Origin of the sequence: Bradyrhizobium sp. SSBR45G, assembly GCF_030159255.1 — a bacterium.
In the GTDB taxonomy this organism is placed as follows: Bacteria; Pseudomonadota; Alphaproteobacteria; order Rhizobiales; family Xanthobacteraceae; genus Bradyrhizobium.
Genome location: NZ_BSCT01000040.1, coordinates 1 through 56955, shown reverse-complemented (window position 1 = coordinate 56955; position 56955 = coordinate 1). Strand labels below are relative to the sequence as shown.

Sequence of the window (56955 nt, the reverse complement as noted above, 5' to 3'; positions counted from 1 at the left end):
AGCTGCTCACGCATGTCCTTCGACCATCTCACGCCTTCGACCACCGCCGACAGGAATGTGACGAGGCGCCCGATCGAGACCAGGCTTTCGCGGACCTTCGAGGTCAAGTCGCCCTTGCGGCCGATCGCGATCAGGATCTGCGAATACTGCTTCGCATGGCCGTGCCGCTCATTGTTCGGCTCGAAGATCTCGTGGCTGACCTGATCGATATCAGCGCCGACGCGCTCGAGGATGTCGGCGCAGCGATCGATCACGGCATCGAGCAGCTCCATCAGCACCATCTCGCCGGTGATCCCCGGCGCACAGCTGCGGGCGAGCTTGGCCTCGACCACTGCGAACGGCCGCGGCTGGTCGTAGCGCACCGTCACCAGGCGATGACCGGCCAGGATGAAGGTCACGGCGGTCGTCCGCGGCATGTCGGTGTCGGAGTGACACATCAGGGTCGCGGTCATGTAGCGCGCGCCGTTCTCGATATACAGGCGGCTGGAGATCTCGATCTCCTGCATGTCCTCTCGCGTCGGCACCGCGATCCCCGCCAGTTGCTCGACCGCCCGGTCCTCGGCAGCGCTCGGGTTGACCAGGTCGACCCAGACCGCGTTTTCCGGCAACGCCGAGGGATCGGTGACCGCCGCCTTCTTCAGCGAGGACTCGGACGGGACGAACACCGAGAACATGCGGAAAACTCCGAATCGCAGAACGTGGTTGTCGGGGGATTAGCGGCGGGATGCTGCTGCCTTGTGACGCAGCTTGCCGACAGGGTCCATCGGCTTTTCGCGCCAACGCCCCGCGAGCCCTGCTTCAACGCCAAGGGACGCTGAACCGTGCCATTCGGAGCACAGCTGTGGATGACCGGCCCAAACTTTGCGGCAAAAAAGCAACAATCACGGCGTTGCAGCGTGACTTGTGCGTGTATCGGCTGGCATCGAGACCGATTTTGACGATAATGGGACTTGTGGAATCGCGCTGCAGTGGTGCGGCCGTGTCATTGCAACGTCAGCTATCAATTGGAATTGGTGACATGTCGCTGAAGGTAAAACTTGGACTCCTGGCCGTCGGCCTGATGCTGTCGGGCTGCATGCAGGCCACGACCTATGAAGCGACCAACGCCCAAGCGTTCAAGCCGAAGGACAAGGAGCTTCTCGCGAAGATCCGCTACGCCAACACCCCGGTGGCCGAGCCCTATCGGCGCGCGATCGTCGACTATCACCGCAAGGAAGCGCCGGGCTCGATCGTTGTCGATTCCGATAGCCACTATTTGTATTACGTGCTCGATGGCGGCAAGGCGATCCGCTACGGCATCACCGTCGGCGAAGAGGCCATGGCGTGGTCGGGCATCGCCAAGGTCGGTGCCATGACCGAGTGGCCGGCCTGGCATCCGACCAAGGGCGAGATCGAGCGCCTGGGCGTGCCGACCTTCGTGGCTCCGGGTCCGGACAATCCGATGGGCTCGCGCGCGATGTACCTCTATGCCAACGGCAAGGACACGCTGTTCCGCATTCACGGCACCAACCAGCCGGAATATATCGGCGCCTCGATCTCGTCGGGCTGCATCCGCCTGACCAACGAGGACGCGATCGACCTCTACAACCGGGTCAAGGTCGGCACCATCGTCGTGGTGCTTGATCCGAAGAAGGGCGATTCGCCCTACAAGCCGCAGATGGCCCTGCAGGGCGGCGGCACTTACGCGGCGATGCAATAAACGCCGGCGGCGAACGAGATCAAAAAGCCGAGAAACGCGTTTAGCATCCTTTCGAGAGCGTCGGGCAACCGGCGCTCTTTTGTTTGGCCACCCAGATGTTTTGGCCACCCAGAGAAGCCGGCCAATGGCGGCCAGCTCGGAGCGGCAACGTCCCGACCAGGACCGATGCAGCTTGCGCCAGGGTACGCCGAGCGAGTCACGACCTCGTCTTGTGCTTCTTCTTGCCGGCTTTGGCCGGCGCTGGCTGCGGGGCCGCCGGCGGCGCCGGCTCGGTCTCATCGGCCTCGACCGCAGCCGCATTGCCGGGCGCAGTCTCGGGCGGCGATGCGCGCGGCGCCTCGGTGTCCGCCGCACTGCCGGCTCCCGCACGCCCCGCACTGTTGGCGCTTTTTGCTCCCTTGCCCGCTTTGTCCTCGTCGTCGGCCTCGGCCGTCTCGCGCGGCGGTGCCTCGTCCGGACGCATCGCCGGCATCAAGGGCGCGACCTTCGGCAAGGGATCGAGCACGTCCCACTGGCAGATTCGGTAGTTGCTGCGCCGTTCGGCCAGATCGAGATGGATGTGATCCTCGTGATACCAGTCTGAATCGGGCCCGAGCACGGTCGCGAAATGGGTGCAGACCGAATGCAGCACGGCCTCGCGCAGATCGCGCGGCTGGGTGCGGTCGGTCAGCTCGATCATGCGGCCGTCGGCGAGCTTGAAGCCGCGCACGTCGATCGCATTGGCGCGGCCGTGCTCCGACATCTGCGCACCGGCGATGTTGTTGCGGCCGCGGCACTGGTACGAATCGTAATTGTCCAGCGCCGCGATCGGGCTGCCGAGCCGCGCCACGAGCGGCGCGACATCGCCGCGAACCCAGCCCGCGACCGCCGTCGCCATCGTGCAGCGCATGACCGCGGCCGGCGTGACCGCCACCCGCCGCTTGTCCGGCAGCACCACCGCTTCCAGCCGCACCAGATCGTCGCCGCCGCAGGCGCCCGGCCCCTTGATTGGCGGAATCGACGGCGCGACCGCGATCTCCTCGGTAAGCGCCACGCGGCAGGCGGACGGCGGCGGCCCGGGCGGGGCCTTTAGCTCGGTCTTGGTCTCGGTCTTGGTCTCGGTCTTGGCCTGGCGATTGGTCTCGCTTTGCGGTCCGACGGGCCCGGTTTTGTCCTGCTCGCCCTCGGCCGCTGCCGGCTTGCCGGCGCCATCAGCCGAATCAGCGGTCGCGTTGGCCTTGGCCCCGGCCCGCGGCGGCGCCGCGTCGGGCCGCGGCTGCGGCAGCGGCACGACGGCTATCGGATGATCCGGTCGCGCCGCGGACGCGGACCCGGGTTGCGCGTGGGTTCGGCCGCCGTCACTGGAGCGCGCGGCCGCCGGCGCTGCGGCCATGAGCCAGCTCAAGGCGAGCCCCAGCGCAGCAGCGCTAACCATCGGGGCCGCCACGACGTCATTACCCCCACAAGCCCATTTGCGCCGGGTGCCGCGCGCGCTAAAATTCATGGAACGGACCAAAAGACCCTCGCTGCCCTAAAGCGAACACCACCGGAGGAACGACCTGATGCTTGGTTTGATGCAAGACTGGCCCCTGCTTTGTCACCGGATCATCGAGCATGCGGCGACAATCCATGGCTCCCAGGAGGTCGTGACCCGCTCGGTCGAAGGCCCCATCGTTCGCACCACCTACCGGCAAATCCACGACCGCGCTCTCAAGGTTTCACAGAAACTGACGCGCGACGGCATCAAGCTCGGCGACCGCGTCGCCACCATTGCCTGGAATACCGGCCGCCATCTCGAGGTCTGGTACGGCATTATGGGAATCGGCGCGATCTGTCACACGGTCAATCCTCGCCTGTTCCCCGAGCAGATCGGCTGGATCATCAACCATGCCCAGGACCGGATCGTCATCACCGATCTGACCTTCGTGCCGCTGCTCGAGAAGCTCGCTGACAAGCTGCCGAGCGTCGAGCGGTATGTGGTTCTGACCGACGCCGCGCACATGCCGCAGACCACGCTCAAGAACGCCGTCGCGTACGAATCGTGGATCGGCGAAGCCGACGGCGACTTTGCCTGGAGCACCTTCGACGAGAACACCGCGGCGGCGATGTGCTACACGTCCGGCACCACGGGCGATCCGAAGGGTGTGCTGTATTCGCATCGCTCCAACGTGCTGCATGCGTTGATGGCCAATAACCGGGATTCACTCGGGACGTCAGCGGCAGACACAATGCTTCCGGTGGTGCCGCTGTTCCATGCCAACAGCTGGGGCATCGCCTTCTCCGCACCTTCGATGGGCACCAAGCTGGTGATGCCCGGGCCCAAGCTCGACGGCGCCTCGGTCTACGAGCTGCTCGACACCGAGAAGGTGACCTACACCGCCGGCGTGCCGACGGTGTGGCTGATGCTGCTGCAGCACATGCAGGCGCATAAGCTCACGCTGCCGCATCTGAAGATGGTGGTGTGCGGCGGCTCGGCGATGCCGCGCTCGATGATCCAGGCCTTCCTCGACATGGGCATCGGCGTCCGTCACGCCTGGGGCATGACCGAGATGAGCCCGATCGGCACGCTCGCCACCTTGAAGCCGCCGTTCCTCGGCGCCGAAGGTGATGCCAAGCTCGACGTGCTGCAGACCCAGGGGTTCCCGCCGTTCGGCGTCGAGATGAAGATCACCGACGACGCCGGAGCCGAGCTGCCTTGGGACGGCAAGACCTTCGGCCGGCTCAAAGTGTCCGGCCCCGCGGTCTCCAAGGCCTACTACAAGGTCGACAGCAACATCCTCGATGACCACGGCTTCTTCGACACCGGCGACGTCGCCACGGTGGATGAACATGGCTTCATGCGCATCACCGACCGCTCCAAGGACGTCATCAAATCGGGCGGCGAGTGGATCTCCTCGATCGACCTGGAGAACCTCGCGGTCGGCCATCCGGCGGTGGCCGAGGCCGCTGTCATCGGCGTCTACCATCCGAAATGGGACGAGCGTCCGCTCCTGATCGTGCAGCTCAAGCCGGGGCAGACCACGACGCGCGAGGACATCCTGAAATTCATGGAAGGCAAGATCGCGAAATGGTGGATGCCCGATGACGTCGCTTTCGTCGACGGCATTCCACACACCGCGACCGGCAAGATCCTCAAGACCGCGCTGCGCGAGCAGTTCAAGAGCTACCGCTTCCCCAACGCTGCGGCCTGACAAGCCCGTCTCACGGCGCATCACAACGCGCGGCCTCTCCGTCATCGGAGAGGCCGTTCTGCTTTGCCCTGGTCCATGCAGCTGCGCCTCAGGCGTTGACGTGGCGCAAGGCGAGAAGAGATCCGGCCGGTACAAGGCTCCGATGAACACGACACGACCGCAGCCTTCGCGCACGACGTGGCGAGACGTGCCGTCGACGGTGCTGACGCTCGGGCTTGTGTCGCTCCTGATGGACATCTCCTCGGAGCTGATCCACGCATTGCTGCCGATCTTCCTCGCGACCGTGGTCGGCGCGTCCACGGTGACAATCGGCCTGATCGAAGGCGTGGCCGAAGCCACCGCGGCGATCACGAAGGTGTTCTCCGGTGCGCTGTCGGACCGGATCGGCAAGCGCAAGCTTCTGGTCGGGATCGGCTATGGGCTGGCGGCGCTGACCAAGCCGGTGTTTCCGCTTGCCAGCACGTCGTGGGAGATCCTCGCCGCGCGCTTCGTCGACCGCATCGGCAAGGGCATCCGCGAGGCGCCGCGTGACGCGCTGATCGCCGACGTCACTCCGGACAACATCCGCGGCGCAAGCTACGGCCTGCGCCAGTCGCTCGACACGGTCGGCGCCTTTTCCGGCCCCCTCCTCGCGGTGGCCCTGATGGCGCTCTACGCCAACGACTTCCGCGCGGTGTTCTGGTGGTCGGCACTGCCGGCCGGGCTCGCCGTGCTGCTCATCCTGTTCGGCCTGCACGAGCCGCAGGAGAGCGCGCCTGCGCCGCGCCGCGATTGGCCGATCCATGCGCGCGAGCTGCACCGGCTGCCGCGCCCTTATTGGATCGTCGTCGCCATCGGCGCGGTGTTCGCCTTGGCGCGCTTCAGCGAGGCGTTCCTGGTGCTCAAGGCGCAGGCCGATGGCCTTGCCCTGTTCCTGATTCCGCTGGTCTACGTGCTGATGAACCTGATCTATGCCGGCGTCGCCATGCCCGCCGGCATCCTCTCCGACCGGATCGGCCGCAGCAACGTGCTGACCTGCGGCCTCGTCGCGCTCACAGCCGCCGACCTGACATTGGCCTTCGTGCCCGGCCTGGTCGGCACCGCGATCGGTGTCGCGCTCTGGGGGCTGTATCTTGGACTGTCACAGGGGCTGCTCTCGGCGATGGTCGCCGATACCGCCCCGCCGGACTTGCGCGGAACCGCCTTCGGCCTGTTCAACCTGATCAGCGGCGGTGCGCTGCTCGTCGCGAGCCTGCTGGCAGGATGGCTATGGAACGCCCATGGGCCGCGCGCCACGTTCATGACCGGCGCGGCATTCTCCCTCGCAACCATCCTGCTGATGCTGACGGCCTTGCGCACCCGCCCCCGCTGAGCCGCCTCGCATCGTGTCCGGATCACCGCTCCGTCTGGGGCAGAGCCCTCTTGAATTTACCCCATCCGCGTGGTCTCACACAGGTGACCCGGCCGTCCGGCACCACGCTGGCAGCGGCCCAACCCGGCAGCTCCTCACACGATGGCCCGCAGGTTCCACGCCCCCTATCTGTCGGAGCCGACCTCCAGCCTTGCGACATGGACCCGCAATCTGGCGGTATTTTCGGTCGTGGCGGTGCTGGTCTCGGTCCTGATCCTGCGCTTCGATTTCCTGGAGATGAAGCCGGCGCTCGCCACCTTCTTCGGTGCACTCGGCCTTGCCGTGCTGTCGATCCTGCTCGGCCTTGCCGCTTTCGTCGCGATCTGGCGCAACGGCAGCCGCGGCATGAGCCGCGTCCTGCTCGCCTTCATGATCGATGCTGTCGTGCTGGCCTATCCCGCCTATCTGGCGCTGCAGAATCGCAAGCTGCCCAAGATCTATGACATCACGACCGACCCGGTCGATCCGCCGCGCTTCGAGGCGCTGGCGCCGCTGCGCAACGGCGACGGCACCAACACGGCCGCCTATGCCGGGCTCTATTCATGGGAGCAGCAGCGGACATTCTATCCGGACATCGAGCCGGTGCAGGTCGAGCTGCCGCCCGATCGCGCCTACGCCGTCGCGCTGAAGCTGGTCAACCGCCGCAAATGGTTCGTGGTCGACGAGCGCGCGCCGCTGCCGCCGCGCCGCGAGGGCCGCATCGAGGCGGTGGCGCGGACGCCGATCATGGGCTTCCGCGAGGACATCTCGATCCGAGTGAAGCCTGACGGCGAGGATTCCCGCATCGATGTCCGGTCCGCCTCGCGCTATTCCGGTTCGCCCTATTTCGACTCCGATCTCGGCAGCAACGCCGCGCGCGTCAACAAGCTGCTCGAGGATCTGTCGAACGCCGGCGAGGCCGAAGCCCAGAAGCCGGTGAAGAAGATCACGCCGCCGCCGGTGGCGAAGGCAAACGCGAAGACGGTGAAGAAGTAGCCGGCCTGACGTTCGCAAGCCTCGCGTTTGCAAGCCTCGCGGTTGCACGTCCAGATCGCGATTGAAAGCACCATCAACTCATGTTTAGCTTTCCCGACCTTGATGCAATCGAGGCGATTGGGATCGGCCATGATGATTCGGGACGTGGGGGACGTCCTTCTAGACGAATGGGCCGAGGTCCATCGTCGCCGCACGGCCGCATCAGGTGACGCTCCCACCCGTCCCGCACCACCGGCCCCCTCCGATACCGACGACAAGCTGCAGGCCTACTGCAAGGAAGCCGTCAATGTTGAGCCGCCGCTGTCGGCGATCTGCCTGTCGGGCGGCGGCATCCGCAGCGCCGCCTTCGCGATCGGTGTGCTGCAAGCCCTTGCCAAGCGCGGCATCCTCGACAAGTTCGACTATCTGTCGACGGTCTCCGGCGGCGGCTATGCCGGCAGCTTCCTGACGGCCTGGATCCAGCGCGCCGGCTTCGACGACGTGCTCTCGCATCTGAGGGGCGAGCATCCGACCGACGCGGCATCGCCGCTGCGCCATCTGCGCCGCTACAGCAACTATCTCAATCCGCACACCAGCCTGTTCTCCGCGGACCAGCTGACGAATGTCGTGCTGTACATCCGCAACCTGCTGCTCAACTGGCTCGTCATTCTTCCCGTGGTCATGCTGCTGATCGTCCTGACCAAGCTGGCTGCCATGGCCGCCTGGGCGACGCCGGCCGACGCGTGGGGCATGGTGGCGATCGTGGCTGTCTCCTTCATGGGCATCAGCTTCGTGGATTCCGTCGGCCAGCGTCCCGGACCGCATGACGAGACCGCGGACTCGCATCTGGCCAAGTTCTATCTCTATGAGATCCTGCCGATGCTGCTGGGCGCGAGCCTCGCCACCATCGCGGCGATGGGATTGCTGCAGCAGTCCGGGGCGGCGCTGTCGCTGAAGGTCGTCGCGCATCTGGCGCTCACCGGCAGTGCCACGGCTTTGCTCGCTTGTCTGATCGGCCTGTATTTCTCGCAGTTCGCGCCGGCACGGACGGACCCGCCGGTGAAGGCGTGGTCGACGGCGAAAATCGTCCTTGCCATGATCGCGAGCTGGACGATCAGCGCCGCAGTGATCGGGCTTGCCGTTTACGGCGCGGCGCAGCTCCCGGCGGCCGCCCTGCCCGCACCGCTCGAAACCGGGCACCTCTTCGTCGTGCTCGGACCGCCCGTCTTCATCCTGGCTCTGTTCCTGGGCGAGATCATCTACGTCGCGATCACCAACGCCAACGATTGGGGGGACGCGGAGCGGGAGTGGCTCGCGCGTGCGGCTGGCCATCACATGACCGCGGCTGCGGCCTGGATGATCCTGTTCGGGCTCGTGCTGATCGGATCGGCCGTTTTCATCGACTATTTTGGGCATCGCGGAACGGCGACCTCGCTCAATCAGACGGCCGCGACCCTGGCCGGCGCCGGCAGCCTTGCCGGCGCCGTCACGGCGCTGCTGGCGCGAGCGAAGGACACGGCGGCGACCTTGCAGAAGCAGGTCGCGTCGTGGAAGGACCTGCCGCGCAATCTCATCATGGCGGTGGCCACCACGGTATGCGTCGTCTTCATCCTGATCGCGCTCTCGGCGATGATCGACTGGAGTCTGTTGTCGGGTTCGCTGAAGCCCAGCAATGCCGTGTCAGCGCTGAATGCGCGGGTTCATCTGTCTGACATCGTCGACCCGGACGCCGTGCTTCCGGCCTGGCTACAATCATTCTGGCTGGTCGGCGGCCTCCTGGCCGTCGCGCGATGGCTCACGATCACGCTGGTGCTCGTCGGGCTGGCGGCGCTGCTCGTCGGGCTGTTCGCCTCCTATTTCGTCAACATCAACCGCTTCTCGATGCACGGGGTCTATCGCAACCGCCTGATCCGCACCTTTCTCGGGGCCTCGCATCGCGACCGCAGACCCAACGAGCTGACCGACTTCGACACCACCGACAATATCGACCTCGCCAGGATCTGGCCCGGCACGCTCGCGGAGCGGCCGAAAGGCAGCGGGGCGCTGCCGCCGCTCCTGGTGGTGAACATGTCGCTGAACGTCGTCGGGTCGAGCCAGCTCGCATGGCAGGAGCGCAAGGCGGTTTCGTTCACCGCGACGCCGCGCTGGATCGGTGCCGGCGAGCTCGACTGGTCGGAGACGGACAGCCTCGCGGCCGGCAGACCAGCGACACGTCCGGTCACCGGGACTGCGGCGCGGCAGGCGACGAAGTTCAAGGGCTTCTACCGCGCCGCCTCGGACTACGGCGACAAGCTGTCGCTCGGCAGCACCATGACGATTTCGGGCGCGGCTGTCAGCCCGAACATGGGCTACAATTCATCGCCCGCCTACAGCATCCTGATGACACTCTTCAACGTCCGGCTCGGGGCCTGGTACGGCAATCCCGGCCCGAGCGGCGAGAAGGTGTATCAGCACTCCGGGCCGATCATCTCGGCCGTGCCACTGGTCGCGGAGGCACTGGGCATCACGACCTCGGACCGCCGCTACGTCTACCTTTCCGACGGCGGGCATTTCGAGAACCTCGGCATCTACGAGATGATCCGGCGACGGTGCCGCTTGATCGTCGTCAGCGATGGCGGCGAGGACCTCAAGATGACGTTCGAGGATCTCGGCAATGCCGTGCGGCGGGCGGAGCTCGATTTCGGCGCCCAGATCCGGTTTGAAACCTTCCGTATCACCGGCAAGGTCGATGAAGCCGATCCGTGTTTTGCCATCGGCGAGATCACCTATCCGGAAGCTCGCGAGAACAAGGGTATCCTGGTCTATGTGAAGCCTTGCCGCGACGACAAGGCTCCCATCTCGGTGCGCAGCTACGCCGCGCTCAACGAGGCGTTTCCGCACGAGCCGACCACGGACCAGTTTTTCGGCGAGACCCAGTTCGAGGCCTATCGCGCGCTCGGCGAGCACGCGATCGGCACGATCTTGCCGGCAGGCGGGATCGCGGACTTGAAGTCATTGCTGCGCGCCATCGATGCCGCAGCCCGCACAATCCGGCGCCGCGCCACGGCCGCGCCGGCCGCAACACAGCCGATCACTCCCAAGCGCAAGGGAGCCAACTGATTGCAGCTCGTCAATTTGACAGGGACAGGCCCATGATCATTCCTCACCCGGCGCGCGCGACGATTGCCGTGATCTGCGTCGCAGCCTCGCTCAACGGCGCCCGCGCCCAGACGCCGGATTGGAACGATGACCGGCGACTTTGCGGGGAGCTCGCCGACAAGACCTCCGGTCTCGTCGTCGTGTACCCGCCATATTCCGATGTCGACAGCGCGGCCATGCCGCTCAGCGACGGGCGCCGCTATCTCCGCGTCGGCAAGGCGCCCCTGCCCTGGCTCGCGGAGGCGCGCTTCATCTTCATTCCGGGTCCCAACGTCACGATGCGTCCGGGCAACGAGGCGGTCTGGAACGTCCGGACCGAGACGGTCGAGACGCCCGCGGCCGAAGCGCCAGCCTTTCCCCGCTTCCAGGTCCGTTACGTCACGCTCTGGCGCCCCGGCATCAGGACAAACTGCGCCAAGGACGCGCCCTTGGAACAGTTCGGCGACAACAACCGCCACGTCACACTCTACGAGTTCGCCCAGCACCACACGATCGATCCGGCCGACAACCTGTCGCGCAGCCCCAAGATCTACAAATATCTGCACATGCCGCTCGATCCGGATTGCCGGCAATCGACCGACGACGAGAAAGTCTCGGGTCCCGACCGCTGGGACGCCTACGGCTTCGAGAAGATCCCGAACGATTCGCGGCTGGTCCGGACCATCTTCCGCGATCCCAACAGTGCGAGGGCCCGGGACAGCATCGGGGTTGGCGACGAGCTGCGGGCGGCCTATACGATGGAGTTCACCATCGTGACCGGCCAGGACCGTACGGTGCCGGCCTGCTTCGGCTTCACCGTCCCCGTCCCGGTGCAGCGCAATTTCTTCGGCTTCGTCGACACCCACGGCGAGTGGCATCCGTACCGGACCAAGATCAGGCTCCGTCGCATGCCGGGCGGGGGCGTACAGAGTCTCGAGGTTCGCTGGAAGCCGCGCTAGGCGGCTGGGAGAACGCAAGATGACCACGGATGTGGAGCATGAGCGAGCCCCGATTCGGGCATCGGAGGCGCTCGAATGGCTGAGATTTCCGAGCGCGCAGGTCGTCAACAACAGGCAGACCGAGCGCTGGCTGGCCGCGCTGATCTGGCTGTCGATGCCGTTCATGCTGCATCTCCTGCGCACGGCTCCCGGAGGATGGGGAACGCTCCTCAACAGCCCGGAGTATTTCATCTACGCCGTCATCGACGTCATCATCACGCTGCTCCTTCTCTATCTGAGCGTTCTGCTGCTCTCGTCGTTGCTGGTTCATGGCGAGAGCGTGGAGACGCAGGCCGCCAGCCGCCGCACAGCCGTGAGGATCTGGATGGATGCGATCGTGTCCTGCTTCGGGCTGACGGCGATCCTGCTCTCCGTCTCGACCTGGATCGCGAAGCAGTTCTCCAATCACGGCACCACCGATGCGATCGGCCTGCTCCTGAATCGCGAAGTGGGACCGTGGTCCTGGGTGATCCAATACGGCTACGCGCTCGCTGCGGCCCTCGCCCTGAGTGCCGTCATTCGCTGGCGGTCACAGCGGCGCAGCGCGGCGTGGTCGGATGTCGATGCCGCCCTACCCGAGCCGAACCTGCTGCTCGTCGCGTTGTTCGCCTATGGATTGTTGAAGTGGGCGATCTACGTGACGCTCTATCCCTTCGCCTACTTCACGATCGGCAACTGACCAGGCGCGCAGGAATAGAGATCAGGCCAGCCGATAGGTGCCGCCGATGACCGGATCGCCCTCTGTTGCGACCACGCCGCGGGCCACCAGGTCCTCCAGATGCGCCAGCACGGAATAGCCTGCCGCCGTGGTGAGCCGCGGATCGATGCCGATATAGATCGCGCGCACCATTGTCGGAATGTCCGCCTCGCTTTTGCCGAGGCGATGCAGGATGGAGGCTTCGCGCGCCTGACGGTGGCGCAACAGGAAGCGGGTGTAGCGTGGGCCTTCGAGGATTTCCGGGCCATGGCCTGAGAAATAGAGCTCCTCGGGCCGCGCGGCGAGCCGCTCCAGCGAGGCCATGTAGTCGACCATCGAGCCGTCGGGCGGCGCCACGATCGAGGTGGCCCAGCCCATCACGTGATCGCCGACGAAGGTCGTGCTGCGCTCGGCCCAGGCGAAGGCGAGATGGTTGGCGGTATGGCCGGGCGTGGCGACCGCCTCGACCTGCCAGCCCTGCCCCTCGATGACGTCGCCGTCAGCCACCGTGACATCCGGAGCGAAGTCGCGATCGACGCCGGATTCCGGATTGTGCTTCTCGCTTTCGTAGCGCGGCCGCGAAGCCCGGTGCGGGCCTTCGGCGTAGACCGTCGCGCCGGTCGCGGCCTTCAGCCGGCCGGTGTTCGGCGAGTGGTCGCGATGGGTATGCGTGACCAGGATGTGCGTCACGGTCTCGCCCCTGACGGCATCGAGCAGCGCCTGCGCATGATCAGCATTGTCCGGGCCGGGATCGATGATCGCGACCTTGCCCTGGCCCAGGATGTAGCTGACCGTGCCGGTGAAGGTGAACGGACTCGGATTGTTGCAGAGGACGCGCCGGATGCCCGGGCGCACCTCGTCGACGACTCCAGCAGCAAGCGGGAAGTTGCGGTTGAACGGGACGTCGTCATTGTCGGCCATGGCGTGACTTCCTGCGTGTGGGGCAGACTGCCGCCCCACTCTCCGCCGTCATACCCCGCGAAAGCGGGGTATCCAGTAGTTCGAGACGGTCGTGAGTCTAGAGGGGCCGGTGTGTCCTGGATCGTCCGCTTTCGCGGACGATGACAACAGTGGGCACAACAACGACCTCTGACATCGCGAGATGAGGCAAGCGCTCATCTGGCACGGCGACTAGAAGAACGCCTGGATGCCGGTGATGGCACGGCCGAGGATCAGCGCATGGACATCATGCGTGCCCTCGTAGGTGTTCACCGTCTCGAGGTTCGCGGCGTGGCGCATCACGTGATACTCGATCTGGATGCCGTTGCCGCCATGCATGTCACGGGCGACGCGGGCGATGTCGAGCGCCTTGCCGCAATTGTTGCGCTTGACGATCGAGATCATCTCCGGCGCCATCTTGCCTTCATCCATCAGCCGACCGACGCGAAGCGAGGCCTGCAGCCCGAGCGCGATCTCGGTTTCCATGTCGGCGAGCTTCTTCTGCACCAGCTGGGTCGCAGCCAACGGCTTGCCGAACTGCTTGCGGTCGAGCGTGTACTGGCGGGCGCGCTGCATGCAATCCTCGGCGGCACCGAGCACGCCCCAGGAGATGCCGTAGCGCGCGCGGTTGAGACAGCCGAACGGGCCCTTCAGGCCAGACACGTTGGGCAGCAGCGCCTCCTCCGGCACCACCACGCCGTCCATCACGATCTCGCCGGTGATCGAGGCGCGCAGGGACAGCTTGCCGCCGATCTTCGGCGCCGACAGGCCCTTCATGCCCTTCTCGAGGATGAAGCCGCGGATCTGGTTGTCATGCGCGGCGGACTTGGCCCACACCACGAACACGTCGGCGATCGGCGCGTTGGAGATCCACATCTTGCTGCCGGTCAGGCGGTAGCCGTCGGCGACCTTTTCCGCGCGGGTCTTCATGCCGGCGGGATCGGAGCCGGCGTCAGGCTCGGTCAGGCCGAAACAGCCGACCCATTCTCCGCTGGCGAGCTTCGGCAGATATTTCTTGCGCTGGTTCTCGTCGCCGTAGGCATAGATCGGATACATCACCAGCGACGACTGCACCGAGTTCATCGAGCGGTAGCCGGAATCGACGCGCTCGATCTCGCGCGCCACGAGGCCATAGGCGACGTAGCTCGCATTGGCGCAGCCATAGTCCTCCGGCAGCGTGATGCCGATCAGGCCGAGCTCACCCATCTCGTTGAAGATCTCGCGATCGGTCTTCTCTTCGAGATAGGCCTTGGTCACGCGCGGCAGCAGCTTGTCCTGGGCATAGGCGCGCGCGGTGTCGCGCACCATGCGCTCGTCCTCGGTCAGCTGATCGTCCAGCAGGAAGGGATCGTCCCACTGGAAGCTCGACTGGGCCGGCTTGTCCTTTGCCTGAGGGCGCGCGCTCATGAATGGTCCTTTCGCATCTCGCTGCGCGCAGGGCACAGCCGTCTAGAGGTTAAATCCTGGAGGTTCAGCCTTCAAGCCGCTCGTTGGCGACGATCTCGATGCCGAAACCCGACAGGCCCTTATAGTCATGGACCGACGAGGTCAGGTTCCGGATCGACGTCACGCCGAGATCGCGCAGGATCTGCGCACCGACGCCGACCTCGCGCCACTGACGATGGCGGTCTGCCTCCGCGGTATGCGGCTCTTCGACCGGCTCGACCGGCACGCCGGCCGCGCCGTCACGCAGATAGATGAGCACACCCCGGCCTGCTTTCTTGAAGTGCTGCAGCACAGCCTGAATACGCTGCGGACCCGCGATCAGATCCTTCACGATGTTGGGCTTGTGCAGACGCGTCAGCACGTTCTTGCCATCGCCGATGCCGTTATAGACGAAGGCGGCATGGGTGATCGGATCGAATGGCGAGCGGTAGGCAAAGCCCTGCAGCGGTCCGATCGGGCTCTCGGTCGTGAAGGTGGACACCCGCTCGATCAGCTTCTCGCGCGCCTGGCGGTAGGAGATCAGATCGGCGATGGTGACGTGCTTGAGATTGTGGGTCGCGGCGAAGCGGACCACCTGCTCGCCCTTCATCACCGTGCCGTCATCGTTCATCAACTCCGAGATGACGCCGACCGGCGGCAACCCCGAGAGCTTGCACAGATCGACCGCGGCCTCGGTGTGACCCGAGCGCAGCAGCACGCCGCCGTCGCGCGCGATCAGCGGGAAGATGTGGCCGGGGCGCGCGAAGTCGCTGGCGCCGGCATTCGGATTGGCAAGGGCGCGGCAGCAGGACGCGCGTTCCTCGGCAGAGATGCCGGTGCCGCCGTCGGGCTTGTAGTCGATCGAGACGGTGAACGCGGTGGTGTGATTGGAATCGTTGTGGGCGACCATCGGATCGAGCCGCAGCCGCCGCGCATCGTCGGCCGTAATCGGGGCGCAGACGATGCCCGAGGTATGGCGGATGATGAAGGCCATCTTGTCGGGCGTGCAGAGCGAGGCGGCCACGATGAGATCGCCTTCCCCCTCGCGGTCGTCGTCATCGGTCACGACGACCATCTCGCCCTGGGCGAAGGCGTACAGAACTTCCTGGATCGAGTCGGCCATTGCAAGTCTCGCTGCTTTTCCGGGGTGCTTTAGCCGGGATCTCGGGCGCGCGCCAGTGCAGCGGAACCGCCGCTCAAGGGTCGCCTTCCCCGGAAAAAGGACCTGTCCTGTCACGACAAGCGCCCTGGTATCTGTTTAAAGTCGCGCGAAATCGAGAACAAGGGAGGCGTGCCTCATGGCCGCATTCGATTTTGCACCGCTCCTTGCTGCTGGTCTGCCGCCCCCGGCGGGCCGCTGGACGGGACTTGCGAAATACAGCTTCGTCGGCGGTAACAACGATGCCGATGCCGTCCCGCTGGATGACCTGCGGGCGGCCGCCGACGCCGTGCTCGCGCGCGAAGGTCGCGCGCTTGCGACCTACGGGCTCGCCCATGGACCGCAGGGCTATCGGCCGCTGCGGGATTTCCTGGCTGCCAAACTGACCCGTGATGCGGGCATGTCGGCGCGCGCCGACGACATCATGATCCTCTCCGGCTCGCTGCAGGGGCTGGACCTCGTCAACCAGGCCCTGCTGGCGCCGGGCGATAGCGTCATCGTCGAGCAGGACAATTACCAGGGCACGCTGACGCGACTGGCGCGGCTCGGCGTCAAGCCGATCGGCGTCCCGCTCGACCAGGACGGCATGCGAACGGATGTGCTGGCTGCGGTGCTGGCCGATCTCAAGGACCGCGGCATCCGGCCGAAATACATCTATACCATTCCGACAGTGCAGAACCCGACCGGCACCATCATGCCGGAGAACCGCCGGGCCGAGCTGCTGTGGCTGTCACGGGCCTATGGCGTCCCGGTGTTCGAGGACGACTGCTATGCCGACCTGATCTGGGACGGCAAGCGTCCACGCGCCATCCACGGCATGTCCGACCATGGAAGCGTGATCCATCTCGGTTCGTTCTCGAAATCGGTCGCACCTGCGCTGCGGGTCGGCTTCCTGGTCGCCCCCTGGAGCATCATGTCGGTGCTGCTGGCGCTGAAAACCGACGCCGGCTCCGGCGCCCTCGAGCAGATGGTGCTGGCAGAATACTGCAAGCCGCATTTCGCCACCCACGTGCCGCAGCTCGTCCGAGGGCTGCGCGCCAAGCTGGACACTCTGATCGAGGCGCTCGATGTCGAGTTCGGCACCGCCGCCGAGTTCGCGCCGCCCAAGGGCGGGATCTTTCTCTGGGTCAAGCTGCCGGACCAGGTCGACGCCATGAAGCTGTCGCAGGCCGCGCTGAAGCGTGGCGTGTCGATCAATCCGGGGCCAGAATGGTCGACCAACGCCGCGCATGCGCGAAGCCGCCTGCGGCTCTGCTTCGCCAGCCCCTCGCATCAGGAGATCCGCGAGGGCATCGCCATTCTTGCCGATGTGTGCCGCGAAGAGTTCGGCGTGCCGCTGCGTTCCGCGAATAGGGAGCGGACCAGCGCGCGGGAGTGACGCGGCGCTGCTCAGCGCACCGCAAAGGGCGACTGATAGGGCCGCCCGAAGGGCACGCCATTGATCACGGTCTGCACCGGCTTCAGCTGCAGCTTGCCGTCACGCTTGTTGCCGCGGGTATCGACGAAGCTGACGGGTCCTTCGACCAGATCCATGATCGCGACATCGGCCGGCGCGCCGACCTGCAGGGTGCCGATCTTCGGCGCGCGGCCGATGATCTTGGCCGGCGCGGAGGTCGTCATGCTGACCACCTGCTCCAGCGAGAACCCCATCGCCAGGAACTTGCCCATCACGTTGGGCAGGAACGGCATTCCCGGGGAGTTGCCGGAGAACACGTGAATGTCCGAGGAAATGGTATCCGGGCCGCAGCCGGCGGGGATCGCGACCTCGGCGACGGTGTAGTCGAAGCTGCCGCCGCCATGACCGACGTCGAAGATCACGCCGCGCTGCTTGGCGGCAAGCGCCGCCGGCAGCAGCTTGCCGTCCTGGACGATGTTGGTGAAGGCGCCGCCGATGTTCGGCGCGCCGGAATAGGCATGGGTGAGGATGTCGCCCGGCCTCAGCAGGTCCAGGATCTCGGACATCAGCCCGCCGGTCTCGACCCCGCCGATATGCACCATCATCCGCGCCGGCCAGCCGCACATCTCGCAGGCCTTGATGCCGCGCCTGAGCGGCTCGAGGCCATGCTTGAAGATCACGTTCTCCGACATCCGCACCTTGACCCCGAGCAGGAAGTCCGGATTCTCGGCCAGCGCCATCGCGCAGGCTTCCATCTGGGCATTGTCGATGTTGTAGAGCTCGGCAACCGGAAACGCCGACAGGCCATTGTTGGCGATGTGCACGAAGGCGTAGATGCGGGCCCGCGACTGGGCGACGATAAAACGGCGCAGCGCCGCCAGATTGTTGACGCCCGCATCGCCCGCCGAGACCACCGTCGTGGTGCCCTGGAATTGCACCAGTTCGTCCGGCGGGATCCCGATCGCCGAGCCGTAGGGATAGACATGGCTGTGCAGGTCGATGAGGCCCGGCGTCACCAGCCGGCCTGTAGCGTCGATCGACCTCAGCGCCCGCTCGGCAGGGATCTCCGCTTCGATCGCCTCGATCACACCCCAGCGGATGCCGATGTCGCGCCGGCCGCGCAGGGACTGGCTGGGATCGATGACGTCGCCTCCCCTGATGACCAGATCGAACTTGTCGGCCGGCCCCATCGCGGCACGGGCGGAGCTCGACAATGCGGCCGCCGCGGCCGCTCCGGCAGACAGCAGGACATCACGACGCGACAGCGCGGACATGTTTCGCTCCCCAGGTCTTGTTTGTTGTTGCGGCCAGCATGCGCCTTGTCTGCCGATCCGGCAAGACCGGCGGACCGGATTGAGCGAAGCGCCAGGCCGGCGTCGAGATCGCACCTCTGGCGTTGCACTGACAACGCAGCGCATTAAAATGGCGCCGCAGCCATTCCCGCGAGACCGCATGACCTCGATTCGCCATCGCCTGCTCGCGATCACCCTGCTCGCCTCGTCGTTCGCATCTGCCGCTTCGGCTGACGACACCGTCGACGTGGCGCGGGCCTGGGGGCTGATCGGAACCTGGGCCTTGGACTGCGAAGCGCCGCCGGTCAAAGGACGCGGCACCATCATCTCCTACGAGGTCACGCCGGACGGCAACCTGATCTATCGCCGCGACCACGATCCGTCTGACATCAACGAGGTCGCGAGCGCACGCGTCGAGCCCGATCAGACCCTAGTGCTCTCGATCGTGCTGCCGAGGGCGCGCCAGACGCGTGAGAACGGCATCGTCAAGACGCCGGACGGCGGCATCCGCTCGGCATTCAATCGCGGCGAGGACGGCAGCTACACCATTCGCGACGGCCGCTTCGTGGCGAACGGCAAGCCGACACCGCAATTGAGCCGGTGCGACTGAGGGCGCGCTCCACGCGGCTGTCCGCATCCGGCAAGGACGCGGGCGAATCTGAATGCTCGTTCAGTAACTTCGCAGAAGTTCCTGCGGAACGTTCTTGCACACTTCAAGTTGACCTCGCGCAATCACCCTGGAGGACACCATGAAGAAGCTCGCTCTTGCACTCGCCTCTCTGACGATCGTCGCACTCGCGGCGCCGTCGATCGCCAGCGCCGAAACCGTGATCATCAAGCGCGGTGGTCATCATCATCACGGCTTTGATCGCTCGCGCGCCGAATACCGCATGCATCGGGAGATGAGGCCGTATCACCGTCACCACGATCGCACCGTGATCATCAAGCGCCGCTGATATCCGCAGCAGCAGATATGGAAATGGCCCCGAAAGGGGCCATTCTTCTGCGACCAGAACGCATTGTCGAAAGATCTTCAGCGATCCCAGTCCGGGGCGAAGCCGGGATTGACGAAGCGCTTGTCCTTGGGAAGCGCCGCAATCGCCGCGCGGTCCTCGTCATCCAGTGGAAGCTTCATCGCGTCCCAGTTCGCCTGCTGGCTCTCCCCGCGCGCAGCCTTCGGGATGGCCGCCACGCGATCCTGGTCCAACAGCCATTTCAACGCCACTTGCGCGGCGCTCGCACCATGCTTCCGGCCGATCGCGGCGAGTGTCTCGTCGGCGGCTGCCCGCCCCTGCGCCAGCGGGCAATAGGCGACCAGCGGAATCGACCGGCTCGCCATGTAGGCCATCAGCTTCGACTGATCGAGCATCACGTGGTACTCGACCTGATTGCAGGCGATCGGGGCCTGGATCTCCTCGACCGCCTGCTTCAACAGCGCGACCGTGAAATTGGCGACGCCGATCGCGCGCGTGCGTCCCTCCGCCTTCAGTGCCATCAGCGTCTCGAGCGCAGCCGGCAGGTTCATTCCCTTGGCCGGCCAGTGGATGAGATAGAGGTCGACGAAGTCCAGCCGCAGCTTCTTCAAGCTCGTCTCGAACGCGCGCCGGATCGCGTCCGGCGCAAGGTTCTCCGGCCAGACCTTTGTGGTGACGTGCAATTCCGCCCGCGGGACCGCAGCGGCCGCCAACGCGGCGCCGATCGCATCCTCGTTCGCGTACATCTCGGCGGTGTCGATATGGCGATATCCCAGCGCGAGCGCGCGCTCGACCGCCTCGCGGCACACGGTGCCCTGCATGCGGTAGGTGCCGAGCCCGAGCTTGGGCAGACGGATGCCCTGAGTTTCGATGACGTTCATGATTTCTCCTGGAGACGCGCGGGCCGGTGGCCGGACAAGCGCTGGCGGCAGCCTCGGAACATCAAGACCTTGGCGGGATCAGCTCAGATTGCCTGCGCCGCACTTGCGAGTTCAAGCAAGCGGTCAGGCGACTGCAATCAACATGTCGGGAGGTTGGTTCCAATTACGGCCCAAGCGGTCGCGGCCGACGCGCTCAGCGCCACTTGCAGATGCCGCCGCTGCCGGGCCGGCACGGCCAGGTCTGGATGCGCGTGTCCATCGCCTGCGCATCCATGAGATTGCTGCGCCGGTGAGCAAGCCGGGCGCGAGCGGCACCACGGGGCCGCTCTGCCACGGTCGCAGCTCGCTCCCGCCGCGTGACGCGCGCACGCGGGATGGCGGAGCTCACATCGGGGTCGATCGCAGATCGGGAGGCAACCGCCGGCCGATCGGTCTTGGCCTCGATGGGCATCGGCTCAAAATGAGCCTCGGGTCCGAGCGGCTCGGGCGCCAGAACGGCCCTCGACAGATCAAGCCTGAAAAACTCACCCGGCTGATAGGCACCCGCAATGGCTTCGGTGCCCACGAGCAACGCTGCGCACGCAATCGTGCCGACGAACGCTCTCAACACCATCCCGTCCTCCGTCTTCCCGCGTCACGCCAATGACGCGCCCCTGCTGCGAGATCCCTGTGCGCAACTGATTTCGAGATCGCATCGCGACATGGACTGCCGCGCGCCTGACCTCGCTCTTTGCGTCATGATGTTCGTTGATCGACCGTTATCAGTCTGGATAAAAAGCTTCAGATCTGCCGGCCGTTCGACGCATCATATCCAAAGTTCCGCCCGCGTCTCTCATGTAGGACACGGTGCCGCCTTTTCCAGGCCTAAAACTGCGAGTCACGGTTACCACTGTGCACGCAAATGGGCGCTACGAGATAAGTCATACTAATTTGATGACTCGATCCCGATGCGGCAGCGCAGCGTCTCGGCGGCTCCCGGCGCGATATGCATTATCCCAGGCTTGGCCGCGAACTCGGCGTCGAAATCGAGCGGGCTCGCAAAGCCGCGCCAGGGCTCGATACACAGGAACGGCGCACCACCTGGCTTCGACCAGATGCCCAGCTGACGAAAATTGTCCCAGGCCAATTCCAGCGCTGGTCCCTTCGTTCCGACAAGACGAACCGAACGGCTGGCAGGCTGGTCGAGAATCACGGCATCGTTATCGAACAGACGTTCGTTCAATTGAAGAACAGGCCCCGCGATCGGCGAGGGCTCCGGCCGCGCACGCAACAGGCCACCGCTCAGACGACGGATCGGCGCCAGCTCCGGCTCTGCAAAGATCAGCCGGTAGCTCTCCTTCGGCTGTCCCGGTAGCAGCGGCCAGTTGAAGGCGGGATGAGCACCGAACGAGGCGGGTAGCACCTCTGCGCCGGGGTTGGCGATCTCGACCGCCGTCTCCAGCGCATTCGCCGTGATGCGGTAGGTCAATCCGAGGCGGAATGCGAACGGATAGCGCGCCCGCGTCGTGTCGTCGTCCGTCAGCTCAAGCACGCAGGCCTCGGCACTCCGCTCCAGCCACGTGAAGCGCAGGTCGCGAGCAAAACCGTGCTGCGTCATCGGATAGGTCCGGCCGCGATGATGCAGCTGGTCGTCCTTGAGCCGGCCGACGATCGGAAACAGCCAGGGCGCATGACGCGGCCAGACCTCGCCCGCCTGCCAGAGCAGCTCCAACCCATTTGCCGCCGTGAGGGAGCACAGCTCGGCGCCGACAGCCTTGACCGTCGCACTGATGCCGCCCGCACTGATGGTATGAAGGTCGTCGCTCATCTGTCGTCACCCAAATCGCGAAGAAAAACGCGCAAGGTGATGCCGGATTGCGGCAGCCACGTCCAGCGGGTGGTCGATCACCTCTCGCCCACCAGCAGCCGGTAGCGGACCTGATCGAGGATGACCGCCAGCACCAGCAGCGAGCCGAGCAGCACCATCTGCATGTAGGAGCCGATCTGCGCGATGTTCATGCCGTTCTGCAGCAGCACGATGAAGAAGCCGCCGAGCACGACGTTCTCGACCCGGCCGATGCCGCCATGGAGTGACACGCCGGCGATGACGCAGGCCGCGATCGATTCCAGCGCGATGGTGCCGCCGAGATTGGTCTCGCCGGAGCCGACGCGCGCGGTCAGCAAGAGACCCGCGACGGAGGCCAGCAGCGCGCACAGCGCATAGGCGATGAACAGCACCTTCGTGGTGTTGACACCGGACAGCCGCGCCGCCTTGACGTTGCCACCGACGGCCTGGATGTGCTTGCCGAGCCGGGTGCGGTTCATGACCAGCCAGATCGTCGTCGCCGCGACGACGGCGACCAGCACCGGCACAGGAATATCGAACACGCGGCCGAAGCCGAGCATATCGCCGAACTCATATGGCATTCCCGACACCGGCACGCCGCCGGTCAGGAACAGCGCGATGCCGGCGCCGACCGACTGCACGCCGAGCGTCATGATGAAGGGGGAGACGCCGAACACGGCGACGCCCAGCCCATTGACGCTGCCGATGACGAGCGCCGCAGCGAGGCCGGCGCAGCAGCCGAGCACGATCGCAAGCCACAGCATGTCCGGCGGCAGGAGATGCGACAGGCTCACCATCGCGAGCGCCGAGACCACTGAGGTCAAAGCAATGGCGGTTCCGACCGAGAGATCGAAGCCGCCGGTGACCAGCGCCAGCATCTGCCCCAGCGAGACCAGGATCAGATACACCGATTGCCGCGCGACGTTGGTCAGGTTCTGCAGCGCCAGAAACTCCTTCGACACCAGCGAGAACGCGATCAGGGTGGCGACCAGGAAGAACGGCAGCACGCCGACGCGCAGGAACACCGCGCGCAGGCCCGCGAGCACCGCATTGGAGCGGCGGGGCGCAGCGGGGTCCTCGGCGATTGTCGTGGTTGGCATGCTCACGCCGCGCCCTCCGTTTCAGCAAAGAAATGTTTCAAGACGTTCTCCTCGGTGATCGCGCTGCCGGACAGCTCGGCCGCGATGCGCCCCTTCGCGAACACCAGGAGCCGGTGCGACAGGTTCATCACCTCGGGCAGGTCTGAGGAGATCATCACCACGGCCTTGCCGGACTCGGCGATGTCCTTGATGAGCTGGTACAGCGCCATGCGCGTGCCCATGTCGACGCCGACAGTCGGCTCGTCGAAGATGTAGACGTCGCGGTCGTCGCCAAAGCCCTTGCCGAACAGCACCTTCTGCTGGTTGCCGCCGGACAGTTTCGACACCGAGCGATCCATCGCGCCCTTGGCGATGCCGACCTTGTCGCCGATCGCATCCGTGAGCGCGCGGCTGCGCCGGGGTCGCACGAAGCCAAGGGAGCCTGCGACATCGGCGCGGTCAAGCAGGCTGAGCTCGATGTTGCCGCGCGCGCTCGCGGTCATCTGCAGACCCTCGCTCTTGCGGTCGGAGGGCAGGAAGAACACACCATCCTTGAGCAGCGCGCGCGTCGCGGCGCCGGTGACGTCGCGCCCCTTCAGGGTGACCTTGCCGGCCTGCAGCGGCTGCAGGCCCATGGCGGCGCGCCAGATCCGCGACTTGCCGCTGCCAACCAGGCCGGCACAGCCGAGCACCTCGCCGGCGCGGACCTCGATATCAGCGCCATGCACGCCCGCGGTACGAATGCCCCGCAGCGTCATGACCACCGGACCATCTGCACGATGCGCGATCTTCGGATAGACTTGGTCGACGGCGCGCCCGGTCATCAGTTCGATCAGCTCACGTTCGGAGGTGCCGCGCGCCGGCACGGTCGCAATCAGCCGACCGTCGCGCAGGATCGAGATGCGGTCGGCAATCTTCTGGAATTCCTGGATCCGGTGCGAGATGTAGATGATGCCGACGCCGGAGGCGGCGGCCTTGGCGATGAAGCCGAACAGGCGCTCGGTCTCGCGCTCGGTCAGCGAGGCTGTCGGCTCGTCGAGGATCAGCACGCGCGCGTTGGAGAGGAACGCTTTCGCGATCTCGACCATCTGCTGCTGCGCCCGCGACAGGCTGGAGGCCGGCCTGACGACGTCGATGTCGAAATCGAGCTCGGCAAACAATTTTCGGGCGCCGGCCAGCATGGCGCGGCGATCGGTCAGCGGGCCGCGCATCAGCTCGCGACCGAGATAGAGATTCTCGAACACCGGCAACGTCGGCACCAGCGAGAATTCCTGGAACACCGTGCCGATGCCGGCCTTGGCCGCGTCATGCACCGAGTGGAAGCTCACCTCGTCGCCATCGATGCTGATAGCACCGGCGGTCGGCCGGAACACGCCGGAAAGGATCGAGATCAAGGTCGACTTGCCGGCGCCATTCTCGCCGAACAGCACATGCACCTCGCCGCGCTCGACCTTGAGATGGACGCCGCTGAGCGCCTTGACGCCGGGAAACTCCTTCGAGATCCCGCTCATCTCGACCAGCGGTGCAGCCACACTGCTCATCACCTGCCCCCTGCGATGCGGCCCTGCCCCGTCAGGGAACTAAGGCAGAGCCGCACCTTATCCCCCGCGTTAGTTGAAGACGGGCTTGAACCCGTCCGGGGGAAGGATGTTCGCCTGCGGCACAGTGGCGACGTTGGCGGAATCGACCACGAAGATCTTCGGACCGACGTGCTTGACGACCTCCTTGCCTTCGAGGATGCGCACGGCCTGGTCCACCGCGATACGGCCCTGGATCACCATGGAGTCGGCGGGCGCCGCCATGATCAGCCCGCGCTTGATGCCCTCATAGACCCCGGGCGTCATGTAGAAGGCGAGCAGATCGACCTTGCCTTTCAGACCGCGCTCGCGGATCAGGCCTTGCGCCGCCTCGGCGGTCACGGCGGTGCCGGCAATGTAGCGGATGTTCGGCGCGGCCTGCAGCGCGTCCTCGACCAGCTTGGCCTGCACCTCCTTGCCAGTGTCGCCATATTTCGGCTCCAGCACCTTGATCGCCGAGCCCTTCACCGCATCCATGAAGCCCTTGTTGGCGGCCTCGACCCAGCCGGCGCCGGCCGGGCCCGGGAACCAGCCGACCACGACCTCGGGCGTGCCTGCCGGATGCTTCTTGGCGAGATAGCTGCCGGTCTCCGCGCCCATCGTGTAGAACGACACCAGCGACTTCGCCGAAACCTCGGGCGAGGAGATGCCGTTGACGAGATCGATGACCGGGATCTTCTTCTTGGCGATCTCACCGATCACCTTGTTGAGACCGTCGGCCGAGATCGCGCCGATGATGACCGCATCGGTGCCGCTCGCGACACAATCCTCGATCTGCGAGATCTGCTTGTTGAGCTCGGTGTAGCCGCCAGCCTCGACCAGGTTCATCTTGACGCCGAGGCGCTTGCTCTCTTCCGCGACGCCATAGTCGACGCCGAGCCAATAGGCGTCCTTCATGTGCGGGAAGGAGACGCACAGCTTCCACGGTTTGGAGGCCTTCTCCAGCGGCACATATTTCACGTCCCACGGCTTGCCGTCGGCCGCGAATGGCGGATCGATCTTGGATGCATCGTAGGGAAACCAGTCGGCGGCATGGGCGCCGCCCGACAGCACCAGCGCGGAGGACGCCAAGAGAACACGAACCAAACTCTTCATTGAACTACCCCTTTGTCACCTCAGTCGTGGAAATTCAGCACCGGCCGGTCCGCAACGAACGTACGGTCAGGCCAATGCCGCCCGGATCTTCTGCAGAAGAGCTTTGCGATCGGCGCGCGCGGCCAGCGCGCCGTCCATGTCGATCTCGACGAAACGCGTGGGCATGTTCGGTTGCAGCTGGCCGATCAGGTCCATGTCGGCCGAGATCACCGTGCCGACCATGAAATAGCCGCCGCCGGAGACGGCATCGCGATGCAGGATGATCGGCTCCTTGCCGCCGGGCACCTGGATCGAGCCGTAGGGATAGCAGCTGTCGACGATGTTCGACGGATCGGAGCCGGCGCCGAACGGCTGCTCGCGCGCGACGAATTTCAGCGCCTGGCCGCCGCGGAAGCGATAGCCCATGCGGTCGGCCTCCGGCGCGACCTTCCACTGGTCGGCGAAGAAGCTCGCTTGCGATTCGGGAAGGATGCGGTGCCAGTACAACCCCGGCAGCACGCGCAGCTCGGCCGGATGGCCGGGCTTGCGGCGAAGCGCCTCGGGCACGCTCACCCCAGCCTTGCCACTCGCGGCGGCTCCGACCGGCAGTTCGTCTCCGGCCGCAATCGGGCGGCCCTTGAAGCCGCCGAGTGCGCCGATCGGATAGGTCGAGCGGCTGCCGAGCGCCAGGGGCACGTCGATGCCGCCGGCGACCGCAATGATGATGCGCGCGCCGCTCTTCAGATAGTCGAAGCTGAGCACCTGCCCGGCCTTGACCTCGAGCGCGGTCCAGCCCGGCTGCTCGACGCCGTCGAGCTTGATCGGCATCTCGGCGCCGGTGACGGCGATGCGCGTCGGCGCCGTGAATTCCAGCTGCGGGCCGATGAAGACAGCCTCCAGGCACGCCGCGCCCTCATCATTGCCGACCAGCAGATTGGCTGCGCGGAGCGCAAGCCGGTCCATCGCACCGCCGACGGGAATGCCGAGATGGAAGTAGCCGGGGCGGCCGAGGTCCTGCACCGTGGTCGACAGGCCCGGATGAAGCACCTTGATGGTCATGCCAGCGCTCCTTCCAGCTTGGCGTTGTAGCCGGTCATGTCCTTCTGGAAGTCACGGAAGTCGAAGGTGACGTCGCGCATCAGCGGCGCGAAGCGGCCGGATGCGACCTCGCCCAGCGCATGGTCGTATTCGTCCTGCTTGATCGGCTTGAACTTGACGATGTCGCCCGGACGGAAGAACACCATGAAGTCGCGCAGATAGGAAATGCTCTGCTCGGGATCGAAGATCGGCATCGGCGTGATGCCGAACATCTGATAGCCGCCGGCGCCGCGCACCGAATAGATGCAGGAGAAGCAGCCGCCATGGCCGATCGTCAGCTTCGGCGTGTCGGTGCGGGGGCGCAGATATTTCGGCACTTCGAGCTGCTTCTGGCGCTCCACCATCTGATACATGAACGGCAGGCCGGCAACGAAGCCGACCATCGAGACGAACCAGGGCGAGTCGCTATGCGCCTTGATGAAGGCGTCGACATCGGCGAGGCCGTTGACGCGGGCGGCATATTCGAGGTCGGTCGCGGTCGGGTCCTGGTGCCGCTCGCGGAAGCGCATCAGGGTCTCGTAGGTCCACGGGTCCTGATAGAACACCGGGATCTCGATGATGCGGGTCCTGATGACAGGCTCGGTCTTGGCCGCCGCGCTCTCGATGCCCTGCACCTCCTTCAGGATGTCGTTCGGCTTGATCAAATCGGGATCGAACTTGATCTGGAACGAGGCGTTGGCCGGGCAGATCTCCGTGACGCCCTTGATGCCGGCATCGCGGATCGCATTGGTCATCGACAGGCTCTTGAAGAAGGCGTCGAGCGACATCGCCTCGTCGCATTCGACGAAGAGATGCTCGTCACCCCCGAACGAATAGCGGGTCGTCATCAGGCATTCTCCCTGGCACGGGCAAGCTGCGCGAAATCGGTCTCGAGCCATGGCTCGAGGAAGCGGGTATGGGTGCGGCCGTCCGCGACGCTGGCATCGCGGGCGAGCGCGGCATGCAGCGGGATGGTGGTCGGAATGCCTGAAATCACGAGGCCGTCGAGCGCGGTGCGAAGGCGCGCGAGGCAGTCGGCGCGGTCGTGGCCGTGGACGATCAGCTTGCCGAGCAGCGAGTCGTAGAACGGCGGCACGGCGTAGCCTGCGAACAGCAGCGTGTCGAACCGGATGCCCTCGCCCTCCGGCACCACCAGCGTTTCGATGGTGCCGGGCGCCGGCATGAATCCCTTGTACGGATCCTCGGCATTGATCCGGCACTCGATGGCATGGCCCTGGATGCGGACGTCGTCCTGGCTCACGGACAGCTTCGCGCCACCGGCGATTCTGAGCATCTCCTGCACAAGGTCGAGGCCGGTGATCATCTCGGTGACGGGATGCTCGACCTGGATGCGGGTGTTGACCTCGATGAAGTAGAATTGGTTCGTCGCATCGTCGTAGAGATATTCGACCGTGCCGGCGCCGCTGTAGCCGACGGCGCGGCCGAGCGCGACAGCGCTGGCGCAGAGCCGCAGGCGGACGTCGTCCGGCAGACCGACGGCCGGGGCCTCTTCCCAGACCTTCTGGCGCCGCCGCTGCAGCGAGCACTCGCGCTCATAGCAGTGCACGACGTTGTCGCCGTCGCCGATGATCTGCACCTCGACATGGCGCGCCCGCTCGATGACCTTCTCGATGTAGAGCCCACCATCACCGAAAGCGGCGGCTGCCTCGCTGGAGGCCTGCGGGAACTGCCGCGCGAACTCGTCGGCATCGCCGACGATGCGGATGCCGCGCCCGCCGCCGCCGGCCGCGGCCTTGATCATGACGGGGAAGCCGATCCGCGTCGCGATGGCGATCGCCGCAGCGAGATCGGTGACGCGACCATCCGATCCCGGCACCGTCGGCACACCCGCGAGCGCCGCGACCTGGCGCGCCATCACCTTGTCGCCGAGCAGCCGGATCGCCTCCGCGCTCGGGCCGACGAAGATGATGCCGGCCGCGGTCACCGCGTCGGCGAATTCGGCATTCTCGGCGAGAAAGCCGTAGCCGGGATGGACGGCATCGACCTTGGCTGACTTGGCCGCGTTCACGACGGCCTCGATGTTGAGATAGGATTTCTTGGCGGCCGGCGGCCCGATCTCGATCGTCTCGTCGGCGAGATCCGCGGCGAGCGACTCCTTGTCCGCGGTGCTGTGCGCGAGCACGGTGCGCAGGCCGAGCGCCTTCGCCGCGCGGATGATCCGCACCGCGATTTCGCCCCGGTTGGCGATCAGGACCGAGCGCAAGGTCATGCCTGGACCTCGGCGATCACCTGGCCGGCCATCACGGCATCGGCGTCGTCGATCACGAAGCGGATGCCGGTGCCGGCGATTCCGGCCTTGACCTCGTGGAACGACTTCATCACCTCGACGAGGCCGATGACGTCATCAGCCGCGACACTGTCGCCGTCGTTCTTGAACGGTGCGCTCTCCGGCGACGGCTTGCGGTAGAACACGCCAGGCAGCGGGGATTTGATCTCTGTGCTCATGGTCAGGCTTCGGTTTGCGGTTTCTGGGGAACGATGTCGGAGACGGGCGCGATGCGGATGCCATGGGCGATCAGCGTCTGGCGCATGGCGCTCGCGATCTCGAAGGCGCCCGGCGTATCGGAATGAAAGCAGATCGACTCGAAGGCGACGTCGATGTCGTCGCCATCGATGGTGCGCACCTTGCCGGTCTGGCAGGCGCGCAGCACCTTGTCGGCCACGCCCTGCGGATCGAGCTTCATGCCGTGACGGGTGAACACGATCGAACCGGAGCGGTCGTAGTCACGGTCGGCATAGAACTCGCGGATGACCGGCTGCCCCGCCTCGATGGCGACCCGGTAGGTCACCGAGATGTCCATGCAGAACACGAACGAGTTCGGCGCCACCGTGCGCATCAGCTTGATGAAGGAGCGCGACAATTGCTCGTTGGCGGCGAGCTCCATGTAGAGCGCGCCATGCGGCTTGACGTGCTGCAGGGTGCCGCCATGGCGCCGCGCGAACTCCCGGATGGCGCCGACCTGGTAGACGATGTCGTTGATCAGCTCGTCGGCCGAACCGTCGATGCGGCGGCGGCCAAAACCCTGGAGATCGCGATAGCCGGGATGCGCCCCGATGCCGACGCCATGCTGGGTGGCGAGCCGCACCGTGGTGTCCATCAAATTGGGGTCGCCGGCATGGAAGCCGGCGGCGATGTTCGCCGAGCTGATCAGCTCCATCAGCTTGGCATCCTCGGCGTCGCTCAGCCGCCAGGAGCCGAACGCTTCGCCCAGATCGCAATTGATATCGACAGTCTTGACCGGCACGGATGCTCCCCTCACCTGGCGCCGTCCCGTCGCGCTGACAACGGCGGGGCGGCGGAGCTGGACGTTAGGGGCACAGCCTTCCATTGAAAATTATTATTGTTGGAAACTCATTTTCTCTTTTTTAGATTGGCCGTTGAACACCATTTGCGCGCCTAACTCCCACAAGCTTTTGAATTTTCTTCGATAATGCTGCCGCCCGTTTGCGATGCAGCGTGCACAAGGAATATTCGATTTGCTTTTTAAGAATGGGAATGGCTCTATATTCTGATCGTTGAATGGAGTTTTGTGTGGCCATCAGCCTGCGCCAGATCCGCTATTTCGTCGCCACCGCCGAGCAGGGGCAGATCACCCAGGCCGCGACGGCGCTGTCGATCTCGCAGTCGGCGATCACCACCTCGATCAAGGAGCTCGAGGAGATCGTCGGCGCCGAGCTGTTCAGCCGCTCGCCGCAGGGCATGGAGCTGACGCCGATCGGACGGCAGTTCCTGTTTCATGCCTACGACATCCTCAACAAGGTCGAGGAAGCGACCTCGCTGCGCGTACCCGCCGGCGATGTCGAAGGCAGCCTCACGGTCGCGGCGACCTACACGGTCATCGGCTACTTCCTGCCCAACCATCTCGAGCGGCTGAAGCGCCATTACCCGCGCCTCAACATCCAGCTGTTCGAGCTGACGCGCGAGGCCATCGAGGAAGGATTGCTGTCGAACCGCTACGACATCGCGGTGCTGCTGACGTCGAACGTGCAGAATCCGGATCTCACCATGGAAACGCTGATCGGCTCACGCCGGCGGCTGTGGGTGCCGTCGAAACATCCGCTGCTGCAGCGCGAATCCGTCTCGCTGAAGGATGTCGCCGCCGAGCCCTACATCATGCTGACCGTCGACGAGGCCGCGCACACCTCGCTGAAATATTGGAGCAAGACCGCGTTCCAGCCCAACGTCGTGCTGCGCACCTCGTCGGTCGAAGCCGTTCGCTCGATGGTCGCCAACGGCCAGGGCGTTGCGATCCTCTCCGACATGGTGCTGCGGCCCTGGTCGCTGGAAGGCAAGCGGATCGAGACCATCGTGCTCAGCGATCCCGTGCCCGCCATGGATGTCGGCCTCGCCTGGCGACGGAATATCGAGTTCACGCCGGCCATGGAGGTGTTCCGCTCCTATTTCCGCCAGGCGTTCTACATCCCGACGCTGCGGTAGACTGGTCTCTTCGGCGGAGTTGAGTCAGACCTCATGCTTGGCCGTCCTTCGAGACGCCCGCCTCCGGCGGGCTCCTCAGGACGAGGTTCTAGCACTTGGCGAGCCATCAGACCCTCTCCATGAACACGCGGCTGATGGCCAACCTGCTGTGCCGATCTCAGAACCCGCCCCTCATGGTGAGGAGCGCCGCGCCCATTCTGTCAATTCGAGGTAGCGTCGTCGATCGCGGCGGGTCTCGAACCATGAGGCCCGTGAACCCGATACAGGCAGCCCGCGCCTCATCTTCGTGCAAGTCCGCCGCTTGCTGACCGATATCATTCGTGTACGAATGACCAAAACCGGCTTGATGCTGCGCCGCGTGCGGGCGCAAACTGCCGCAAAATGCTTCGCCAGGAGAGAAGGACATCCCGATGGCCCATGACGCGCCGCAAGCAACCGGTCCCAGCAAGCTGGTGATCCGCAACATCGGCCTGATGCTGTCCGGCGCCATGGAACGGCCGATCCTGGATGCCGACACCATCGTTGCCGAGAACGGCAAGATCACCGCGATCGGCCGTTTCAAGGACGTCGACACCGAAGGCGCAACCACGATCGTCGACGCCCACGGCACGACAGTGGCGCCGGGCCTGATCGACAGTCATGTCCACCCCGTCGCGGGCGACTGGACGCCGCGGCAGAACCAGACCAACTGGATCGACTCCTACCTGCATGGCGGCGTCACCACGATGATCTCGGCCGGCGAGGTGCACATGCCCGGCCGTCCGCGCGACGTGGTCGGGCTGAAGGCGATGGCGATCTTCGCGCAGCGCGCGTTCTGGACGCTCCGCCCCGGCGGCGTGAAGGTGCATGCCGGCGCGCCCGTGATCGAATGCGAGATGGTCGAGGACGATTTCAAGGAGCTCGCCGCGGCCGGCGTCAAGCTGCTCGGCGAGGTCGGCCTCGGCGGCGTCAAGGACGGCCCGACCGCGCGCAAGATGGTCGGATGGGCGCGCAAATACGGCATTCAGAGCACCATCCACACCGGCGGCCCCTCGATCCCCGGCTCCGGCCTGATCGACAAGGACGTGGTGCTGGAAGCCGGCACCGACGTGATCGGGCACATCAATGGCGGCCACACCGCTTTGCCCGACGACCAGATCCGCTGCATCTGCGAGGGCTGCAAGGCCGGGCTCGAGCTGGTTCACAACGGCAATGAGCGCTCGGCGCTGTTCACCTTGCGCACCGCGCGCGAGATGAACGAGCTCCACCGCGTCATCCTCGGCACCGACGCGCCGGCCGGCTCCGGCGTGCAGCCGCTCGGCATCCTGCGCATGGTCTCGCTGCTGTCCTCGCTCGGCGACGTGCCGGCCGAGCTCGCGTTCTGCTTCGCCACCGGCAACACCGCGCGGATGCGCGAGCTCGATTGCGGCCTGATCGAAATCGGCCGCTCCGCCGATTTCGTCATCATGGACAAGGCGCAGCACTCGCCGGCCACCACCTTGCTCGACAGCGTCCAGCTCGGCGACCTCCCGGGCATCGGCATGACCATCATCGACGGCATCGTCCGCACCCAGCGCAGCCGCAACACGCCGCCAGCGACGAGGATCCCGGAGATCGTGGCGAAGTAGGTTCGCTCTCTCTGCCGTCATTGCGAGCGCAGCGAAGCAATCCAGGGCCGCGCGTGCGACTCTGGATTGCTTCGGCGCAAGAGCGCCTCGCAATGACGCGGTGAGATTGGTGGCAATCAGAGAAATCGCGCAAGTCGGCACAATTTGCGTGTGCTACATGGCTCTTTCCGCCGTCATTCCGGGGCGTGCGTAGCACGAGCCCGGAATCCATACTCACGATCGTGGTTATGGATTCCGGGCCCATCGCTTCGCGATGTCCCGGAATGACAGCGAGTTTGGAGCTACCGCAGCCGGCTCAACAACCCCAGCAGCGTCTCGCGCTCCTTGGCATCCAGTGGCGCCAGCGTTTCCTTGGAGATGGCGAGTGCCAGCGGCGCGGTCTTTTCTGCGAGCTGCTGGCCGGCGCGGGTCAGGCTGACGAGCAGCCGGCGCCCGTCCTGCGGATCCGAGCTGGTCTCGGTGAGGCCGCGCGCGGTCAGCCGGTCGATCACGCCCTTGATGGTGGCGACGTCCATCGCGGTGAAACGTCCCAGCTGATTCTGCGAGCATGGCCCGGTCTCGACCAGCTTCGACAGCGCGGCCCATTGCGTCGGCGTCAGGTTGCTACCGATGTCGCGCGCGAAGATCATGGTGTGGCGCTGCCAGACCTGGCGCAGGATGAAGCCGATCTGGTCGTCCAGCACGTAGTTTGTTTTCGCGGGCTTGGCCGCGGCCTTCACGGCGGCCTTGGCCGCCGGCTTCAGCGCAGTCTTTGTCGCCGCTTTTGCCGATCGCTTCAGCGTGGCGCTCTTGGCCATATCTTTCCTCGCCTCAGATCGACAGATGCGCGTCGCGGATGTCGGGCCGCGCATCGAGCTCGGCCATGGTGCCTTCGAAGCAGATACGGCCGCGCTCGATGATGTAGGCCCGATCCGAGATCAGCTTGGCGAAATGCAGGTTCTGCTCGGAGACGACCAGCGAGACGCCGGCCGTCTTCATGGCCAGGATGGCGTCGACCATCTGCTCGACGATCTTCGGCGACAGGCCTTCCGACGGCTCGTCCAGCAGCACCAGCGACGGATTGCCCATCAGGGTGCGCGCGATCGTCAGCATCTGCTGCTCGCCGCCACTCATGCGGCCGCCCGGCCGGTTCTTCATCTCGCCGAGATTTGGAAACAGCTGATACAGCTTTTCGCGCGTCCATTGCGGCGCGCCCGGCCGCGGCTTCTGCCGCCCGACCTCGAGATTTTCCTCGACCGTGAGATCAGTGAAGATGCGCCGCTCTTCGGGAACGTAGCCGAGACCGCTTCGCACGATCTCATGGGTCGGCGCCGTCGAGATGTCCTTGCCTTCGAACATGATCTGGCCCTCGCGCAGCGCGACGAGGCCGACGATCGAGCGGAACGTGGTCGACTTGCCGGCGCCGTTGCGCCCGAGCAGCGCCACCACCTCGCCCTCGCCGACCTCCAGGCCGATGTCGAACAGGATATGCGCCGGGCCGTAGTGACTGTTGAGATTGGCGACGGACAGCTTCATGCCGGGGCTCCCTCGCGATGCCGTGCATCATACAGCAGGCCTTCGCCGAGATAGATCGCCTGCACCTCGCGGTTGGCGCGCACCTCGGCGGGCGAGCCCTGCGCGATCAGGCTGCCGCGATTGAGCACGAGAATGCGGTCGGCATGCTCGAACACGACGTCCATGTCGTGCTCGGTGAACAGCACGCCGATCGACTGCTCGCGAGCGATCTTGGCGGTCAGCCGCATCAGCTCGACGCGCTCGCGCGGCGCCATGCCGGCGGTCGGCTCGTCCATCAGGAGCAGCTTAGGATGATTGGCCAGCGCGATCGCAAGCTCCAGCCGCTTGAGGTCGCCATAGGCGAGCTCGCCGCAGGGCCGCTCGGCGTAGCCGGCCATGCCGACGAGATCGAGCAGGCGATCAGCCTCGCCGCGTTCGATTCCGATCATCGGGCTCCACAAATCGTACAGGCGGCGATGATGCGAGACCAGCGCGACCTGGATGTTCTCGCGCACGGTCATGGTCGGATAGGTCGCGGTGATCTGGAAGGTGCGTCCGACCCCGAGCCGCCACACGTCGCGCGGCTTGCGCCCGGTGGTCTCCTCGCCCATGACCGTGATGCGGCCACTGTCCGGCACGTTCTGGCCATTCAGCATGTCGAAGCAGGTGCTCTTGCCCGCACCGTTCGGACCGATCAGCGCCAGGATCTCACCGGCCTGCAGCATGAACGACACACTGCGGACGGCGTGAATGCCGCCATAGGATTTCGACAGGCCTTCGACCGCGAGCAGGGACACGCCGAGGCTCATTGTGCGCCCTCCATCTTGGCCGACAGCGGAGCGGCTTTCGGCGCCGCCGTACGCCGCCGGTGCATGACGCTCTCGACCACGCCGACGATGCCCTTGGGAAATACGACGACGATCAGCACGATGAAGATGCCGAGCACGAGCTTGGAGAGATCGGTCTGGCTGACCAGCCAGATGTTGAGCGCCTTGTAGACGATGGCGCCGAAGATCGCGCCGGGCACCGTCTCGACGCCGCCGAGCAGCACCATGACCAGCGCGTCGACCGACAGCGAGATGCCCATATTGTCAGGGAAGACGCTGCCCTTGAGATAGGCGAACAGCGCGCCACCGATGCCGGCCGTGGTGCCGGCGATGATGAAGGCCGTCCATTGGATGCGTTTGCCGTTGATGCCGATCGACTCGCTGCGCAGCGGCGAGTCGCGCATCGCGCGCAGCGCGTAGCCGAACGGCGAGAAGGTGATCAGGCGCAGCGCGCTGACGACGACGGCTGAAACGCCGAGCGCCAGCCAATAGAAATGCGACGGCGAGGCCGCCCATTTTTCCGGCCAGAGCCCGAGAATGCCGTTGTCGCCGCCGGTGACCGCGACCCATTGGAAGGCGATCGACCAGACGATCTGGGCGAAGGCGAGCGTCAGCATCGCGAAGTACACGCCGGAGAGCTGCACGGCGAAGGCGCCGAACACCGCCGCCCCCGCCGCGCCGAGCAGGGGTCCGAGCAGCAGGCAGACGATCATCGGCAGGCCCGCGATCTTGGCGAGGAACGCGACGCCATAGGCGCCGAGGCCGAAATAGGCGGCGTGGCCGAACGAGGCGAGCCCGCCCACCGCCATCAGGAAATGCAGCGACGCCGCAAAGATCACGAAGATCGCGATCTCGGCGCCGACGTTCAACGCGTAGTTGCCGCTGACGAAAGGCAGCATCGCCGCGAACGCCAGCGCGGCCAGCGACGCCAGGCGCTCGACCGACGACAGCGGACGCCAGGGAATCACGGTCAGGCCGGGCGTGCGGCGCGCCGGTGCTTCCTTCTTGCCGAACAGGCCCCAGGGCCGCACGACCAGCACGACGGCCATCACCAGGAACACCAGGATCAGCGAGATGGTCGGGAAAACGAGGATGCCGAAGGCGTTGAGCTCGGACACCAGCACGGCCGCGACGAAGGCGCCGAGGATGCTGCCGAGGCCGCCGATCACGACCACGACGAACACTTCGACGATGATGCGCAGGTCCATCGCGTGGTGGACCGCATCGCGCGGAATCTGCAGCGCGCCGCCGAGCGCGGCCAGGAAGACGCCGAGCGCGAACACCGACGTGAACAGCCATTTCTGATTGACGCCGAGCGCCGCGACCATGTCGCGGTCCTGCGTCGCCGCGCGCACCAGGATGCCCCAGCGTGTGCGCTGGAACAGCAGCCACAGCGCACCGAGCACGATCGGGCCGAGCGCGATCAGGAAGAGGTCGTAGCTCGGAATGTTCTGTCCGAAGAAGTCGACGGCGCCCTTGAAGCCGGGCGCGCGGCGGCCGACCAGGTCATCCGGGCCCCAGATCAGGACCACGAGATCCTCGACCATCAAGGTCAGGCCGAAGGTGGCGAGCAGCTGAAACAGCTCCGGTGCATGATAGATCCGGCGCAGCAGCACCATCTCGACGAACACGCCGATCGCAGCCACAACGACGGCCGCGACGACGATGCTGCCCCAGAAGCCGAATGCGCCGGACAGCCGCTCCGTCAGCGAGAACGCCACATAGGCGCCGAGCATGTAGAATGCGCCATGGGCGAAATTCACGATGCGGGTGACGCCGAAGATGATCGACAGTCCCGACGCCACCAGGAACAGCGAAGCTGCACTGGCAAGGCCGGTCAGGAACTGGACGAAATAGAAGGCCATGGGCGGTCCGCGTGAGGGAGGTCGTCGGTGTCGAATGAGCCGCGTCGGCGCTCTTGCTCTCGAGCATGAGAGCCGGCGCGCAAGCGTGGGGTGAGGGATCTCGGCCCGAACCTGTAGATCAGGCGTCGCGCTCCCTCACCCCGCCCGCACTCCCCCGCGGGAGGAGGAGGCAGGAAGGTGTGGATCAGTCCTTCGGCCGGAGCTTGCCGACCTCTTCGTCACCAGGCAGATAGTCCGAGCCCTTGCGGTAGACGGTGTCGACCATGATGCCCTTGCCGTCCTTCTGCGCGGTCTTGCCGACATAAGCACCGAGCGTCGACTGGTGATCGATCTTGCGGAAGGTGATCTCGCCGAACGGCGACGGCACCGAGAGACCCTCGGCAGCGACGATCAGCTTGTCGGTGTCGGTCGAGCCGGCCTTGGCGAGAATGGCGGCGGCCGACTTGATGGTCTGGTAGCCGACGATCGAGCCGAGCCGCGGATAGTCGTTGTACTTGGTCTGATAGGCCTTCAGGAACGCGTCATGCTCCGGGGTCTTGATCGAGTACCAGGGATAGCCGGTGACGATCCAGCCTTCCGGCGTCTCCTCCTTGAGCGGATCGAGATATTCCGGCTCGCCGGTCAGGAAGCTGACGACCTTGCGGTCCTTGAACAGGCCGCGCGTGTTGCCCTCGCGGACCAGCTTGACGAGGTCGGCGCCGAAGGTGACGTTGAGGATCGCTTCCGGATTGGCGGCGGCGACGGCCTGCACCACCGGACCCGCATCGATCTTGCCCTGTGGCGGCCACTGCTCGTCGACCCACTGGATGTCCGGGCGCTTCTCCGAGAGCAGCTTCTTGAAGACGGCGACCGCCGACTGGCCATATTCGTAGTTCGGCGCAATCGTGGCCCAGCGCTTGGCGGGAAGCTTGGCGGCCTCCTCGACCAGCATCGCGGCCTGCATGTAGTTGGAGGGCCGCAAGCGGAAGGTGTATTTGTTGCCCTTCGACCAGGTGATGGCGTCGGTCAGCGGCTCGGCCGCCAGGAAGAACACCTTCTTCTGGTTGGCGAAGTCGCTAACGGCGAGACCGATGTTCGACAGGAACGTGCCGGCGAGCATCGCGACGTTCTCGCTCGACACCAGCTCGTTGGCCGCGGTCTGCGCGTCAGCCGGCTTGCCGCTGTCGTCCTTGGAAACGACGACGAGCTTCTTGCCGTTGATGCCGCCGGCCGCATTGACCTCCTCGACCGCGAGCTGCCAGCCCTTGCGATAGGGCTCGGTGAACGCCGGCAGCAGCGAATAGCTGTTGATCTCGCCGATCTTGATGACGTCCTCGGCACGCGCCGTGCCCATCAGTCCGGCGACGGCAAGGCCCAGGCCTGCCGCAAGCATCGTTCTCCGTTGCATTCCCTTAGCCTCCATGTTGTCTCGAATTCGCGTAGACCGTTCGAACTATCGCAACCCGTCGTCGCCCTTGATCTCGGCGACCGTGAGCCCGCCGACCCTTGGCAAGGGACGGCCGCTGTCGGTCACGGCGAGAGCGACCATGATCTCGTTCGCGCGAGGCGCATCGTTGATCTGCACCTCCATGCCGTCGAAATGACTGCGCACGAAGGCCGCGTCCTTGTGCCCGAGCGGAATGTCGAGCGTGCAGCCGACGCCGCCGCGCTTCTTCGACGACGGGATCAGCGCCGCGCCCTTGCCGAGCACCTTGCGCACCGGCGCGCCCATCTTCGGATGCAGGATCGCCGCCGCATGCTCGAGCTCGCCGTCGCTGCCGACGGCCGCGGCCTTGCCATAGCTATGCGCCGCCGGCCCCTCGATGCCGAGCGCAGCCACCGCGCGCCTGGCCAGCATCTCGCCGAGTTCCTCGCCGATCGCGATCAGCGGCGAGAGATCCTCGACGTAGCGGCCGGCGAACGGATTCTCGATCACGGCAATCGCCGCAGCCCGCCGCGTCGGCGGCGAGACGGCCTTGCCCATCTCCTGATGGACTTCCTCGACCACAGTCACGATCTTCCGGATGACGGCGCTCATCGTCGACAGTCCCTCATGTTCCAGCCCATCATGCATCAAACCTCACGCGGCTGCCGCCCGCAACTGGGGCGGTCGAACGATCTCGATCGGACGCGCGCCGACGACGCAGATGGTGCCGCAGAGCTGCAGCACGGCGCCTTCGATCAGGCCGTTCGACAGCAACGCTTGCGCACATCGCTCGCCTGCAGTCAGCGCGGTCGCGACCTCAGCATCGCTCAGGTCTCCGACCTCGCGCGTGACCAGCCGATGACCGAGATCGCTGTCCGGCTGCAGCTCGCAGGCGGGACGGCGAAGAACGGCGGGATGGCCGGGGAGATCGACGGCATTGCCGATCACGGTCGCCGCGGCATCGGCCTGTGCGGCGCTCCGCGCCAGCACGGTCACCGCATCGGCGATGCCGAGCGAGAAGCTGCGGCCATGACGGCCAGACGTGGCGACGCCGCGGATCGCATCGTCAGCGCGGAGCGTCATCCGACGCAGCACGCCCTCGCTGTCCGGCCGATCCATCAGCCCGACGCTGAACGTCGCGGCATCCTGGAGATGAAGCGCAATGTCGCCGCCATTGTTGACATAGGCGCGCGTCAATCGCGCTGTACGCGTCATGGCACCGAGAATCTCCTCGGCCACGGCCCCGGCCACTGCCGCCATCGGCGTGATGAACGTCTCGCGCGCAAAGGACGCCACCGCATCGTGCATGCGCCGCGCTACAACACCCTTCAGCGCGCGATGATCCGGATCCGCCGCCCTTCGCAATTCGGGCAGCTCTGCGCAGAGCTCATCGAGCAAACCTGTGAAACGCTCCGCCGCGGCGCGATAGGCCTCACGAATATCGGCCTCCGAGCCGTCGGCCCCGATGATCAGATCGATCGGCCCATCCTGCAGATGCAGCCGCCGATCCGGCAACAATGCGATCTGTGGCTGCCGGCTCATGCGCCCTGCCCCGGCCATGGCAGCTGGCGGATGTCCTTGCTGACGTCTTTCAGCGAGTCGAGCGGCTGCACGTAGTCCATGTGGCCGCCGAGCGCCGCATAGTCCGACAGCGTCATCGTGAACTCGATCGGCGCGACGAGGGCCGGCGTCGGCACGTAGCCGAAGGCGCCGGCCGGCATCTGCGTGACGTCCACCATGTAGGTGATGCCGCCACCCGGCCAGACATAGACCGGCGCGCCGCCTGATGTGACCCGCGTCAGCGCATCCTTCACCGAACGGGTCAGCCGCACCGGATTATCGGTCACGCCGGCGCGCAAGGAGCCGCCGGCGCCGGCCATGAACAGCACGGTACACAGTGCCGGCTCGCAATTCTCCTGGATGCGCTCGACCGAGAACTGCAGCTCCGGCGGCATGTCGCGCTGGACCGGCTTCAAGGCGTCGTCGAGCACGTAGTAGCCGGCATGCTCGCCGGTGGTCGACACCATCAGCAGCGTCGTTCCCGGCTTCGCCGTCTTCGGATCGAACGGCCCGAGAATCGCGAGCGGATCGGAGATGTCGGTGCCGCCCCAGCCGGTTCCGGGCTGCGCCACCTGGAAGTAGCGGCCCGGCGTCGAGCGCCGGCCCTTCATCTTGATGCCGGTGGCGGGAATATCGAGCAGCTTGCCGGCCTGATGCTCGGACAGCACGCCGGTGATGTGGTCATCGACCACGACGACCTCGTCGACCTTGCCCTGCCACTGCTTGGCGAACATGCCGATCGTCGCCGAGCCGCAGCCGACGCGCATGCGCTCTTCCTTGACGCCGTTCACGATCGGCGGCTGCCCCGCCTGCACGATCACGCTGGCGCCGCCGTCGATGGTGAGCTCGACCGCCTTGCGGTTGCTGAGGTCCATCAGCGCGTCACAGGTGACGCGCCCCTCCTTCTTGGAACCGCCGGTGAGATGATGCACGCCACCGAGCGACAGCATCTGCGAGCCGTATTCGCTGGTCGTGACGTGACCGACCGCCTCGCCGTCGGCACGCACCGTCGCCGCCTCCGGGCCGAGATAGCGGTCGGTATCGATCTTCACCTTGACGCCGCAATAGCTGAAGATGCCCTCGGTCACCACCGTGACCATGTCGACGCCCTCGACCACAGACGACACGATGAACGGCGCCGGCTTGTAGTCGGGATAGGTGGTGCCCGCCCCGATCGCGGTCACGAACAGTTCCGGCTGGTGGACGATCTTGCCGTCCCAATCGCCGCTCGCCTGGAACGGCACCAGCTTGCCGCCATGCGACACCGTGCGCTCCAGCAGGATATGCGGATCGACCCGCACCAGCACACCGTCCTGATTGGCGTAGCGGTCGCAGGCGCCTGCCGCGCCGGGCTTGATGTAGCACATCACCGGGCAGGCATCGCAGCGGATCTTGTCCCCGGCACCGTCGCTCGCCGTCTCAGTCACCATGCAGAGAAGCCCATCTTGAAGCGGAGGTGGCGGCAGCCGCCGGCGCGGCCTGCGGCAATTCGTTCGTATACGAATGATGTCGCGCCCCTCCGCCGGCTGTCAAGCGCCACCGCGAACGAAAAGCACGATTGCCGGATAAACGATCAGTTTGCCCTGCACAATGACGAGAAATCGTGCATGCACTGCAACACGAAACGTGGCACTTGCATGTTAGTACACAAACGATACGTTCCGGGGCGATCACGATCCCAACTTCGTTAACGATATCACAGCAGACGGCAGAAGGGCATGACGCCAGCAACGATTCGGCTGACTGTGAATGGACGGGCGCATGACGTCGCGGCCGCCGCGGATACGCCCCTGCTTCATGTGCTGCGCAACGACCTTGCTCTGAACGGTCCGAAATACGGCTGCGGCCTTGGAGAATGCGGCGCCTGCACGGTGCTGATCGACGGCCGCGCCGCCCGCTCCTGCGTCATCCCGATCGAAGGCTGCATCGGTCGTGATGTCACCACGTTGGAAGGACTGGGATCGCGCGAGACGCCTGATCCCGTCCAACAGGCCTTCATCACCGAGCAGGCCGCGCAATGCGGCTACTGCCTCAACGGCATGATCATGACGACCAAGGCGCTGCTCGAAATCAAGCCCGATCCGTCGCTCGACGAGATCAAGCAGGCGCTGCGCTACAATCTCTGCCGCTGCGGCGCCCATGTCGAAATCCTCCGCGCCGCGATGCGCGCTGCCGGCAACACGCTCGAGGCGCTGGACTGATGGCTGATAGCGCCGCCACCACAGCTGGTCATTTTCGCGGCTTACTGACCGTTGAGCGCCACGTCGGCGGCGGTCCATCCGAGACCTTCATCAGAATCACCGCGGCAGGTGACGTCACCGCCTTCAACGGCCATGTCGATCTCGGCACCGGCATCCGCACCGCGCTGGGACAGATCGTCGCAGAAGAGCTCGACGTGTCGTTCGCCCGGGTGGTCGTCGTGCTCGGCGACACCGCAATCGTGCCGAACCAGGGCGCGACCATCGCGAGCGAGACCATCCAGATCACCGCCGTGCCGTTGCGCAAGGCCGCGGCACAGGCGCGCGCCTTTCTGCTGGCACGGGCCGCGACACAGCTGGGCCTCACCGTTCAAGACCTCGCGATCGAGGACGGGCTGGTCCGCGGTCCCGACAATCGCGTGCTCAGCTATGGCGAGCTGATCGGCGACGATACGATCCGCCTCGAGCTCGCCGACGACGTCGTCGTCAAATCCGTGGACAACTACCAGGTCGTCGGCCGCTCGGTGCCGCGCGTCGATCTGCCGGCGAAGGCGACCGGCGAGCTCACTTACGTGCACGACGTTCGCGTTCCCGGCATGTTGCACGGCCGCGTCGTCCGCCCTCCTTATGTCGGCGTCGATGCCGGCCCCTTCATCGGCACCAGCCTCGTTGGCGTTGACAAAGATTCGGTGCGCGACATCCCGGGGCTGGTCGATGTCGTCGTGATCGGTGACTTCATCGGTGTCGTTGCCGACCGCGAGGAGAATGCGGCACTCGCCGCCGAGCGGCTGAAGGTGAATTGGAAGCCGGTGCCGACCTTGCGCGATCTCGACGATGTCGAGAACGCGCTGCGCGCCAATCCGTCCGAACCGCGCCGGCTGCTCGACAAGGGCGATGTCGATGCCGCGATTGCGGGCGCCGCCAAGCCGATGCGGCGGACTTATCTTTGGCCCTATCAGATGCACGGCTCGATCGGACCGTCCTGCGCGGTGGCTGACTATCGCGACGGAGAGATCCGCATCTATTCGGGCACGCAGAACCCGCACATCCTGCGCACTGATCTCGCCAAGCTGATCGACTGCCCTGAGGATCAGATCGAGCTGATCCGGCTGGAGGCTGCCGGCTGCTACGGCCGCAACTGCGCCGACGACGTCACCGCCGATGCGCTGCTGCTGTCCCGCGCGGTCGGCCGCCCCGTGCGCGTGCAGCTGACGCGTGAGCAGGAGCATCTGTGGGAGCCCAAGGGCACAGCGCAACTGATGGACGTCAATGGCGGCCTCACGGCCGACGGCTCGGTCGCGGCCTATGAGTTCGCCACCCGCTATCCGTCGAACGGCGCGCCGACCCTGGCCTTGCTGCTCACCGGCCGCGTCGCACCGGAGCCGGCCATCTTCGAGATGGGTGACCGCACCGCGATCCCGCCTTACGATTACGACCATATGCGCGTGACGGCGCATGACATGGCGCCGATCGTCCGCGCATCCTGGATCCGTGGCGTCTCGGCGCTGCCGAACACCTTCGCGCATGAGTCCTATATCGACGAGCTCGCGGCCGAAGCCGGCGTCGACCCGATCGAATACCGGCTGCGCTATCTGAAGGATGAGCGCGCGCGCGATCTCGTGAATGCAGTCGCCGAGCGCGCCGGCTGGACGCCGCGCCCGGTGCGGGAAGAGAAGACGCCCGAGAATGGCGTCGTGCACGGCCGCGGCTTTGCCTACGCGCTCTATGTTCACAGCAAGTTTCCCGGCTATGGCGCGGCATGGTCGGCCTGGATCGCCGACGTCGCGGTGAATACGACGACCGGAGACGTCAGCGTCACCCGTGTCGTCGCCGGTCAGGATTCCGGCCTGATGATCAATCCGGACGGCGTGCGCCACCAGATCGAAGGCAACGTCATCCAGTCGACCAGCCGCGCACTGATGGAGGAGATCCCCTTCGCACGCGGCAAGGTCGCGGCGCGGGAATGGGGCGCCTATCCCATCATCACCTTCCCCGACGTGCCCAAGATCGACGTGCTGATGCTACCGCGGCCGGATCAGCCGCCGCTCGGCGTCGGCGAGTCGGCGTCGGTGCCAAGCGCCGCCGCGATCGCCAACGCGATCTATGATGCCACCGGCGTGCGCTTCCGCGAGCCGCCGTTCACGCCGGAGCGCATTCTCAACGGTCTCCGCGGCGAACAGGTCGAGCCGGCAAAGCCCCAGCCCCTTCCAGCACCGAACAAGCCAACGGCGACATGGATCAAACCGTTCGCCAAACGTGGCGGCCTCGTCGCCAGCGCTGTCGCCGCCTGCGCCGCTGCGATCGGCGTCGCGACAGCCGTGCTGCCCTGGCGTGCCATCGCTCCGATCGCGCGTCCCGATCCCTCGGTCTATTCCGCGGCGACGATCGCGCGCGGCGAGGCGCTCGCGGCACTCGGCAATTGCGCGGTCTGCCACACCGCGGATGGCGGCCTGATCAATGCCGGCGGCCGCGCGCTGGAGACGCCGTTCGGCACGCTCTTCAGCACCAACATCACGCCCGATGTCGACACTGGCATTGGCGCGTGGTCCTATCCCGCCTTCGAGCGCGCCATGCGCGAGGGCGTGCACCGCGACGGCCGGCAGCTCTATCCCGCCTTCCCCTACACGCATTTCGCGCGCACCGATGATGCAGACCTGCAGGCGCTCTACGCCTATCTGATGGCGCAAGCGCCGGTGCGGCAGCAGGCGCCGGAGAATGCGCTGCGTTTTCCGTTCAATTTTCGGCCTCTGGTGGCCGGATGGAATGCGCTGTTTCACAGCACGCAGCCGTTCAAACCCGATCCGACCAAATCGGAGCAATGGAATCGCGGCTTCTATTTGATCGAGAGCCTCGGCCATTGCAGCGCCTGTCACTCGCCGCGCAACGCGCTCGGCGCCGAGCCACGCAACGCCCATCTCGCGGGCGGCTTTGCCGACGGCTGGGAAGCGCCGCCGCTGACCGCGCTCTCGACCGCGCCGATCCCGTGGACCGAGCACGAGCTCTACACCTATCTGCGCTCCGGCCAGTCGCGCTTCCATGGCGTCGCCGCCGGTCCCATGGCGCCGATCGTCAAGGATCTCGCGAGGCTGCCGGATGCCGACATCCAGGCCATGGCGACGTATCTCGCCTCCTTCCAGGCGCCCTCACCCGAGACCGCAAAGCTGGAGGCGATGGCCGCCGAGCTCGAAGCACGCACCAAGGTGACCTCGGCATCGTCGCCGGCCGCCCGGCTCTATCTCGGCGCCTGCGCCGTGTGTCACGAGGTCGGCGGCCTGCCGCTGTTCGGCAGCCGGCCCTCGCTCGCGCTCAACAGCAGCCTGCACAGCGCAACGCCCGACAATCTGATCCAGGTGATCCTGCACGGCGTCATGAAGCCGGCCTCGTCCGATCTCGGCTACATGCCGGCGTTCAAGGACCATCTGGGCGACACGCAGGTCGCCGATCTCGTCTCCTACCTCCGCGGCCAGTTTGCCCCGGACAAGCCGGCCTGGACCGGCGTCGATGCCGCCGTCGGCCGCATCCGCTCCAGCGCGTCGCACTGAGAATGACGATGCTCTCCCAGCGTCCGGCGCCGCGACCACCACCCTGACGCGCATTCGGGCATCGCCTTGCCAGTATTTTCGCCTTGCGGCAGACACCTTGCCGCTTCTAGAATTTGGGACTACGTTCCAAAAAATGGAACAAACGGTATCATCATGAGCGCCCTGACCAACGCCATCGACATCCTGCGCTGCTTTTCGACCTCGCGACCGGACCTCTCCTTTGCCGACGTGCAGGTTCTGACCGGCAAGCCGAAGAGCTCGACCTCGCGCCTGCTCCGTTCGCTGCGCGATTGCGGCCTGCTGGAGCAGGACCCGCACACCCGCCGCTACCGCCCCGGCCTGCTCACCTTCGAGCTGGGACGGCTGCATCGCGCCCATGACGACCTGCTCGCCACGGCCGAGCGCGAGCTGCGCGACGTCTGCGCGCGCACCGGCCACACCGGCTACATCGCGGTGCTCGACGGCTATCAGCAGGTCGTGCTGCGCATCGTGCCCGGCTCGAACCCGCTACGCGTGGTCAACCCGCCCGGACAGCGCACGCCGGCGATCGTGACCTCCAACGGCCGCGCGATGCTGGCGCGCCTGTCGGATCAGGACATCCGCGCCCGCGTGCCGCTCGACTATCCCAAGGTCCCCGCCAACTCGCCGCAGAACTTCACCGAGCTGATGGCGCGGCTGAACGAGATCCGCCGCACCGGCGTCTCCGATGCCGCCGACGAGGCGATCGAGGGCGTCGGCTCGCAGGGCTTTGCGCTGGCGAGCGGCGAGAGCGGTGAGCTGATCGGCATTGCCATCTCCTATTCGGTGCAGGCGACGACCGAGCTCGAACGCGCCAATGTCCGCCGCGAGCTCGGCGCGATGGCCGGCAAGCTCCGGCGCATGACCGGCGATCCGCTGGGCCAGACCATCGAGCAGCTGACCGGACTGGCGTCCTGATGCCAGCCAGCAGTGCGCCGCGCGTCAACAGCCTTGCGCTGTTGATCCTGCCAAGCGCGCTGCTGTTCGCGCTGTTCTTCTTTCTGCCGATCGGGCTGATGGCGGTCATGAGCGTGCTGACCGGCAATCCCGTGGTCATGCCGAATGTCGGCTTCACGACCAGGCACTACGCCCGCATGGGCAACGACAGCTATTATCTCGAGGTGATCTGGACCACGATCCGGATCGGCCTCTGGACCACCCTGGCGGCGCTCGTGATCGGCTATCCCTTGGCGCATTGGATGGCGCGGATCAGGAGCCGCACCGGCCATGCGCTGCTGCTGATGGCGGTGCTCGCACCGATGCTGACCGGCATCGTCGTGCGCACCTTCGCCTGGATGACGCTGCTGTCCGACAAGGGCGTCATCAACCAGATCCTGACCTCGTTCGGGCTGATCACCAGGCCGCTGCAGCTGATGTACAACGAAACCGGCATCATCATCGGCCTCGTCCACATCTACGTGCCGTTCATGGTGCTGACCCTCACCGGGGTGATCGGCCGCATCGATGAGCGGCTGGAGCAGGCCGCGGAGAATCTCGGCGCCAGCCCGTGGCGGGCGTTCATCGAAGTGACCCTGCCGCTCAGCCTGCCCGGCATCCTCGCCGGCTCGCTGCTCGTCTTCGCGCTCGCGATCAGCGCCTATGTCACGCCGATCCTGCTCGGCGGCTTCCAGATCATGACGCTGCCGATCCTGATCTATCAGCAGATCTCGGCAAACTTCAACGTCGGCTTCGCCGCTGCGCTCGGCATGGTGCTGCTGACGATCTCGCTCTCGCTCGTCATCGCCTACAATCACGTGCTTGGCCTCGTTTCTGGCCAGCGTGGGCTGCAATGAGGACGGCCATGACGAGCCTCGCTTCCCGACCGCAGTCTCGCCTCACGGTCTCGGCCGCTCAGACAACCACGGCGGCCGTCCGCGGCAGGGCGGTACCGCGCCGATGGGGACGGAGGCTGTATCTGGCGGCGAATATCGCGATCCTCATCTTCCTGCTGGCGCCGATCGCCATCGTCATCGTGTTCGCGCTCAACCCGACACCCTTCATCCAGTTTCCCCCGGTCGGGGTGTCCCTGCGCTGGTTCGAGAAGTTCTTCGCCTCGCGCGACTTCATACATGCGCTCGGCTTCAGCCTGGAAGTTGCGGCCATGACGACGGTCGCGGCCACCGTGCTCGGCGCATCCGCAGCGCTTGCGATCGCCCGCGGCAACCTGCCGGGCTCGCGGCTGATCGTAGCCACCATGCTGTCGCCGCTGATGCTGCCGGCAATCCTCACCGGTCTTGCGCTGTTCCAATCCTACGTCCTGCTCGATGTCGGACGTCCGCTGTGGGGACTGGTGGCAGGCCACACGCTCGTGACGATTCCCTACGTGGTCAGGACGACGCTTGCCGTACTGCATAATTTCGACGTGCGGCTGGAGGAGGCCGCGCAGAATCTCGGCGCCAGTCCGATACGGACGTTCTTCGAGGTGACGCTTCCGCTGGTGAAGCCGGGCGTCATGGCCGGCGCGATCTTCGCCTTCATCGTCTCGTTCGACCAGTTTCCGGTGTCGCTGTTCCTGGTCGCGCCGGGCAGCGAGACCCTGCCGATCACGCTGTTCAACTACTTGAAATTCGATCTCGACGGCACTATCGGCGCGGCCTCCGTGGTATCGATCCTGCTCGCTTTCATCGTCGTGATCGCGCTCGACCGCATTGTCGGCCTGCGCTCCTACGTCAAACTCTAAGGGAGATTTTTGACATGACCGCCTCATCGCGTCGCTTTCCCCTGAGCCGCCGGCGCCTGCTGACGGCGGCGGCCTCGCTTGGCGCCGGCGTCATCGCCGCGCCCTACGTCGCGCGCGCCGAGGAGCCGGTGCTGAACGTCACCGGCTGGGGCGGCAAATGGGGCGACGTCATGAAGGCCGAGATCGGCCCCGCCTTCGAGACCGAGTTCAAGTGCAAGCTCAAGACCGACACGGCGCTGCCCTTCCTGCCGAAGCTGCAGGCGAGCTCTCGCTCCGCGCCGGTCTACGACGTGCTGCACACCAACTCCAACGAGCAGTGGGCGGCCGTCGAGATGGGTCTCGTCGAGCCGAAGGTCGACCCCAAGCTGGTGCCGAACATCGCCGACGTCTATCCCTACGCCGTCAGCGACAAGATCGTCGGCGTCTGCATCTTCACCAGCGCCATCGGCCTGGGCATGCGCACCGACAAGGGCTATGGCAACGTCACGTCGTGGAAGGACTATTGGGACGCGAAGTTCAACGGCGCGCGCGGCGGCTACGTCATCCCCGCCAACAGCCTGGGACAGGCGTTCGTGATGATGTGCGGCACGCTCTACGGCAAGGGACAGACCGATCTCGACGCCGCCTATGCCGCGCTGGAGAAGCTGAAGCCGATCAAGCTGGTCGACTTCACCGGCGCGATGGAGAAGCTGATCCTGTCCGGCGAGGCCGGCATCGGCATTCTGCACGATTCCGGCATCTATCGTTACGACGGGCAGAACCAGCCGGTCGACTTCGTCACGCCGAGCGAAGGCGTGCTGTCGCTGGAGCAGGTGCTCAGCATCACGCCCGGCAGCAAGGTGAAGGAGCTCGGCAACGCCTACATCAATTACATGCTGCGCCCGGATGTTCAAAAGCGCCTCGCCGAGACCGTGTGGTATTCGCCGGCCAACAAAAAGGTCAAGCTCGACGCCAAGTATGACGCGAAGCTGCTGACCACGCCGGAGAAGGTCAGCAAGCTGATCCAGGTCGACTGGAAGTGGTACAACGCGCAGAAGGACGAGATCGACAGCCGGGTCAACCGGATCTTCCGCGCATGAGTGCGGCGATCGAGATCGCCGGCGTCAGCAAGGTCTATGACGGCGACGTGCGCGCGGTCGACTCCGTCGCGATGGACATCCGGCCCGGCGAGTTCTTCTCGCTGCTCGGCCCGTCCGGCTGCGGCAAGACCACGACCCTGCGCATGATCGCGGGCTTCGACAGCCCGAGTGCCGGCGAGATCCGCCTCGACGGCGCCGACATCACCCATGTCCCTGCGCACAAGCGCGACATGGCGATGGTGTTTCAGAACTATGCGCTGTTTCCGCACCGGACCGTGGCCGAAAACGTCGCCTTCGGCCTGCGCATGCGCAAGATCGACAAGGCGACCATCGCCGCCAAGGTGAAGGCGGCGCTGGCGATGGTCGAGCTGTCCGGCCTGGAGGAGCGCCGGCCGGCGCAACTGTCCGGCGGCCAGCAGCAGCGCGTTGCGCTGGCCCGCGCCATCGTCATCTCGCCACGCGTGCTGTTGTGCGACGAGCCGCTCGGCGCGCTCGACAAGAAGCTGCGCCAGCAGATGCAGTTCGAGTTGAAGCAATTGCAGAAGACGCTCGGGCTTACCCTCGTGTTCGTGACCCACGACCAGGAGGAAGCGCTGGCGATGTCGGATCGCATCGCGGTCATGAATGCTGGTCGCGTCGAGCAGATCGGCACGCCGGTCGAGATCTACGACCAGCCGCGCACGCGCTTCGTCGCCGACTTCATCGGCGACACCAATATTTTTCGTGGCCAGCGCGTGACGATGGACCACGGCTCCGGGATCGCCGTCGGCAACGGTCTCGTGCTGGCTCTGCCGGGCACGGTGGCCGCGGCGGCTGGCGAGGTGCTGTCCGTCGCGCTGCGTCCGGAAAAAATGACGGTGTCGGCAGAAGGCCCCATCGATGCCAGGAGCAAGGGCATGTCGGCGCGGGGTACGGTGGAGAGCACCAACTTCCTCGGCGGCGCCGTGCTGTACCGTATCGTTCTGGACGGCGGCCAGCGTGTTCTGGCACAGCAGCCGAATTCCGGTGCCGGTCCGCTCCACGCGCCCGGACAGACCATTACGCTCGGCTGGCGTCCGGCCGATCTCGTCATTCTCGAGGATTGATCTTGTGAACGTCATCATTTCATCCGCGCAGCCGCATTGCGCGTCGTCTTCGCGGACCATCCTCGAAGAGTTGCTGTCGTGAGCGCGGCCGACATGAAGACGTTCGGCATCGACGACATCGAGGCGCTCGCGGTCGGCGCCTGGATCCTCGGCACCGGCGGCGGCGGCAGCCCGTATCTCGGCCTGCTCAATCTGCGCCGGCTTTATGCTGAGGGCTATCGCGTGCAGATGATGTCGCCGCTTGATCTCGCCGACGACGACTGGGTCGCGGTGGTCTCCAATATGGGCGCGCCGCTGGTCGGCCAGGAGCGGCTCGCGGACAGCCGCAGCATCGCGCGCGCGGTGCGCATGCAGGAAGAGATCAACGGCATCACCTTCCGCGCCGTGATGTCGGTCGAGATCGGCGGCGGCAACGGCATGCAGGCGCTGATGGCGGCGGCGCATCTCGATATTCCCGTCGTCGACGCTGACTGCATGGGCCGCGCCTTTCCCGAGGCGCAGATGACGTCGGTCGCGATCGGCGATCTCCAGCCTTATCCCTGCACGCTGTATGATCCGCGCGGCATCGAGGCTGTCGTGACCAAGGTGCCCTCCTGGAAGTGGATGGAGCGCGCCAGCCGCAAGATCTGCGTCGAGATGGGCTCGATTGCCTCGACCAGCAAGGCGCCGCGGACCGGGCGCGAGGTCAAGGACTGGGGCATCCATTTCACCACCACCAAGGCGATCGCGATCGGCCGTGCGGTCGAGGCCGCCAACAGGAGCCACCAGGATCCGATCGCCGCGATTCTCGAATGCGAGGGCGGCAAGCATCTCTTCACCGGCAAGATCGTCGACGTCGAGCGCCGCACCACCGAGGGGTTTCTGCGCGGCAGCGCCGTGATCGAGGGTAGCGACGACGATCGCGGCACGCAGCTCAAGCTGTCGTTCCAGAACGAATGGATCGTGGCCTGGCGCGATGGCGAGGCGATCGCGATGTCGCCGGACCTGATCTGCGTCCTCGACAGCGTCAACGGCCATGGCATCGGCACCGAGACCGTGCGCTACGGCCAGCGCGTGACGGTGATCGCCCTGCCCGCACCTGCCGTTTTGACCAGCCCGCGCGGCCTCGACTTCGTCGGCCCCCGCGCCTTCGGCTACGACCTCGATTTCCGGTCGCTGTTTGCGACCCCTGGAGCATAGAATGAAGCGGATTGGCATTGACGTCGGTGGCACCAACACCGACGCCGTCCTGATTGCCGACGACAAGGTCGTCCACTCCGTCAAAAGCGCCACCACCGCCGACGTCACCTCGGGCATTCTCGCCGCACTCAAGGCGCTGCGATCGAATCCCGCAGCGGCCGTACCGGTCGATGCAGTCGTCATCGGCACCACGCATTTCATCAATGCGGTGGTGCAGCGGCGGCACCTGCAGAAGATCGGCGCCGTCAGGATCGGCATGCCGGCTTCCGCCTCGCTGCCGCCGTTCTGCGACTGGCCGGCCGACCTCGCCGCGCTGGTCAGCGGCGAGATATTCATGCTCGAAGGCGGCCACGACTATGACGGCCGCCCGTTCATGCCGCTCGATACCGACGGCGTGAAGGCGGCCGCGCGCGCGATCAAGACCAAGGGCCTGCGCGCGGTCGCGGTCGCCTCGTCGTTCTCGCCCCTCGATCCGGCTCACGAAAACACCGCGCGCGAGATCTTCGCGGAGATCTGCCCCGAGGTCGCGGTCACGCTGTCGCACGACCTCGGCCGCATCGGCCTGCTGGAGCGCGAGAATGCCGCGCTGCTCAACGCCGCGCTCCACGACCTCGCCGTCACCACGGTCGCCGCCTTCCGCAAGGCGATCGCCGACTCCGGCATCGACGCGCCGCTGTTCCTGACCCAGAACGACGGCACCGTGATGCAGGCGGAGATCGCGACCGCCTTCCCGGTCATGAGCTTCGCCTCCGGCGCCACCAATTCCATGCGCGGCGCTGCGTATCTGTCGGGCCTCGACGACGCCATGGTGGTCGATGTCGGCGGCACCACCAGCGACATCGGCCAGCTGCGCCACGGCTTTCCGCGCGAAGCCAACGCCGTGGTCGAGGTCGGCGGCGTCCGCACGCTGTTCCGGATGCCCGATTTGCTGTCGATCGGGCTCGGCGGCGGCAGCCATGTCGCGCAGGACCCGGCGCGCGTCGGCCCGGTCAGCGTCGGATATCGCCTGACCTCCGACGCCCTCGTGTTCGGCGGCGACCAGCTCACCGCCACCGACATCGCCGTCGCCGCCGGGCTGATCGACATCGGCGACCGATCGCGCGTCGCGCATCTGCCGAAGCGCCTGATCGACGCCGCGCTCGCCGACGCCCACCGCCAGCTCGAGGGCGACATCGACCGCATGAAGACAGCGGCCGGCGACGTGCCGCTGCTCGCTGTCGGCGGCGGCGCCTTCCTGGTGCCGGAGCGGCTCGCCGGCATCTCCGAGATCGTGCGCGTGCCACACGGCGACTGCGCCAATGCGGTCGGCGCGGCCATCGCCCAGGTGTCCGGCGAGGCCGACCAGGTGTTCCGCGACATGACCCGCGACGAGGCCATCGCCGCCGCCCGCGGCATCGCCGAGGCGCGCGCCGTGCAGGCCGGCGCGGCTCCCGATACGCTCAAGACGGTCGACGTCGAGGACATGCCCATCGCCTACCTCCCCGGCAACGCGCTGCGCGTCCGCGTCCGCGTCGCCGGCGCCATCGCCGCGCCTGACATCGGCGCGGCGGCGTAGTCCGTCCGCATCACGCCAGCTCGGCGATCCGCTCCACGCCCGCCTCGGCACCTTGCGCCCTGGCGGCCGCCATCGAGCCGCCGAGATCGATGCCGCGGCAGGCGCTGTCGATCACGATCGCCGCGAAGCCGAGCCGGCGCGCGTCGACCGCCGAATAGTGCACGCAGAAATCGGTCGCGAGCCCGACCAGGAAGACCCGCTTCAAGCAGCGCTCGCGCAGATAGCCGGCGAGTCCCGTGGGCGTGGTCTTGTCGTTCTCGAAGAAGGCCGAATAGGAATCGATCGCCGCGCGAAAACCCTTGCGGATGATCATTTGCGCCTTGTCGGTCGAAAGATCAGCATGAAAGGCCGCGCCCTTCGTGCCCTGGATGCAGTGATCCGGCCACAAGGTCTGCGGCCCGTACGGCATGGTCACGCTCTCGAACGGCGCCTTTCCCGGATGGCTGGAGGCAAACGAGCTATGTCCCGCCGGATGCCAGTCCTGGGTCAGCACGATGTGATCGAACAGCCCGCTCAGCCGGTTGATGACCGGCACCACGGCATCGCCCTCGGCGACCGCCAGCCGGCCGCCGGGACAGAAATCGTTCTGCACATCGATGACGAGCAGCACATCCTCATTGGTCTTGATCTGCATCCTTTAAGTCCCATTCGCATTGGCCGCATTGCACCCAGGATGGCCGCAGCGCGGCGTGATCTCAAGCCGGAGGCAGGGAGTTTCTGCTCTCGGCCAGCCCCTCCATTTGCGAATCCCTGCCCTGCAGAGCCGGCCTGGAAACCTGGCCGCCATCGTGGATTCTTGGGTGAGGAGAGATTCGCCGATGCCCAGGACCGTCCGAGGCCGCCCTACGACGCCCAGCCTCGAACGCTGGGCGACCGCGATCCTGCGCGAGGCCGGCGCGATCGTCGAATGTGAGCAGCACGGCTGGATGCTGGACAGGGGCGATCCGCACGCGCTGGCCCGGGCGCTTTGCGCTGCGTGCGACGATCCACCACGCGGCATCCGCAGCTCGGAGGCGACCGCGGCGATCGAGGACGTCATCGCCGCGATCGGCGACACCTGCCCGGACTGCTCGCGGCCAAGCGAAGCGGAAGACGGAGCACGATTCAAATATGTGATTCCGCACGTGCCATAGTTCGGCCTAGACTGAGGCGTCGACCGGGAGACGTCGCCGTGCTGAAGAGTCCCGTCCAGTGGCTGCCGCGCAAACCCTGCTCGACCTGCGGCCGGCCGACGGTGGTGCGAAACGGCCCGCACGAGGCCAAGACGGAACGCCGTGCGCCGCTCTGTCCGATCTGCGATGGCCCCGACCCGCTGCACTCGCCCAAGGCGCTCGGCTGGGCCAGGGGATCGCTGCGGCCGCCACAGCGGCCGCAGAAACGTTAGCGCGCGAGCTTGCGGTCGACCTTCTTGCGGCCGTTGCCGACCTTCTTGATCGCCTTCTTCACCGCCTGGGCCGAGCGGCCGCTCTTCTTGGCTTCGTAGCGGACTTCGTAGTCCTGTCCGCCGGCGACACGGGCGCGATCCTGTTTGCGTCCGCGCGCCGACTTTGCGGTCGAGGTCTTTGTCTTCGTTTTGGCTGCCATGGTGCATCTCCTTGTCAGCGCGCAACGCCTGAATCGGCAAAGCAGTTCCGCTGGCGCAGACAATCCACCGCATCGGTCAGCCGATATCGAACTTGACGCCCTGCGCCAGCGGCAGGCTGCGTCCGTAGTTCACGGTGTTGGTGGCGCGGCGCATATAGGCCTTCCACGAATCCGAGCCGGACTCGCGGCCGCCGCCGGTCTCCTTCTCGCCGCCGAACGCGCCGCCGATCTCCGCGCCTGACGGGCCGATATTGACGTTGGCGATACCGCAATCCGAACCGCACGACGACAAGAACAATTCCGCCTCGCGCAGATCGTTGGTGAAGATCGAGGACGACAGCCCCTGCGGCACGGCATTGTGCAGCTCGATCGCCGCATCGAGGTCGCGATACGGCATCACGTAGAGGATCGGCGCAAAGGTCTCGCGTTCGACCGGTCCGGCCTGCGCGGCGATCTCGACCAGCGCCGGACGCACGTAATAGGCGTCGTCGAAGCCGCCGACCGCGACGCGCTCGCCGCCGAACACGCGGCCGCCGTGATCCCGCGCCGCGCTCAGCGCATCCTGCATGGCCTCATAGGCCGCCCGATCGACCAGCGGACCGATCAACGTGCCCGGCTGCAGCGGGTTGCCGATCGCGACCGAGGCATAGGCCTGCTTCAGGCGCGGCACCAGCTGCTCATGGACGTCGGCATGCACGAACAGCCGGCGCAGGCTGGTGCAGCGCTGGCCGGCGGTGCCCATCGCCGCGAACGCCACCGCGCGCAAGGTGAGATCGAGATCGGCGGTCGGCGTGACGATCGCGGCATTGTTGCCGCCGAGCTCGAGGATGGCGCGGGCAAAGCGGCCGGCGAGGCAGGCGCCGACGACACGCCCCATCGCGGTCGAGCCGGTCGCCGACACCAGCGGCACCCTGGCATCATCCACCAGCATCTCGCCGACCGCGCGTCCGCCGAGCAGCAGGCCGGTGAGCCCATCCGGCGCAGCGCCGCCCTCGCTGCGATAGCGGGCGAGCGCGCGCGCCAGCAGCGCGTCGGCCGCCAGCGCCGTCAGCGGGGTCTTCTCCGACGGCTTCCAGACGACGCTGTTGCCGCACACCAGCGCGACCGCCGCGTTCCAGGCCCACACCGCCACCGGAAAATTGAAGGCCGAGATCACGCCGGTGACGCCGAGGGGATGCCAGGTCTCCATCATGCGGTGATCGGCGCGCTCGGTGGCGATGGTCAGGCCATAGAGCTGGCGCGACAGGCCGACCGCGAAGTCGCAGATGTCGATCATCTCCTGGACCTCGCCGAGGCCCTCGGAGATGATCTTGCCGGCCTCGATCGACACCAGCCGGCCGAGCGCCGCCTTGTGGGCGCGCAGCTCCTCGCCGAACAGCCGCACCAGCTCGCCGCGCTTCGGCGCCGGCACCAGGCGCCACTGCAGGAACGCCCCGTGGGCGCGGGCAATCACATCAGTCGCATGCGCCCTGGTGTCGTCATGCACCTCTGCCAGTGCCTCGCCCGTGACCGGCGAGCGTGCGGTGCGCGCGCCGCCGCGCAGCCGGCCCGGCGCGACGCCCAGCGAGGTCAGAATGTTGGTCGCTTCCGCGGCAAGGGTGAGGGACTGTGCTTGGCTGGCGGACATGAAGAACTCCGGATGTGTCTTGACGTATCCTGGGCGCCGGTGCGCGAGACGTCGTGGATGACCGATCGTGAACGCTTCCCGTGTAGATCAAATTCTGCTGCGGCGCGAGCGCCCGACCCTGTGCAATCGGCCACTTGGCAGCTGTCGCAGGGCCATTGGCAGCGGGCGCGCCGGGCCTCCGCGGAAAAGTGCCTGATTGGCAAAGTGCCTCCCCTGCAACGTTGTTCGGCTGGTCGTTCCTGCTGATGTCTTGGCCGGTCCCTGGGTCCATCATCCGGAGCCTGCCGCCGTTTACTCGCGCCGTTTCGACTGCACCGGCTCCGCGTTGCCGCACGCAGCAGCGTTGCCAAGCGCAACAGCGCGATCCCGCGACGCCGATGCGCCCGGGCTGCTGATGTCAATGGACCCTCTGAAAACACGAGGGCGCAGGGAATGCCGGGCGCTGGCCGCAACCCATGGCCCGCCTGC

General features: G+C 66.1%; 51 protein-coding genes (1 of these 51 only partly in view). 23 read left to right on the top strand and 28 right to left on the bottom strand.

All coding sequences use genetic code 11. The features are described from left to right. Positions 1 to 674, bottom strand: the 5' portion of a protein-coding gene (locus QQL87_RS31525; RefSeq protein ID WP_284419697.1) for a magnesium transporter CorA family protein. Its footprint begins 304 nt before the window's first position; only the first 674 of its 978 coding nucleotides appear in the window; its start codon is at positions 672 to 674; its stop codon lies beyond the left edge, outside the window. Between the two features lie 344 nt (positions 675 to 1018). Here QQL87_RS31525 and QQL87_RS31520 point away from each other — a divergent pair, with 344 nt between their 5' ends. Then, positions 1019 to 1699, top strand: a complete 681-nt coding sequence (locus tag QQL87_RS31520; protein ID WP_284419696.1) for a L,D-transpeptidase — start codon at positions 1019 to 1021, stop codon at positions 1697 to 1699. Positions 1700 to 1895: 196 nt separating this feature from the next. Here QQL87_RS31520 and QQL87_RS31515 read toward each other — a convergent pair whose 3' ends face one another. Continuing rightward, complete coding sequence (locus QQL87_RS31515) at positions 1896 to 3113, bottom strand: extensin family protein (protein WP_284419695.1); 1218 nt, start codon at positions 3111 to 3113, stop codon at positions 1896 to 1898. Between the two features lie 127 nt (positions 3114 to 3240). Between QQL87_RS31515 and QQL87_RS31510 the strand changes: the two genes are divergently transcribed. The 6 genes from QQL87_RS31510 to QQL87_RS31485 all read left to right on the top strand — a co-directional run bounded on the left by QQL87_RS31510 (position 3241) and on the right by QQL87_RS31485 (position 12007). Further along, on the top strand, positions 3241 to 4869 hold the full coding sequence (locus QQL87_RS31510) for a fatty-acid--CoA ligase (protein WP_284419694.1): 1629 nt from the start codon (positions 3241 to 3243) through the stop codon (positions 4867 to 4869). Positions 4870 to 5011: 142 nt separating this feature from the next. After that, positions 5012 to 6220, top strand: a complete 1209-nt coding sequence (locus QQL87_RS31505; protein ID WP_284419693.1) for an MFS transporter — start codon at positions 5012 to 5014, stop codon at positions 6218 to 6220. Positions 6221 to 6361: 141 nt separating this feature from the next. Further along, positions 6362 to 7234: a DUF1499 domain-containing protein gene (locus QQL87_RS31500; protein WP_284419692.1), complete on the top strand. Its 873-nt coding sequence runs from the start codon at positions 6362 to 6364 to the stop codon at positions 7232 to 7234. A gap of 129 nt (positions 7235 to 7363) precedes the next feature. Beyond that, on the top strand, positions 7364 to 10312 hold the full coding sequence (locus tag QQL87_RS31495) for a patatin-like phospholipase family protein (protein ID WP_284419690.1): 2949 nt from the start codon (positions 7364 to 7366) through the stop codon (positions 10310 to 10312). A gap of 32 nt (positions 10313 to 10344) precedes the next feature. Next, positions 10345 to 11289, top strand: a complete 945-nt coding sequence (locus QQL87_RS31490; RefSeq protein WP_284419689.1) for a hypothetical protein — start codon at positions 10345 to 10347, stop codon at positions 11287 to 11289. 19 nt (positions 11290 to 11308) lie between these two features. Then, positions 11309 to 12007: a hypothetical protein gene (locus QQL87_RS31485; RefSeq protein ID WP_284419688.1), complete on the top strand. Its 699-nt coding sequence runs from the start codon at positions 11309 to 11311 to the stop codon at positions 12005 to 12007. A gap of 21 nt (positions 12008 to 12028) precedes the next feature. Here QQL87_RS31485 and QQL87_RS31480 read toward each other — a convergent pair whose 3' ends face one another. The 3 genes from QQL87_RS31480 to ribB all read right to left on the bottom strand — a co-directional run bounded on the left by QQL87_RS31480 (position 12029) and on the right by ribB (position 15512). Then, positions 12029 to 12946, bottom strand: coding sequence for an MBL fold metallo-hydrolase (locus QQL87_RS31480; protein ID WP_284419687.1), 918 nt, complete (start codon positions 12944 to 12946; stop codon positions 12029 to 12031). Positions 12947 to 13156: 210 nt separating this feature from the next. Then, positions 13157 to 14371, bottom strand: a complete 1215-nt coding sequence (locus tag QQL87_RS31475) for an acyl-CoA dehydrogenase (RefSeq protein WP_284419686.1) — start codon at positions 14369 to 14371, stop codon at positions 13157 to 13159. Between the two features lie 64 nt (positions 14372 to 14435). After that, complete coding sequence (gene ribB, locus QQL87_RS31470; RefSeq protein ID WP_284419685.1) at positions 14436 to 15512, bottom strand: 3,4-dihydroxy-2-butanone-4-phosphate synthase; 1077 nt, start codon at positions 15510 to 15512, stop codon at positions 14436 to 14438. Between the two features lie 175 nt (positions 15513 to 15687). On the opposite strand from ribB, the gene QQL87_RS31465 reads away from it, so the two are divergent. Then, positions 15688 to 16926, top strand: a complete 1239-nt coding sequence (locus QQL87_RS31465) for an aminotransferase-like domain-containing protein (protein ID WP_284419684.1) — start codon at positions 15688 to 15690, stop codon at positions 16924 to 16926. 11 nt (positions 16927 to 16937) lie between these two features. On the opposite strand, the gene QQL87_RS31460 is transcribed toward QQL87_RS31465, so the two are convergent. Further along, the gene (locus tag QQL87_RS31460; protein ID WP_284419683.1) at positions 16938 to 18218 is read right to left on the bottom strand and encodes an amidohydrolase family protein; all 1281 of its coding nucleotides are present in this window, start codon (positions 18216 to 18218) and stop codon (positions 16938 to 16940) included. 178 nt (positions 18219 to 18396) lie between these two features. Here QQL87_RS31460 and QQL87_RS31455 point away from each other — a divergent pair, with 178 nt between their 5' ends. Next, the gene (locus QQL87_RS31455; protein WP_284419682.1) at positions 18397 to 18846 is read left to right on the top strand and encodes a hypothetical protein; all 450 of its coding nucleotides are present in this window, start codon (positions 18397 to 18399) and stop codon (positions 18844 to 18846) included. Between the two features lie 139 nt (positions 18847 to 18985). Further along, positions 18986 to 19192: a hypothetical protein gene (locus QQL87_RS31450; protein WP_284419681.1), complete on the top strand. Its 207-nt coding sequence runs from the start codon at positions 18986 to 18988 to the stop codon at positions 19190 to 19192. Positions 19193 to 19269: 77 nt separating this feature from the next. Here the strand turns inward: QQL87_RS31450 and QQL87_RS31445 are convergent, their stop codons facing one another. The 11 genes from QQL87_RS31445 to QQL87_RS31395 form a co-directional block, all read right to left on the bottom strand. Beyond that, positions 19270 to 20091, bottom strand: coding sequence for an aldo/keto reductase (locus QQL87_RS31445; protein WP_284419680.1), 822 nt, complete (start codon positions 20089 to 20091; stop codon positions 19270 to 19272). 193 nt (positions 20092 to 20284) lie between these two features. Beyond that, the gene (locus tag QQL87_RS31440) at positions 20285 to 20704 is read right to left on the bottom strand and encodes a hypothetical protein (protein ID WP_284419679.1); all 420 of its coding nucleotides are present in this window, start codon (positions 20702 to 20704) and stop codon (positions 20285 to 20287) included. A gap of 312 nt (positions 20705 to 21016) precedes the next feature. Then, positions 21017 to 21898, bottom strand: a complete 882-nt coding sequence (locus QQL87_RS31435; RefSeq protein WP_284419678.1) for an aldose 1-epimerase family protein — start codon at positions 21896 to 21898, stop codon at positions 21017 to 21019. A gap of 77 nt (positions 21899 to 21975) precedes the next feature. Continuing rightward, positions 21976 to 23022: an ABC transporter permease gene (locus tag QQL87_RS31430; protein WP_284419677.1), complete on the bottom strand. Its 1047-nt coding sequence runs from the start codon at positions 23020 to 23022 to the stop codon at positions 21976 to 21978. Then, positions 23019 to 24536: a sugar ABC transporter ATP-binding protein gene (locus QQL87_RS31425; RefSeq protein ID WP_284419676.1), complete on the bottom strand. Its 1518-nt coding sequence runs from the start codon at positions 24534 to 24536 to the stop codon at positions 23019 to 23021. The genes QQL87_RS31430 and QQL87_RS31425 overlap by 4 nt, the downstream gene beginning before the upstream one ends. A gap of 69 nt (positions 24537 to 24605) precedes the next feature. Next, a complete protein-coding gene (gene torT / locus QQL87_RS31420; RefSeq protein WP_284419675.1) occupies positions 24606 to 25667 on the bottom strand; it encodes a TMAO reductase system periplasmic protein TorT in 1062 nt (353 codons plus the stop codon). A gap of 66 nt (positions 25668 to 25733) precedes the next feature. Beyond that, the gene (locus tag QQL87_RS31415; RefSeq protein ID WP_284419674.1) at positions 25734 to 26705 is read right to left on the bottom strand and encodes a 5-oxoprolinase subunit C family protein; all 972 of its coding nucleotides are present in this window, start codon (positions 26703 to 26705) and stop codon (positions 25734 to 25736) included. Beyond that, entirely contained in the window at positions 26702 to 27571 is an 870-nt protein-coding gene (locus tag QQL87_RS31410; protein ID WP_284419673.1) for a 5-oxoprolinase subunit B family protein, read from the bottom strand. Before QQL87_RS31410 ends, QQL87_RS31415 begins: the two co-directional genes overlap by 4 nt. Beyond that, a complete protein-coding gene (locus QQL87_RS31405) occupies positions 27571 to 28953 on the bottom strand; it encodes an acetyl-CoA carboxylase biotin carboxylase subunit (RefSeq protein ID WP_284419672.1) in 1383 nt (460 codons plus the stop codon). Before QQL87_RS31405 ends, QQL87_RS31410 begins: the two co-directional genes overlap by 1 nt. Further along, positions 28950 to 29189, bottom strand: coding sequence for an acetyl-CoA carboxylase (locus QQL87_RS31400; RefSeq protein WP_284419670.1), 240 nt, complete (start codon positions 29187 to 29189; stop codon positions 28950 to 28952). Before QQL87_RS31400 ends, QQL87_RS31405 begins: the two co-directional genes overlap by 4 nt. A 2-nt stretch (positions 29190 to 29191) precedes the next feature. Continuing rightward, positions 29192 to 29989, bottom strand: coding sequence for a 5-oxoprolinase subunit PxpA (locus QQL87_RS31395; RefSeq protein WP_284419669.1), 798 nt, complete (start codon positions 29987 to 29989; stop codon positions 29192 to 29194). Positions 29990 to 30276: 287 nt separating this feature from the next. Here QQL87_RS31395 and QQL87_RS31390 point away from each other — a divergent pair, with 287 nt between their 5' ends. Together QQL87_RS31390 and QQL87_RS31385 are read left to right on the top strand one after the other, a co-directional pair. Further along, positions 30277 to 31182, top strand: a complete 906-nt coding sequence (locus QQL87_RS31390) for a LysR family transcriptional regulator (RefSeq protein ID WP_284419668.1) — start codon at positions 30277 to 30279, stop codon at positions 31180 to 31182. Positions 31183 to 31592: 410 nt separating this feature from the next. After that, positions 31593 to 32789 carry an amidohydrolase family protein gene (locus QQL87_RS31385; protein ID WP_284419667.1) on the top strand — a complete coding sequence of 399 codons (1197 nt, stop codon included), beginning with the start codon at positions 31593 to 31595 and terminating at the stop codon, positions 32787 to 32789. Positions 32790 to 33070: 281 nt separating this feature from the next. On the opposite strand, the gene QQL87_RS31380 is transcribed toward QQL87_RS31385, so the two are convergent. The 8 genes from QQL87_RS31380 to QQL87_RS31345 all read right to left on the bottom strand — a co-directional run bounded on the left by QQL87_RS31380 (position 33071) and on the right by QQL87_RS31345 (position 41370). Further along, on the bottom strand, positions 33071 to 33586 hold the full coding sequence (locus QQL87_RS31380) for a MarR family winged helix-turn-helix transcriptional regulator (protein WP_284419665.1): 516 nt from the start codon (positions 33584 to 33586) through the stop codon (positions 33071 to 33073). Positions 33587 to 33599: 13 nt separating this feature from the next. Further along, entirely contained in the window at positions 33600 to 34304 is a 705-nt protein-coding gene (locus QQL87_RS31375) for an ABC transporter ATP-binding protein (RefSeq protein ID WP_284419664.1), read from the bottom strand. Next, a complete protein-coding gene (locus QQL87_RS31370; protein ID WP_284419663.1) occupies positions 34301 to 35092 on the bottom strand; it encodes an ABC transporter ATP-binding protein in 792 nt (263 codons plus the stop codon). The genes QQL87_RS31375 and QQL87_RS31370 overlap by 4 nt, the downstream gene beginning before the upstream one ends. Continuing rightward, positions 35089 to 36975 (bottom strand): ABC transporter permease, encoded by a 1887-nt coding sequence (locus QQL87_RS31365; protein ID WP_284419662.1) that lies wholly within the window; start codon positions 36973 to 36975, stop codon positions 35089 to 35091. Before QQL87_RS31365 ends, QQL87_RS31370 begins: the two co-directional genes overlap by 4 nt. Positions 36976 to 37159: 184 nt before the next feature. After that, positions 37160 to 38347, bottom strand: coding sequence for an ABC transporter substrate-binding protein (locus tag QQL87_RS31360; RefSeq protein WP_502871240.1), 1188 nt, complete (start codon positions 38345 to 38347; stop codon positions 37160 to 37162). Between the two features lie 60 nt (positions 38348 to 38407). Next, positions 38408 to 38992, bottom strand: a complete 585-nt coding sequence (locus QQL87_RS31355) for an amino acid synthesis family protein (RefSeq protein ID WP_284419660.1) — start codon at positions 38990 to 38992, stop codon at positions 38408 to 38410. Between the two features lie 42 nt (positions 38993 to 39034). Continuing rightward, positions 39035 to 39922 (bottom strand): UPF0280 family protein, encoded by an 888-nt coding sequence (locus QQL87_RS31350; protein WP_284419659.1) that lies wholly within the window; start codon positions 39920 to 39922, stop codon positions 39035 to 39037. After that, entirely contained in the window at positions 39919 to 41370 is a 1452-nt protein-coding gene (locus tag QQL87_RS31345) for a 6-hydroxynicotinate reductase (protein ID WP_284419658.1), read from the bottom strand. The genes QQL87_RS31350 and QQL87_RS31345 overlap by 4 nt, the downstream gene beginning before the upstream one ends. Positions 41371 to 41658: 288 nt before the next feature. Here QQL87_RS31345 and QQL87_RS31340 point away from each other — a divergent pair, with 288 nt between their 5' ends. From QQL87_RS31340 to QQL87_RS31300, 9 genes are all read left to right on the top strand, one after another. After that, on the top strand, positions 41659 to 42141 hold the full coding sequence (locus QQL87_RS31340; protein ID WP_284419657.1) for a (2Fe-2S)-binding protein: 483 nt from the start codon (positions 41659 to 41661) through the stop codon (positions 42139 to 42141). Next, entirely contained in the window at positions 42141 to 45680 is a 3540-nt protein-coding gene (locus tag QQL87_RS31335; RefSeq protein WP_284419656.1) for a molybdopterin cofactor-binding domain-containing protein, read from the top strand. Before QQL87_RS31340 ends, QQL87_RS31335 begins: the two co-directional genes overlap by 1 nt. A gap of 153 nt (positions 45681 to 45833) precedes the next feature. Further along, positions 45834 to 46616 carry an IclR family transcriptional regulator gene (locus tag QQL87_RS31330; RefSeq protein WP_284419655.1) on the top strand — a complete coding sequence of 261 codons (783 nt, stop codon included), beginning with the start codon at positions 45834 to 45836 and terminating at the stop codon, positions 46614 to 46616. Further along, a complete protein-coding gene (locus QQL87_RS31325) occupies positions 46616 to 47491 on the top strand; it encodes an ABC transporter permease (RefSeq protein WP_284419654.1) in 876 nt (291 codons plus the stop codon). The genes QQL87_RS31330 and QQL87_RS31325 overlap by 1 nt, the downstream gene beginning before the upstream one ends. 8 nt (positions 47492 to 47499) lie before the next feature. Further along, the gene (locus QQL87_RS31320; protein WP_284419653.1) at positions 47500 to 48378 is read left to right on the top strand and encodes an ABC transporter permease; all 879 of its coding nucleotides are present in this window, start codon (positions 47500 to 47502) and stop codon (positions 48376 to 48378) included. A gap of 14 nt (positions 48379 to 48392) precedes the next feature. Continuing rightward, positions 48393 to 49457 (top strand): extracellular solute-binding protein, encoded by a 1065-nt coding sequence (locus QQL87_RS31315; protein WP_284419651.1) that lies wholly within the window; start codon positions 48393 to 48395, stop codon positions 49455 to 49457. After that, a complete protein-coding gene (locus tag QQL87_RS31310; RefSeq protein WP_284419650.1) occupies positions 49454 to 50542 on the top strand; it encodes an ABC transporter ATP-binding protein in 1089 nt (362 codons plus the stop codon). The genes QQL87_RS31315 and QQL87_RS31310 overlap by 4 nt, the downstream gene beginning before the upstream one ends. A gap of 78 nt (positions 50543 to 50620) precedes the next feature. Then, positions 50621 to 51721: an S-methyl thiohydantoin desulfurase family protein gene (locus tag QQL87_RS31305; RefSeq protein ID WP_284419649.1), complete on the top strand. Its 1101-nt coding sequence runs from the start codon at positions 50621 to 50623 to the stop codon at positions 51719 to 51721. Between the two features lies 1 nt (position 51722). Further along, entirely contained in the window at positions 51723 to 53276 is a 1554-nt protein-coding gene (locus QQL87_RS31300; protein WP_284419646.1) for a hydantoinase/oxoprolinase N-terminal domain-containing protein, read from the top strand. A gap of 10 nt (positions 53277 to 53286) precedes the next feature. Here QQL87_RS31300 and pncA read toward each other — a convergent pair whose 3' ends face one another. Continuing rightward, positions 53287 to 53910: a bifunctional nicotinamidase/pyrazinamidase gene (gene pncA, locus QQL87_RS31295; protein WP_284419644.1), complete on the bottom strand. Its 624-nt coding sequence runs from the start codon at positions 53908 to 53910 to the stop codon at positions 53287 to 53289. A gap of 184 nt (positions 53911 to 54094) precedes the next feature. Between pncA and QQL87_RS31290 the strand changes: the two genes are divergently transcribed. Beyond that, positions 54095 to 54409: a hypothetical protein gene (locus tag QQL87_RS31290; protein ID WP_284419642.1), complete on the top strand. Its 315-nt coding sequence runs from the start codon at positions 54095 to 54097 to the stop codon at positions 54407 to 54409. Between the two features lie 38 nt (positions 54410 to 54447). Then, a complete protein-coding gene (locus QQL87_RS31285) occupies positions 54448 to 54660 on the top strand; it encodes a hypothetical protein (RefSeq protein ID WP_284419640.1) in 213 nt (70 codons plus the stop codon). Here QQL87_RS31285 and QQL87_RS31280 read toward each other — a convergent pair. Together QQL87_RS31280 and amaB are read right to left on the bottom strand one after the other, a co-directional pair. Further along, on the bottom strand, positions 54657 to 54860 hold the full coding sequence (locus QQL87_RS31280; protein ID WP_284419639.1) for a DUF3606 domain-containing protein: 204 nt from the start codon (positions 54858 to 54860) through the stop codon (positions 54657 to 54659). The two genes, QQL87_RS31285 and QQL87_RS31280, sit on opposite strands and share 4 nt — an antisense overlap. Positions 54861 to 54936: 76 nt before the next feature. Beyond that, entirely contained in the window at positions 54937 to 56487 is a 1551-nt protein-coding gene (amaB, locus tag QQL87_RS31275; protein ID WP_284419638.1) for an L-piperidine-6-carboxylate dehydrogenase, read from the bottom strand. Positions 56488 to 56955: the final 468 nt, after the last annotated feature.

What these genes read in the sequence shown, in the direction of transcription:
- QQL87_RS31380 (WP_284419665.1), bottom strand. Translation starts at nt 33,586, where the DNA reads ATGGCCAAGAGCGCCACGCTGAAGCGATCGGCAAAAGCGGCGACAAAG.
- QQL87_RS31490 (WP_284419689.1), top strand. Translation starts at nt 10,345, where the DNA reads ATGATCATTCCTCACCCGGCGCGCGCGACGATTGCCGTGATCTGCGTC.
- QQL87_RS31325 (WP_284419654.1), top strand. Translation starts at nt 46,616, where the DNA reads ATGCCAGCCAGCAGTGCGCCGCGCGTCAACAGCCTTGCGCTGTTGATC.
- QQL87_RS31360 (WP_502871240.1), bottom strand. Translation starts at nt 38,347, where the DNA reads ATGCTTGCGGCAGGCCTGGGCCTTGCCGTCGCCGGACTGATGGGCACG.
- QQL87_RS31315 (WP_284419651.1), top strand. Translation starts at nt 48,393, where the DNA reads ATGACCGCCTCATCGCGTCGCTTTCCCCTGAGCCGCCGGCGCCTGCTG.
- QQL87_RS31300 (WP_284419646.1), top strand. Translation starts at nt 51,723, where the DNA reads ATGAAGCGGATTGGCATTGACGTCGGTGGCACCAACACCGACGCCGTC.
- QQL87_RS31440 (WP_284419679.1), bottom strand. Translation starts at nt 20,704, where the DNA reads ATGGTGTTGAGAGCGTTCGTCGGCACGATTGCGTGCGCAGCGTTGCTC.
- QQL87_RS31505 (WP_284419693.1), top strand. Translation starts at nt 5,012, where the DNA reads ATGAACACGACACGACCGCAGCCTTCGCGCACGACGTGGCGAGACGTG.
- QQL87_RS31375 (WP_284419664.1), bottom strand. Translation starts at nt 34,304, where the DNA reads ATGAAGCTGTCCGTCGCCAATCTCAACAGTCACTACGGCCCGGCGCAT.
- QQL87_RS31400 (WP_284419670.1), bottom strand. Translation starts at nt 29,189, where the DNA reads ATGAGCACAGAGATCAAATCCCCGCTGCCTGGCGTGTTCTACCGCAAG.
- QQL87_RS31310 (WP_284419650.1), top strand. Translation starts at nt 49,454, where the DNA reads ATGAGTGCGGCGATCGAGATCGCCGGCGTCAGCAAGGTCTATGACGGC.
- torT (WP_284419675.1), bottom strand. Translation starts at nt 25,667, where the DNA reads ATGAAGAGTTTGGTTCGTGTTCTCTTGGCGTCCTCCGCGCTGGTGCTG.
- QQL87_RS31520 (WP_284419696.1), top strand. Translation starts at nt 1,019, where the DNA reads ATGTCGCTGAAGGTAAAACTTGGACTCCTGGCCGTCGGCCTGATGCTG.
- QQL87_RS31320 (WP_284419653.1), top strand. Translation starts at nt 47,500, where the DNA reads ATGACGAGCCTCGCTTCCCGACCGCAGTCTCGCCTCACGGTCTCGGCC.
- QQL87_RS31410 (WP_284419673.1), bottom strand. Translation starts at nt 27,571, where the DNA reads ATGACGACCCGCTATTCGTTCGGGGGTGACGAGCATCTCTTCGTCGAA.
- QQL87_RS31340 (WP_284419657.1), top strand. Translation starts at nt 41,659, where the DNA reads ATGACGCCAGCAACGATTCGGCTGACTGTGAATGGACGGGCGCATGAC.
- QQL87_RS31515 (WP_284419695.1), bottom strand. Translation starts at nt 3,113, where the DNA reads ATGGTTAGCGCTGCTGCGCTGGGGCTCGCCTTGAGCTGGCTCATGGCC.
- ribB (WP_284419685.1), bottom strand. Translation starts at nt 15,512, where the DNA reads ATGGCCGACTCGATCCAGGAAGTTCTGTACGCCTTCGCCCAGGGCGAG.
- QQL87_RS31290 (WP_284419642.1), top strand. Translation starts at nt 54,095, where the DNA reads ATGCCCAGGACCGTCCGAGGCCGCCCTACGACGCCCAGCCTCGAACGC.
- QQL87_RS31335 (WP_284419656.1), top strand. Translation starts at nt 42,141, where the DNA reads ATGGCTGATAGCGCCGCCACCACAGCTGGTCATTTTCGCGGCTTACTG.
- QQL87_RS31330 (WP_284419655.1), top strand. Translation starts at nt 45,834, where the DNA reads ATGAGCGCCCTGACCAACGCCATCGACATCCTGCGCTGCTTTTCGACC.
- QQL87_RS31425 (WP_284419676.1), bottom strand. Translation starts at nt 24,536, where the DNA reads ATGAGCAGTGTGGCTGCACCGCTGGTCGAGATGAGCGGGATCTCGAAG.
- QQL87_RS31435 (WP_284419678.1), bottom strand. Translation starts at nt 21,898, where the DNA reads ATGAGCGACGACCTTCATACCATCAGTGCGGGCGGCATCAGTGCGACG.
- QQL87_RS31475 (WP_284419686.1), bottom strand. Translation starts at nt 14,371, where the DNA reads ATGAGCGCGCGCCCTCAGGCAAAGGACAAGCCGGCCCAGTCGAGCTTC.
- QQL87_RS31415 (WP_284419674.1), bottom strand. Translation starts at nt 26,705, where the DNA reads ATGACCATCAAGGTGCTTCATCCGGGCCTGTCGACCACGGTGCAGGAC.
- QQL87_RS31350 (WP_284419659.1), bottom strand. Translation starts at nt 39,922, where the DNA reads ATGAGCCGGCAGCCACAGATCGCATTGTTGCCGGATCGGCGGCTGCAT.
- QQL87_RS31370 (WP_284419663.1), bottom strand. Translation starts at nt 35,092, where the DNA reads ATGAGCCTCGGCGTGTCCCTGCTCGCGGTCGAAGGCCTGTCGAAATCC.
- QQL87_RS31480 (WP_284419687.1), bottom strand. Translation starts at nt 12,946, where the DNA reads ATGGCCGACAATGACGACGTCCCGTTCAACCGCAACTTCCCGCTTGCT.
- QQL87_RS31455 (WP_284419682.1), top strand. Translation starts at nt 18,397, where the DNA reads ATGACCTCGATTCGCCATCGCCTGCTCGCGATCACCCTGCTCGCCTCG.
- QQL87_RS31345 (WP_284419658.1), bottom strand. Translation starts at nt 41,370, where the DNA reads ATGGTGACTGAGACGGCGAGCGACGGTGCCGGGGACAAGATCCGCTGC.
- QQL87_RS31500 (WP_284419692.1), top strand. Translation starts at nt 6,362, where the DNA reads ATGGCCCGCAGGTTCCACGCCCCCTATCTGTCGGAGCCGACCTCCAGC.
- QQL87_RS31450 (WP_284419681.1), top strand. Translation starts at nt 18,986, where the DNA reads ATGAAGAAGCTCGCTCTTGCACTCGCCTCTCTGACGATCGTCGCACTC.
- QQL87_RS31385 (WP_284419667.1), top strand. Translation starts at nt 31,593, where the DNA reads ATGGCCCATGACGCGCCGCAAGCAACCGGTCCCAGCAAGCTGGTGATC.
- QQL87_RS31485 (WP_284419688.1), top strand. Translation starts at nt 11,309, where the DNA reads ATGACCACGGATGTGGAGCATGAGCGAGCCCCGATTCGGGCATCGGAG.
- QQL87_RS31445 (WP_284419680.1), bottom strand. Translation starts at nt 20,091, where the DNA reads ATGAACGTCATCGAAACTCAGGGCATCCGTCTGCCCAAGCTCGGGCTC.
- pncA (WP_284419644.1), bottom strand. Translation starts at nt 53,910, where the DNA reads ATGCAGATCAAGACCAATGAGGATGTGCTGCTCGTCATCGATGTGCAG.
- QQL87_RS31355 (WP_284419660.1), bottom strand. Translation starts at nt 38,992, where the DNA reads ATGAGCGCCGTCATCCGGAAGATCGTGACTGTGGTCGAGGAAGTCCAT.
- QQL87_RS31465 (WP_284419684.1), top strand. Translation starts at nt 15,688, where the DNA reads ATGGCCGCATTCGATTTTGCACCGCTCCTTGCTGCTGGTCTGCCGCCC.
- QQL87_RS31495 (WP_284419690.1), top strand. Translation starts at nt 7,364, where the DNA reads ATGATGATTCGGGACGTGGGGGACGTCCTTCTAGACGAATGGGCCGAG.
- QQL87_RS31365 (WP_284419662.1), bottom strand. Translation starts at nt 36,975, where the DNA reads ATGGCCTTCTATTTCGTCCAGTTCCTGACCGGCCTTGCCAGTGCAGCT.
- QQL87_RS31460 (WP_284419683.1), bottom strand. Translation starts at nt 18,218, where the DNA reads ATGTCCGCGCTGTCGCGTCGTGATGTCCTGCTGTCTGCCGGAGCGGCC.
- amaB (WP_284419638.1), bottom strand. Translation starts at nt 56,487, where the DNA reads ATGTCCGCCAGCCAAGCACAGTCCCTCACCCTTGCCGCGGAAGCGACC.
- QQL87_RS31280 (WP_284419639.1), bottom strand. Translation starts at nt 54,860, where the DNA reads ATGGCAGCCAAAACGAAGACAAAGACCTCGACCGCAAAGTCGGCGCGC.
- QQL87_RS31405 (WP_284419672.1), bottom strand. Translation starts at nt 28,953, where the DNA reads ATGACCTTGCGCTCGGTCCTGATCGCCAACCGGGGCGAAATCGCGGTG.
- QQL87_RS31510 (WP_284419694.1), top strand. Translation starts at nt 3,241, where the DNA reads ATGCTTGGTTTGATGCAAGACTGGCCCCTGCTTTGTCACCGGATCATC.